The organism is Loktanella salsilacus (assembly GCF_024206795.1).
Classification (GTDB): domain Bacteria; phylum Pseudomonadota; class Alphaproteobacteria; order Rhodobacterales; family Rhodobacteraceae; genus Loktanella; species Loktanella salsilacus.
The window spans coordinates 1899353-1955394 of sequence record NZ_CP072994.1 but is presented as its reverse complement, the minus strand read 5'-3'; the positions used below and the strand labels follow the sequence as shown (position 1 = coordinate 1955394).

Sequence of the window (56042 nt, the reverse complement as noted above, 5' to 3'; positions counted from 1 at the left end):
GTCGGCCAACGCCAGTCCATCGGCTGGGCGCGTCTGTGGCTGCAAGACCCCAGCGTGTGCCTGCTGGACGAGCCGACGTCGGCGCTGGACCAGACCCTTGAAAAGGCACTCGTGTCCCGCCTGACCACTTGGCTAGAAGGGCGCACCGCTGTCATCGCGACGCACCGCATGGCGCTGCTGCAACTGACCGACCGCACCATCGTGCTGCACAATGGCCGCATGGCCATCGACGGCCCCCGCGACGACGTCATCGCCCATATGAACAAGGAGGCGTCGTAATGGCCCTTGCTGATCACGAATTCGAAGGCCAAATGCGCCGCCCCTCGATGGTCATCTGGCTGGTCGGTGCGACGGTGCTGCTGTTCATCATCTGGGCCAAATTCGCCTGGGTTGACGAAATCGTCCGTTCATCTGGCGAAGTCGTCAGCGCGTCCCGCCCCCAGATCATCCAGAACTTCGAAGGCGGTATCCTGGGCGAATTGCTGGTAAGCGAAGGCGATACCGTCGATGACGGCCAGATCCTTGCCCGCCTGCAAGGCACCCAATACGTCGCCCAAGTGAACGACCTGCAAGAGCAGATCAACGCCGCCAACATCCGCCGTCTGCGGCTAGAGGCTGAAATGGCAGGCCTGTTCGATTTCGATATCCCGGACGAGATCGCCGCTGCCAGCCCCGCGATGGTTGCGTCGGAAAAGCAGCTGCTGGCCGCACGTCAGGCTGACTATGCGTCCAAGGTGGACGGCGCGCAGCGCATCATGTCCGAATCCAAGCGCGAGCTGGACCAGATGGAAGACATGTTGGCCCGTGAAATCGTGTCGCTGTCCGAAACCACCCGCGCGCGCAAAGCCTATGCGGACGCCGAAATCAAATACAACGAGATCGTCACCGGCGCGGAGCTGGCCCGCGCGAACGAAAACTCCGAAGTGCTTGCCGGTTTGTCGCAGCTACGCCAGCAACTAGCCTATGCCACCGACCAGCTGGACCGCACGATCATCCGCGCCCCGATGCGCGGCGTCGTCAACAACCTTGGCGTCACCACCATCGGTGGTACGATCCGCGCTGGTGAAGAGATTTTCCAGATCATTCCGCTGGATGACGCTTTGTTCGTTGAAGCCCACGTGAAGCCGCAGGACATCGCCAACGTGACCACCGGCCAGACCGCGACGGTCAAGCTGTCCGCCTATGATTACACGATCTACGGCAGCCTGTCGGGCGTGGTGCAGAACATCTCTGCCGATACCTTCAAGGACGAACGCCGCGCCGACGCCGACCCCTATTACCGCGTCAGCGTGCGCGTCGATATGGAAGACCTTGGTGTGCGCCAGCAAAAGATCGAAATGCGCCCCGGCCTGCAGGCCAATGTCGAACTTCACACCGGTGAAAAGACCATCCTGCACTACCTGACCAAGCCGCTGTATCGCAGCCAAGAAGCGCTACACGAGAAGTAAGCGCGTTAGCCGGGCAGGGTGACGATGATCGCGCCCTTATCCGTGGCGACGACCGTGTGTTCGTATTGCACGACGGGCGCGGGGGGATCGGCGTAAAGCGTCCATCCGTCCGCGCCGTCCATCGCCAGCAACCCGCCGCGGGACAAGAATGGCTCTACCGTCATGACCATGCCGCGGTGGATACGGCGCCGGTCGCCGCGGGTGGGCCAGGTCGCAATCTCTGACGGTTCTTCATGCAAAGCGCGGCCGACGCCGTGGCTGGCCAGATTGCGGATCAGGCTATAGCTGCGTTTTTGCGCAAACTGCCCGATGGCGTTGCCGATCCCGGCCAGCGGTTTGCCATGCCCGACCTGCGCAATGCCGATCTGCATCGCCCGCTGCCCGTCGCGGCACAGCTGGTCCATATGCGTCTTGGCAGGTGGCACCTGAAAGGTTGCGCCGGTATCGGCGAAAAAGCCGTCCTTGCTGGCAGAGACGTCGATGTTCACCAGATCACCCGCCTTAATGACCCGCGCGCCGGGAATGCCGTGGGCGATTTCTTCGTTCACGCTGATGCAGGTCGCACCGGGAAAGTCATACGTTGCCTCTGGCGCGGACACAGCGCCCGCCGCATCCAGCAGGGCACGTCCGATCTCGTCCAATTCTTGCGTGGTGATCCCCGGCTCTAGCGCCCGGCTCATGGCGCGGACCGTGTTGGCCACGATCCGGCCGATGACCGACAGGCCCTGCAATTCGTCGTCTTGAGTGATTGTCATGGTGGGCCTTTCAGGGTTGTCATATGCTTTGCTATGTCACGGCAGATCGCGCCTGAAACTGCGGATCATCCCACAGCTTTTCGTTCATCACGCGCGCAATCACTGCTACCGCCGCATCAACGTCATCCGCGTCGATAAATAGCGGCGTAAAGCCAAAGCGCATGATATCCGGCGCGCGGAAATCGCCGACGACGCCATGCGCAATGCAGGCCTGCATCGCGGCATAGCCTTCGGCGTGCCGGAACGACACCTGAGAGCCGCGCGTCTGGGGATCGCGGGGGCTCGCCAGCTCTAGCTCAGGGCAAGCTGCCTCGACCCCTGCGATAAAGCGCTGGGTCAGGGTGATGCTGGCCTCCCGGATTTCGGTCATGTCGACGCCGTCCCAGACATCCATCGCCGCCTCTAGGGCGGCCATCTGGATCACGGGGGGCGTGCCGACGCGCATGCGGGCCACGCCTTCGCCGGGGCGATAGGTGGGTTCAAACGCAAAGGGCGCATCATGCCCCAGCCAACCCGCCAGCACGGGGGCGGCGGTCTGCGCATGGCGCGGCGCGACATAGATGAAGGCCGGCGCGCCGGGTCCGCCGTTGAGGTATTTATAGGTGCAACCTACCGCGAAATCCGCGTTGCACCCTGCTACGTCGACCGCCAAAGCCCCCGCCGAATGGGCCAGATCCCAGACGGTGACGATCCCAGCGGCCTGCGCCTGCGCCGTCAGCGCTGCCATGTCATGCAGTCGGCCGGTGCGGTAATCGACCTGTGTCAGCATCAGAACGGCGACCTCGTCCGTGATATTTGCGGCCACGTCCTCTGGCGCGACAACGCGCAATTCCAGATCGCGGTCAAAGGCGCGGACCAACCCTTCGGCGATATACAGGTCCGATGGAAAGTTGCCGCTGTCCGACAGGATCACCTTGCGGTCCGTCATGGCGAGCGCGGCGGACAGCGCCTGAAACACCTTGATCGACAAGGTATCGCCAAGGGTCACATGCCCGGCTTCTGCCCCGATTAATCGCCCAATCCGGTCCCCCAGCGCCATGGGCTGCGCCATCCAGCCAGCCTTGTTCCAGCCGGTGATCAGCATGTCGCCCCATTCGTCCACCATGGTCCGGCCCACCCGGTCTGCTGCTGCGCGGGGCAGCGGACCAAGGGAGTTACCGTCGAGGTAAATCATCCCGATCGGCAGGTGAAATTGATCCTTGCGGGATTGAAATGGCATGCTTTGTCCTTTTGAGGTGCCGAAAAGTCTTCGGGTCTAAACTTGTCCGCCAGCGATTTCGATCGTCTGGCCATTCACGCTGCGGGCGGCGTCAGAGCACAGCCAGACCGCTGCGGCCGTCGTCTCGTCCACTTGCAGCAGACGCTTGTGCCGATTGCCGCTAGCGACGATGCCTTCGGCCCCGGCGCGGTCAACGTCAAAGCGGCGCATCAGGCCCGGCAGTTGGTTCTGCACGATGTCGGTGTCGACATAGCCCGGGCAAAGCGCGTTAAAGGTCACGGGACGCTTTTGCATGAATTCTTCGCTAAGGCCGCGCACCAGACCGATGACGCCGTGTTTGGATGCGGAATAGGGAATCGCATTTTTCAACCCGCGCACACCGGCGATAGAGCTGACGACGATATAACGCCCCGGCAGATCGGCGGGCAGGGTTTCCAGCGCGGCCTGAAAGGTCAGGAACACACCGTCAAGGTTCGTGGTCATGGTGCGGCGCCAGTCGGCGAGGCTGGTTTTCATAAAAGGGCCGCCTTCGGCGATTCCCGCATTGGCGATGCAGATCGTGATGGGACCGCGCGCGGCGGCAACCTCTGCGATGCCGCTGCGCACGGCGGATTCGTCCGACACGTCCATCACGCAGGGGTGGATACGGGGATTTTCAGCCGCAAGCGCCTGCAGCGGCTCGGCCCTGCGGCCTGTGATCGTGACCTCTGCGCCGGCCTCTGCGAGCGCCAAAGCGATCGCGCGGCCAATCCCGCTGCCACCGCCGGTGACGAGGGCGTGCTTGCCGATGTGTTCCATGATATCCTCCACTTATGGCGCGATGCTACCGTTCGGGTCCGCACGTGCAAGGGGGAGAGCCATGAAATATCTTGATTTACCGCCCGTTTGGCTGGCTTTGGCCGCGGCGGTCGTCTGGGCCAGCCGCAGCATTGTGACCATGGGCACCGCAGGGCTGCAATGGGCGGGGATCGCGTTGGTCGCGGCGGGGCTGGCGTTCATGCTGGCGGCGGTGATCACCATGACACGGGCGGACACGACGGTTATTCCGCACCGCCAGCCGCATGCTTTGGTGACGCAGGGTATTTTCGCCCGCACCCGTAACCCGATTTATTTAGGCGACGTTCTGCTGCTGACGGGCCTGTGCCTGTGGTGGCAGGCCCCGCTAGGCTTGGCCACGGTGCCGGTATTTGCCATCTGGATCAGCGCCCATTTTATTTCCGCAGAAGAGGCGCGTTTGCAGGCCGCCTTTGGCGCATCCTTCACAGAATATACCAAGGTCGTGCGCCGATGGCTGTGAAACACCTTGCAACCGTGCTGTTGTGAAATATTGTTGCGTGGAAATGTGGTACCAGCTATGTGGTATACTAGAATACTAAAGAGGGGATAGCCCGTTGAAGATCGGCGCACCAAAAGAAACATACGAGGGCGAGGCCCGGGTTGCGATGACGCCCGCCTCGGCCAAGGATCTGCAAAAGCTGGGGCATGATTGCCTGGTCCAGTCCGGCGCGGGTTTGAAAGCAGGATTTACCGACGACGCGTATCGCGCCGCCGATGTGACCGTGGTTGATGATGCGGCGGCGCTGTTTGCGCAGGCCGATATCATCGCCAAGGTGCGGCCGCCCTCGGACGCCGAGGTTGCGCTGTTGCGGGATGATCAGACGCTGATCTCTTTCTTCTATCCCGGCCAAAACGCAGAGCTGTTGGCCGCTGCCAATGCGCAGGGCGCGACGGTCGTTGCGATGGACATGGTGCCGCGCATTTCGCGGGCGCAAAAGATGGACGCGCTGTCGTCGATGGCCAATATCGCGGGCTACCGCGCGGTGATCGAGGCGGGCAGCAACTTTGGCCGCTTCTTTACCGGTCAGGTGACGGCTGCGGGCAAAGTGCCGCCAGCCAAGGTGCTGGTCGTAGGCGCGGGCGTTGCTGGTCTGGCCGCCATCGGCACGGCGACATCGCTGGGCGCGATCACCTACGCCTTTGACGTGCGGCCCGAAGTGGCCGAGCAGGTCGAATCGATGGGCGCAGAGTTTGTCTTCCTCGACTTCAACGAAGAGCAGACGGACGGGTCCGCGACGGGTGGTTATGCCGCTGTGTCCAGCCCCGAATTCACCGCAGCCCAGCTGAAGAAATTCCGCGAAATCGCGCCCGACATGGACATCGTCATCACGACGGCGCTGATCCCGGGCCGCGACGCGCCAGAGCTGTGGACCAAGGATATGGTCGACGCCATGAAGCCCGGATCGGTCATCATCGACCTTGCGGCAGAACGTGGCGGTAACTGCAAACTGACCGTGAAAGACGAAAAGATCGTCACGGAAAATGGCGTGACCATCGTCGGTTACACCGATTTCCCATCGCGGATGGCGACGCAGGCGTCCTTGCTTTACGCGACAAACGTGCGCCACATGGTGTCCGATCTGACACCAGGCAAAGACGGCGTGATCGACCACAACATGGACGACGACGTCATTCGCGGGGCGACGGCCACACACGAGGGCGAGGTGACCTTCCCGCCGCCCAAACCCAAAATCGCGGCGATTGCGGCGGCTCCGAAGAAGGACAAGCCGAAGGAACTGACGCCCGCTGAAAAGCGCGCGAAAGAGGTGGCGAGCTTTAAGGCGCAGACGAAGTCTCAGGTCACGTTGCTGGTCGTCGGCGGTCTGCTGCTGGCGCTGGTCGGGGCTTTTGCGCCCGAAAGCTTTATGAGCCACTTTATCGTGTTCGCGCTGTCCTGCTTCATCGGTTTTTCCGTGATCTGGGGCGTGGCGCACAGCCTGCACACGCCGCTGATGGCCATCACCAACGCGATTTCCGGCATCGTCATCCTTGGCGCGCTGCTGCAGATTGGCGCTGGCAATTGGATCGTCGTGCTGCTCAGCTTTATCGGGGTGCTGATCGCATCCATCAACATTGTCGGCGGGTTCCTCGTCACGCGGCGCATGCTTGCCATGTTCCAGAAGTCCTGAGGAGGGTTCCATGTTTTCAGTAGGTATCACATCGGCGGCCTATATCGCGTCCGCTGTTCTGTTCATCCTGGCCCTTGGCGGCCTGAATAACCAAGAATCCGCCAAGCGGGCGGTCTGGTATGGCATCGCCGGCATGGCTATCGCGGTGGTGGCGACGGTCTTTGGACCGGGCGTTTACAACGTGTTCCTGATCCTGATCGCCATCGCGGCGGGCGGCTTTGCGGGCTACTATGTGGCTGGCAAGGTGCAGATGACCGAAATGCCGCAACTGGTCGCGGCGCTGCATTCCTTTGTGGGTCTGGCAGCCGTGTTCATCGGCCTGAACGCCGACATCATGTTGCACGCTGTGCAGCAGATGCAGGCGGCAGCGATGGGTGTGCCGACGATTGCGGACGGTCATACCGTCGCGATCCCGGCAGGCACAGAGCTGACGGGCTTTGGTGAAAAACTGTGGCACAAGGATGCGGTGGAAATCGCGATCCTGAAGGTCGAAGTCTTCCTTGGTATCTTTATCGGTGCGGTGACGTTCACAGGCTCTATCGTGGCCTTTGGCAAGCTGGCCGGTAAGGTCGACGGAAAGCCGAAAAAGTTGATGCTGCCAAGCGACGAGAACGCGGTTCCCTTTATCTCTGGCCACTATCTGAATGCTGCGGCGCTGATCGTGTCGGTGCTGCTGGGTATCATGTTTGCGCAGGGCGCTGGCATCTGGACGATGGTTCTGGTGACGCTGATTGCGGGCTTTATCGGCTGGCACCTGATCATGGGCATCGGCGGCGCGGATATGCCGGTCGTTGTGTCGATGCTGAACAGCTATTCTGGCTGGGCGGCAGCGGCGATTGGTTTCACGCTGGGCAATGACTTGCTGATCGTGACGGGTGCGCTGGTCGGCTCGTCCGGTGCGATCCTGTCGTATATCATGTGCAAGGCGATGAACCGGTCCTTTGTGTCGGTGATCCTGGGCGGCTTCGGCGGCACCACGGGGCCTGCAATGGCGGTCGAGGGCGAGCAGATTGCCATCGACGCGGACGGTGTGGCGTCGGCGCTGAACGAAGCGGATAGCGTCATCATCATCCCCGGTTACGGCATGGCCGTGGCGCAGGCGCAGCAGGCGGTAAGCCAGCTGGTGACCAAGCTGCGGGCGCAGGGCAAAACTGTGCGTTTCGCGATCCACCCGGTTGCGGGGCGTCTGCCCGGCCACATGAACGTGCTGCTGGCAGAGGCGAAGGTGCCTTATGACATCGTGATGGAGATGGACGAGATCAACGACGATTTCCCCACCACCGACGTTGCCATCGTTATCGGGTCCAATGACATCGTGAACCCGGCGGCGCAGGATGATCCCAACAGCCCCATCGCTGGCATGCCAGTGCTGGAAGTCTGGAAGGCCAAGCAGGTCTTTGTGTCCAAGCGCGGGCAGGGAACCGGCTACTCCGGGATCGAAAATCCGCTGTTCTTTAAGGACAACACGCGGATGTTCTATGGCGACGCGAAAAAGTCGCTGGAAGAGCTGCTGCCAAAGATCGACTGATCTAAGGCCCGCCCTTTTCGTTTCGACCCAAAATTGGAAAATGCCCGCAGCGTGATAGCTGCGGGCATTTTGCGTTAGTCGAATGTATAGGCCAGGCGCAGGCCGCCCCAATGCTGGCCGCCCGCTTTGATAGGGGCAGAGACGTCTTTCATCATCACGAATTGCCCGCCGCCCATATCCCGGCGGTAAACTTGCAGCAAAAACGGGGCTGTGCTGCGCCCGGATTTCAAGCCCACCCGGTCGTCAAAGATCCGCCGATTGCGGCAGTTTGCGCCATTCCAGACCGGATCGCGCGAGGGCGGCTGCGAGAATTTCGCATTATGGGTCGGCAAATAGCCGCGCTGATCAATCGCGGCGCAAAACACCACGCGCGGGTCCAGATCAAAGGCTGGTTCCTGCACGGCTGGCAGCGTCTTGTCGGTAAAGGCGGTAAAGCGGGTGCGGAACTGCTGGGGATCGGTGCCGGTGATCGGCTCGTAGTTTGCATCGAACAGATCGCGCAGGGAAATGCGGCCTGCGGCAAGCGCCTCGTCCCAGATCGCGCCGATGCGGGCGGCGGCGGTTTGCACAAAGGTGATGAAGGGCGTGTCGATTGACGCCCCGCCGATCAGGGCGGCGGCCTGCACGATGGCTTCGCTGCGCGCGATCAGGGCGGTGCTGCGGGTGGTGGCTTGCGTGACGCCTTCACCCGTTTGGCTGGCCAGTTTCGACAGGCGGCTAAAGGCGGGCACAAAGGCTTTGGTGGCGGCGTCGACCTGCGCCGCTTGGTTGGCGATGACGCCGGACTGTTCCGTCGTCGCCCGGATAGAACTGGCGATATCCATCAGTGCCTTATCGGTGGCCGTGGCGGCGTCGATGACGGACCGGGCATCGGTGGCCACGTCTTGCGATTCGCAGTGCAGGACCTGAAAGGTCTGCGTCAGGTGCTGCGTCTGCTCTGTGACCTTTTCCGCCGCGGCAGAGGTTTTGTGCGACAGCTCTTTGATCGCGTCAGCGACCACGGCAAAGCCGCGCCCGGCGTCGCCCGCGCGGGCGGCTTCAATCCGGGCGTTGATCGCAAGGATATTCACATGCACCGCGATATCGGCAATCTGCGCATTCGCGGCGGCGACCGCGTTCAGGGAATCGCGTACCTGCGCGATGCGATCCTCGAAATCTGTGACCCAGCGCGACACCGCTTTCGACGTATCAGCAGAGGCACGCAGCGTCGCGACAGAGGTATCCACCGCATCAAGGCTGGCCTGCGCCGATGTGGTCAAAAGCGCGGTGGTCTGACCCATGGTGTCAGAGGTCTGGTTCAGCGACCGCAGCGCGGTTTGGCTATCGGCGAGGGTGCGAAGCTGTTCGTCCGCCGTCTGGTGCAGGTCGTCCAGAAACGCGGCAATATTGACGATTTCGGACCCCAGCCCCGATATCAACCTATTCAAGCGAGAGCTGTCACCGCCGCCGCTGGTCGTTGGGCCTGCCGATACCGATACCGTAGGCGGCGGGCGGGGGTGTGCGGTCATACGCGGGGTCCGTCATACTGAGTGCGATTTCAGTAAGACGTAGCGATGATTGGTTTTGAATCGGTAAACGCGGGCCAGTCTGTGCGCGTTTGCGCGCCGTTTAAAGCGCCGCGTCGCGCCATGTGCCGGGGGCCAGATCGTCCAGTGTCCAATCGCCGATCTGCCAGCGCACAAGGCGTAGCGTCGGGTGGCCGACATGGGCGGTCATACGGCGGACTTGGCGGTTGCGGCCTTCGGTGATGGTCAGTTCCAGCCAGCAATCGGGCACGGATTTGCGGAACCGCACCGGGGGATTGCGCGGCCACAGGTCCGGGGTGTCGATGCGCCGCACCTTTGCCGGGCGGGTTGGACCGTCCTTTAATGTCACGCCGCTGCGCAGGGCAGACAGGGCCGCGTCATCAGGCGTGCCTTCGATCTGTACCAGATAGGTTTTCGCCGCCTTATAGCGCGGATCACTGATGCGGGCCTGCAGCGCGCCGTCATCGGTCAGCAAAAGCAGCCCTTCGCTATCGCGGTCAAGACGGCCTGCAGGGTAAACCTTTGGCACATCAATGAATTTCGACAGGGTCGGGCGCGGCGAGGGGCTGTTCGCATCGGTGAATTGCGACAGAACATCGAAGGGTTTATTGAACAGGATCAGACGCGTCATGGGCCGCGTGTAGCGCGCCGCGGGGCGCGGTGCAAAATAAATGCACGCAGCGCAAAATACCCACTTGATCGACGCCGCGCTTTGCCTCACATGCGCCTTCATAGACGCCAACGCACGCGCCTCTGACCTGCAGTTTTGCAATGTTCACGCAGCGACGGTAACGTCTCCCTTGGAACTGAGCGGTCTCGGAAAGGTTGATACCTTCCAATGGCCGAGTCTACTGGAGATGACCATGATTGCATCAACTGCTGGCGCTGCGGCGCCTGTTCGTGTCGCCACCCCAAAACTGGACGCTTATGTCGCCGGGCGCGCATTCGATAAACCGACCCTGATCATCGACTGCGACCGCGTCGAAGAGCAGTATAATGCGCTGAAGGCTGGCCTGGGTCATGCGGACATCCATTACGCCGTCAAAGCGAACCCCGCCAAGCCGGTGCTGGAACGCCTCGTTAAGCTTGGCTCGCATTTCGATGCGGCGTCCAAAGGCGAGATCGAGATGTGCATCGCCGCTGGCGCGCACCCCGACACGATTTCCTATGGCAACACGATCAAGCGTGCCTCTGACATCGCTTGGGCACATGCCGCTGGCATCACCTTGTTTGCTGCCGACGCCGAAGAAGAGCTGGATAAGATCGCCGAACACGCCCCCGGCGCGTCGGTCTACATCCGCCTGATCGTCGAAACGTCAGAGGCCGACTGGCCGCTGACCCGCAAGTTCGGCTGCGACGCAGGGCTGGCGCTGGTGCTGCTCGACTACGCCAAAGAGGTCGGCCTGACGCCTGTTGGCTTCTCTTTCCACGTTGGATCGCAGACCCGCCGGGCAGAGATGTGGACCCCCACGCTGGACCAGATGAGCGACATCTGGAAAGCGGCGAAGGACGCGGGCCACGAGCTGACCTTGCTGAACATCGGCGGCGGTTTCCCTGCGTTCTACGGCGAAGCGATTGACACACCGACGGTCTATGCGTCCCGCGTCATCGCGCTGGTGGAAGAAAAGTTCGGCCATATCCCCCGCGTCATGGCAGAGCCCGGCCGCGGCATGGTGGCCGAAGCTGGCGTCATCGCCTGCGAAGTCATGCTGGTCAGCCGTAAGTCTGACCGCGATGTGCACCGCTGGGTGTATCTGTCGATCGGCCGCTTCTCTGGTCTGGCTGAAACAGAGGGCGAGGCGATCCGCTATCAGTTTGAGACCGACCGTGACGGCGACGCTGTGGGTCCGTGCATCATGGCGGGTCCGTCCTGCGATAGCGCCGACGTGCTGTATGAAAAGCGCCCGATGAACCTGCCGCTGACACTAAAGTCCGGCGACCGGGTGCTGATCCGCAACACCGGGGCCTATACCTCGACCTATTCTTCGGTCTGTTTCAACGGCTTCCCGCCGCTTGATGTGGTTGTGATCTAAGCACTTTCCCGAAATTTTCGGCACGGCTGGCGGCGCACTGTATACCACGGTGCGCCGCTAAGCATTTGTGGATGCACGGTTTTTTGTTTTGCACGGCAGCAAAGGCGGCTAGACTAGGCGGTAAACCAGCCTGAAAGCGCCCTCTATGCCCGATATCCAAGACCACCCTTTGCGTTATACCATGGCGAACGAGCTGCACGCGCGGCCTTTCCCGGTGGTGCAGGCCCCGGCGCGGGCGGCGTATCTGGCGATTAAACCGGCGCAGAATGCCGCCGGGCGGGACCGGAATGCGGACCGGGTGCATTTAATTGCGCTGCTGGACCGCTTTGGCGCGGCGCATCCCCAGCCGGGGGCGACGCATTATTCGGGCCAGATTGGCAAGCACCTGCTGAAATGGGAAAGCCATACGGAATTCGTGACCTTCACGGTGTTCGCGGATGGCGTCGCGGATCGGCCTTATGATGCAGCATCGTTTGCGGTGTTTCCTGACGATTGGCTGCGGCAGGCGCCGGGGGTGCGGATCACCTCTGCCTTGATCCGGGTCGAGGCACTGTCGGATGACGCGGCGGTTGCGGATAAGGTGGACGACTGGTTCGTGCCCGAAAGCCTTGCCATCAGCCATGTGCTGGACGGAGAGTTGGTGATCGCATCGGATTTCCGCATCGATACCGGCGGGCATATGCGCTTTGCCATCTTTGCACGCCCCGAAGCAGGTTCGCGGCGCACGGGCCGCGTCGTGCAACGCTTGTGCGAGATTGAGACCTACAAGGCGATGTCGATGCTGGGCCTGTCCCGCGCCCGCGATCTGGCCCCGCAGATGAGCGCGATTGATAACCGGCTGACGGCCCTGCTGTCGGAAATGTGCGGCCCCGTGGGCGAGCCTGCGGCGCTGCTGCAAAGCCTGCTGACAGTGTCGGCAGAGCTAGAGAATATCGTGGCGCAATCGGCGTTCCGCTTTGGCGCGACGGGGGCCTATGAGACGATCGTGAACCAGCGCATCGCCGTGCTGCGCGAGACGCGGTTCGCCGGGCGGCAGACCTTTGGCGAATTTATGATGCGCCGCTTTGATCCGGCGATGCGGACGGTGAAATCGACCGAAGCGCGGCTAAAGGCGATGTCGGACCGCGCGTTGCGGGCGGGCGATCTGCTGCGCACGCGGGTGGATGTGGAACGATCGGCCCAGAACCGCGATCTGCTGGAAAGCATGGACCGGCGGTCTGACCTGCAACTGCGCTTGCAACGCACGGTCGAAGGGCTGTCCGTCGTGGCGATCAGCTACTACGCGGTCAGTTTGGCGATGTATATTTTGGGACCGCTTGAATACCAGCTGGGTATTTCCAAGACGGTCATGGCCTCGCTCGTGACGCCTGTTGTGTTGATCGGCGTCTGGCTGATGCTGCAGCGGTTGAAAAAGCATCTGGAGTAGGCGTCGTGCCCTAAGACTTTTCGCGGTGAAAAGTCTTAGGGCTGGGAAAAGTCTTCGGGTGCTAAAGACCACGGATGCGCGGGTCGAGGGCGTCGCGTAGACCGTCGCCGATATAGTTCACCGCCAGCACCGTGAGCGAGATCGCCAGACCCGGCAGCACAACACGTTCGGGGAAGGCGGTCATACGCGGCACGCTATCGGCGAGGATTTTACCCCATGTCGGAAAGTCTGGCGGAAAGCCAAGGCCAAGAAAGCTAAGCGCGCTTTCCGTGATGATCGCGGTGGCAAGGCCCAGGGTGGCGCTGACCATGATCGGCGACAGCACGTTGGGCAGCAGGTGCCGCGTAATGATGCGGCGGCTGGGCGTGCCGATGCTGCGGGCGGCAAGGACGTATTCCCGTTCTTTCAGCGCCAGCACATCGCCGCGCACGATGCGGGCGGTGTGCATCCAGCTGGTGATGCCGATGCCCGCGACGATCAGGATAAAGATGCCTTGCTCTGGCCCAAAGGCGCTGCGCAGCGGATCGCGGAATAGCAGCATCATCACCAGCAGCAGTGGCAGCAAGGGCAGGGCAAGGAACAGGTCGGTCAGGCGCATCAGCAGCCCGTCAAGGCGGTTGAAGTAGCCTGCGATCACGCCGACGAAGGTGCCGATCAGGATCGCGAGGATCATCGCGGCGGCCCCGACGGCAAGGCTGATCCGGCCGCCCTGCATGATCTGCGCCATCAGGTCGCGGCCAAGGTTATCGGTGCCAAAGGGGTGGGCCCAGGCGACCTTTTCCGCGCCCCACAGGGCGTTGATGATCGGGCGCAGGTCCTTGTTGCGGATATCCAGCGCGGCAGGGTCCAGCCGCCAGACCAGCGGGCCTGCAAGCGTAAACAGGATGATGGCGATCAGAAAGACGAGCGAGGCCACAGCACCCTTGTGGGTGCGGAACTGGTCCCAAACGTCGAGCCATTGGTTGCGGGCCTTGACTGCCTCTACGGGGGCGGTGGGATCGCCCGCCACCAGCAAGTTGTCAGCATCAGCGTGGGGGTCACGATTAGTCATAGCGGATCCTTGGGTCGAACACGCCATACAGGACGTCGGCAATCAGGTTGAACATCACGATCAGGATCGCAAAGAGGAAGGTCAGGGTCATCACCATCGGAATGTCATTGCCTTGCAGGGCGATGATCAGCAACTGGCCAAGGCCGTTCACCTTGAAAATCTGCTCTGTGATGATCGCGCCGCCAAAGATGGCGGGGATGCCAAGGGCGATGACGGTGATGACGGGGATCATGGAATTGCGCAGCACATGGCGCATGACGACAACGCTTTCCTTCATCCCCTTGGCGCGCGCTGTGCGCACATAGTCTTGGCCAAGGTTATCCAGCATGGACGCCCGCATGTAGCGGCTGACCTGCGCGGTGGTTTGCAGCGCCAGCACCATGACGGGCATGACCATCTGCATCAGCTGCACCTTAAAGCTGGCCCAGTCGTTGACGACGTGGGTGGTGTCATAAATCGACGGCAGCCAACCGAGTGTGACCGAGAAGATCACGATCAGCAGCACGCCGGAAAAGAACGGCGGCACCGAAAAACCGATCATCGACACGAAGGTGCCGACTTGGTCGAACACCGAATACTGGCGGTAGGCGCTGATGATACCGATGGGCAGGGCGATCAATACGCCGACGACATAGGACATGCCGACGACCCACAGGGTCTGGGGCATGCGCTGTGCGATGGTGTCAAACACCGGGCTGCGCGATTGAAAGCTGATGATGCGCTGTGCGCCATCTGCGAAATTCGTGCCAAAGGCGCTATCGAACCAATACTGCGGCTCTACGATAAAGAATTGCTTAAGCCAGAGGGGGAAGCGTATCCACCACGGCTCCCCCAGTCCCAGCGCAAGGCGCATTTTCTCTTTGACCTCTGGCGGGATGGTCAGGGGCATGTTCGCCATGGGATCGCCGGGGGCGAGTTCCAGCAGCATGAAGATCACGAAAGCGATGAACAAAAGCGTCGGGATCGAGATCAGCAGCCTGCGAAAGGTGTAGGTCAGCATTGCGGGGGGCGCCTTGGTTCAGGGCTTTGCGGGCAAAGCGGCAGACAGGAAAACGGCGGGGCGGGGGATAATCCCCGCCCGCGCCAAACGGAAGACTTATTCCTTGATGCGGTACCAGTCGGCTGCGTTCCACAGCTCTGAGTCCCATGTGTTCAGCAGCACGCCGCCAAGGGTGTTGGCGTGGGCAGACACGCGGCCACGGTCGACCAGCGGCACGATCGTCATGGATTCTTTGGTGACCATGTCGTTCAGCTTTTTGGCGATGCGCGAACGCTCGTCCAGATCGGCGGTGCCGTTCAGTTCAGCCACCAGCGCGTCGTATGCTGGATCGCAATAGCGGTTGATGTTCTCGCCCTGCCAGCCAGAGTCCGGGCGCGGTGCCTTTTCGCAAGTGTAGGACGCGAGGTAGGACGCAGGATCGGTGCCGTCAAAGTTGTTGGCGTACATTTCCACGTCGGCATAGAATTTCTGGAAGGTATCGGGCGAACCCGGATCACCGCCAAAGAAGACCGAACCGTCGATGTTGCGCAGCTCGACAGAGGTGCCGATCTGCTCCCACCAGTCTTTGATCAAGGCTTGGAAGTCCTGACGCACAGCGTTGGTGGACGACTGGAACAGGATGTTCATTTCCACGCCGTCTTTGTCGCGGATGCCGTTGCCGTCGGTGTCGGTCCAGCCAGCTTCGTCCAGCAGCGCCTTGGCACCGTCAATGTCCTGCACCAGGCAGTCGGTGTTGTCGGATGCGTACATTGCAGGGGCAGGGACCAGGTTACAGGTCGCACGGCCTGCATCGCCGTAGCCGACTTCAACCAGCAGATCGCGGTCGATGGCCATGGACAGGGCGCGGCGGACTTTTTCGTCCGACAGGAACGGGTGCGGGTGTGCAGCGGTTGCACGCTCGCCCTCGGGCAGATCGGATGACGGATCGGTCATGTTCATCTCGATCCGCTCGACCAGTGTGCCGAATGCGGACACAGGTGTGCCGACGCCGCCGTCAGCCATGGCTGCGATGACATCGGGTGCCAGCTGCAGGTTCCAAGCATAGTCGAATTCACCGGTTTGCAGCACAGCGCGGCCAGCAGCCTCTGCGTCGCCGCCCCCTTTGAAGGTCACGGTCTGGAAGGCCGGCTTCATCGGGTCACGGTAGTTGGAATTGGCTTCCAGCTGGATCACGTCGTTGGTGCGGAAATCCGTCACAACGAAGGGGCCGGTGCCGATGGGCATAAAGTTCGCGTCGGTGCATTCCGGCGCGCGTGTGCCTGTGCATTCGGCGAATTGTGCGGCCTGAATGATGGGCGACTGGTTGCCCATGAAGGGACCATATGGGTTCGGGGTTGGCGCGGCAAAGTTCACCTTGACCGTCAGATCGTCGATGACTTCGACGGACTCGACGCCTTCGAACTTGGCCAGCTGCGCGCAGCCGCCTTCGGGGTCCATGCAGTAATCAGCGGTGAACTTAACGTCGGCAGAGGTGACGGGCGTGCCGTCGGACCACAGCAGACCTTCGGACAGCTTCCACGTGATCGAGGTCAGGTCTTCGGCCACGCCGCCATTGGCGACGGTGGGGATTTCGTCAACCAGCCAAGCAACAGGTGCGCCGGTTTCGTCATAGCGGCCAAGGGGTTCGGTGACCAGCGAAGCGGCCTCGATGTCCTTGGTGCCGCCCGACAGATAGGCGTTCATGATGGATGGCGCTTGCCAATAGATGATGCCAAGCGCGCCGTCACGGCCCCGCTCGCCTTCGTGGGCGGCTGCATTTGCCATTTGGCCAAAGGCCATCGTGGCGGCAGCGCCCATGAGCATTGTTTTCATTTTCATCAGGTAACTCTCCCTTGTTGATGATCAGATGTGGCCAGCGGTTTTCTCCGCCGTGCCGGTTGTCTCGAACAGGTGGCAGGCCACAAAACGGCCCGGCGTCACCTCTTGATATGTGGGTTCTATGTCTTTGCAGACCGGCATGACGGCCGGGCAGCGGGTGCAGAAATTGCAGCCCTTTGGCGGGTTGGCCGGTGACGGCACGTCGCCTTGCAGCACGATCCGTTCGCGGGTTTGCGCGATGGCCGGATCGGGTTCGGGCACGGCAGACAGCAGCGCCTTGGTGTAGGGGTGCAGCGGGTCGCTATACAGCTCTGCCCGGGGGGCCAGTTCGACGATCTTGCCCAGATACATCACCGCGATGCGCGTCGCGATATGGCGCACCATCGACAGGTCGTGGCTGATGAACAGATAGGTCAGGCCGTATTTTTCCTGCAAATCCTCTAGCAGGTTCACGACCTGCGCTTGGATCGATACGTCCAGCGCGGCAATCGGCTCGTCGCAGACGATAAACTTGGGGTTCAGGGCCAGCGCGCGGGCGATGCCGATGCGCTGGCGCTGGCCGCCGGAAAAGGCGTGGGGATAGCGTTTGGCAAAGCGGCGGTTCAGGCCGACGGCGTCCATCAGCTCGCCGACTTTGGCTTCCTTCTCGGCTGCCGACAGCGTCGTGTGCTCGTCCAGCGGCTCGCGAATGATCGCCTCGACCGTCATGCGCGGGTTCAGGGAGGCCTGCGGGTCTTGGAACACCATCTGCATGGTGGGCCGCTTTGTGCGCAAATCGGACTGCGACATCTGGCCGATGTCGGTGCCGTCGATTGTGACCTCGCCGCCGGTGATATCGTACAGCCGCAGGATCGCGCGGCCGCAGGTGGATTTGCCGCAACCCGATTCGCCAACAAGTCCCAGCGTTTCGCCCTGCATTACGTCAAAGCTGACGCCATCCACGGCCTTTACCGCGCCAGTTTGGCGGCGCAGCAGGCCGGAATAGATGGGAAAGTGCATCTGAAGGTCGCGTACGCGCACCAATGCTGTGTTGGTTTGATCAAGCATCGACGGCCCCTTTGGCAACGAAACAGGCCGCATCATGGCCACCGCCAAGGTCATAGCGGGGCGGGTTTTCTGTTGCGCAGCGCGCAATCGCCACATCGCAACGGTCGCGGAACGGGCAGGCTGTGGGCGCATCGCCAAGGATCGGCGGCTGGCCCTGAATGACCGTCAGGCGGCGGGCACGCTCGCCGCTGATTTTCGGAATCGTGGTCAGCAAGGCGCGGGTATAGGGGTGCTGCGGGTTGCGGAACAATTCCTGCACCGGCGCATGTTCGACAACTTGGCCGCCGTACATCACCAACACGCGGTCAGCGATTCCGGCAATAACGCCAAGGTCGTGGGTGATCCAGATCACCGCCATGCCCAGCTTGTCGCGCAGTTCCTTCATCAGCTCGATGATCTGCGCTTGGATGGTCACATCAAGGGCGGTCGTCGGCTCGTCCGCGATCAGCACTTTGGGATCGCAGGCCAGCGCAATCGCGATCATCACGCGCTGGCGCATACCGCCGGAAAACTGGTGCGGATAGTCGTCCAGCCGCTGCGCCGCGCCGGGGATGCCGACGAGTTCAAGCAGTTCCTGCGCACGGGCGCGGGCGGCCTTTTTGTTCAGACCCATGTGGGCACGTAGCGGCTCCATGATCTGATAGCCGACGGTGAACACGGGGTTCAGGGACGTCATTGGGTCTTGGAACACGAAACCAATGCGCCCGCCGCGCACGGCGCGCAGCTGTTCTGGTGTGATATGCAACAGGTCTTGGCCTTCGAACCTGACCGAACCGCCGCGCACATCGGCGGGGGGGCTGGGCAGCAGACCCAGCAAGGACATCATGGTCACCGATTTGCCAGAGCCGCTTTCGCCGACGACGCCAAGAAGCTCTCCGGCGCGCAGGTCAAAGCTGACATTGTTCACGGCATGCACTTCGCCGCCGCGCACTTTGAAAACGGTTTTTAGACCCCGCACGTCCAGCACAGGATCAGCCGATCCCGGCTGTAGCGCCCCATCGGGCATAAGCGAACCTCCCCGGTTCATTTTTAAGCATACGCCTGTCTTTAGTGCAGGTCGTCTGGTGTCGGACGGTAACATGGTTTCCGAGGCCCGCAAGTGGAAAGCTATTTACCGTATGGTCAACAATCTTTGCGCTGAAAAAACGAGCGTTTGCAAAGGTTTTGCGCGAAAGTGTGGCGGGGATGGTCGCGGGGTGCCTTGACCTTTGGGATTCGGCGGGCAGGGTGGGCGCATTCATTTTTCCCATTCAAGGACTGCGCAAATGACCGCTACCCCCAGCCCGCGCGCTTTGCTGGACAAGCTTGTCAGCTTTCCCACCGTCAGCCGCGACAGCAATCTGGACCTGATTGATTGGGTGGAAACCTACTTGCAGGGAATCGGGGCATCTGTGGTGCGCGTGCCCAGCCCCTGCGGGAATAAGGCCGCGCTTTATGCCCATGTCGGGCCGATGGTGCCGGGCGCTGTGGTGCTGTCGGGGCATACGGATGTGGTGCCTGTGGATGGGCAGGACTGGACGACGGACCCGTTCACGGTGGTGGAAAAGGACGGCAAGCTGTTTGGCCGTGGCTGCTGCGACATGAAGGGATTCGATGCGCTGGCGCTGTGGGCGATGGGGCTGGCCGCAAGCCAAGGCGTCAGCCGCCCGCTGCAAATCGCGCTGAGCTATGACGAAGAAATCGGCTGCACCGGCGCGCCCGTGATGATCGACCACATGGTCGCCCACAACATGCCGCGCGGCGATACGGTGCTGGTCGGAGAGCCGTCCATGATGCAGGTTGTCACCGGCCACAAAGGCGGCATTGGCCTGTCCGTGCATGTGCGCGGGTTCGAGGTGCATTCGTCCAAGATCACCGAAGGCGTCAGCGCCGTGATGCAGGCTGCAAGGCTGATCGACTGGGCCAACCAGATCAACGCCCAGCAGGTGGCAAAGACACCCGCGCCGATGGCCGCCGCCTTTGACCCGCCCTTTACCAGCCTGCACGTCGGCACCATTCAGGGCGGCACCGCCCACAATATCACCGCCAAAGACTGCCACTTTGACCTCAGCTTTCGCACTGTGCCGGGCGAAGATGTGGCGACGTGGCGCGATCTATTCATGGCAAAAGTCGCCGAGATTCAGGCCGAAATGCAGGCGATCCACCCCGAGACCGGCATCGACGTCGTGCAAAGCTTCGGCCTGCCGGGCCTCGCGCCAGAGCAGCAGGGCAAAGCTGAAGAGCTGGCCCGCCGCCTGACCGGCGACAACGGCACCCATGTCGTCAGCTATGGCACCGAGGCCGGGCAGTTTCAGGAACGCGGCTTTTCCGCCTGCGTCGTGGGACCGGGCGATATCGCACAGGCGCATCAGCCCGATGAATTCATCACGGTGGATCAGTTCGCTGCCGGGCAGGACTTTATGCGCGCCTTGGTGGCGCATCTAAAGTGACCTTTCCCTTTACCATGACCACCCCGGCGCAATTCACCGATGCGCTGCCCGCACAGGCCGATGCCGTCGTGATTGGCGGCGGTATCATCGGCGTCATGACCGCGTGGGAACTGGCGCGGGCCGGGCAAAGCGTTGCTTTGCTGGAGAAAGGCCGCATCGCGGGTGAACAATCTAGCCGCAACTGGGGCTGGATTCGCGCGCAGGGCCGCGATCTGGACGAGCTGCCGATCATGCAAGAGGCGCAGAAGATGTGGCCTGACCTTGCCGCCGAGGTGGGCGATATCGGCCTGCGCCAGACAGGCACGCTTTATCTGGCCGAAGACGCGGCCCAGCTTGCTGGATTCGAGGAATGGCAACGCGCCGCAGCCCCGCATCGCCCCGGCGCGATGATGCTGACGGGGCAGCGTCTGGCCGAGGCTTTGCCGGGGGCCAAGCGCGCCTATGCGGGCGCGCTGTGGACCAAAACCGACATGAAGGCAGAGCCATGGCTGGCCGTGCCGAAATTCGCCGCCGCCGCCCGCAAGGCTGGCGTGCAGATTGTCGAAGGCTGCGCCGTGCGCGGGCTTGATCTGGTCGGCGGACGCGTGGCGGGTGTGGTGACGGAACAGGGGCTGGTGCGCACCAAAACCGTGGTGCTGGCGGGTGGGTCGTGGTCATCGCTGTTCTTGCGTCGCCACGGCGTGAACATCCCGCAACTGTCCGTGCGCGCGACCGTAGCCGCGACGACGCGCATGGGCGACGTGAACCTTGGCGGCGCGGTCGACAAGCGGCTGGCATGGCGCAAGCGCGCGGATGGTGGCTATACCCTTGCGCCCGCTGGCTTTCACGAGCTGTTCGTCGGCCCCGATGCCTTTCGCGCCCTGCGCAATTTCGCGGGCTTGCTGTGGCAGGACCCGCTTGGCACCAAACTGCTGCCGGCCGCGCCAAGCGGCTATCCGGACGGCTGGCGCACGCCGCGCCAATGGGACGATGGCGATATCAGCCCGTTCGAGCAGTGCCGCATCCTTGATCCATCCCCCAACACCGGGCGCGTGAAAAAGATGGCCCGCGACTTTGCCGATACCTTTCCGGGACTGGGCGAGGTCACAATCGCGCGCAGTTGGGCGGGCATGATCGACACGCTGCCCGACATCGTGCCAGTGGTGGACCACGTCGACCAGATCCCCGGCCTGACCGTCTGCACGGGTATGTGCGGCCACGGCTTTGGCATTGGCCCCGCCTTTGGCCGCATCACCGCGCGGCTGGCGCTGGGGCAAGAGCCGGGCTTTGATCTCAGCCGCTTCCGCCTGTCACGCTTTACCGACGGATCAAAATTGATCGCCGGCCCAAATTTGTAGGCCGAATTTGTAATCCGCGCTGCCGCACTGGCGGCGCTTTGACGATGTCTAGAATGGAGAGCTTAAATGCCCGTTAAGAACCGCTTTGCCGAACTTCTGCCCGATATCACCGCAATCCGCCGCGATCTGCACGAACACCCCGAAATCCTGTTTGAAACGCATCGCACTGCCAAAGTCGTCGCTGACCACCTAACCGCGATTGGCTGCGAAGAGGTCGTGACCGGCATCGGCCGCACCGGCGTGGTGGGCGTGATCAAGGGCAAGACCGACACCAAAGGCCGCGTCATCGGCCTGCGCGCCGACATGGACGCGCTGCCGATCCTCGAGGCAACGGGGCTGCCCTATGCCAGCAAAACCCCCGGCGCGATGCACGCCTGCGGCCACGACGGCCACACGGCCATGCTGATGGGCGCAGCGCAATATCTGGCGGAAACGCGCAATTTCGACGGCACAGTCGTCGTGATCTTTCAGCCCGCCGAAGAAGGCGGCGGCGGCGGCAAGGAAATGTGCGACGACGGCATGATGGACCGCTGGAACATTGACGAGGTTTACGGCATGCATAACTGGCCCGGCATGCCGCTGGGCACCTTCGGCATCCGGACAGGCGCGTTTTTCGCCGCGACCGATCAGTTTGAAATCACCGTCGAGGGCAAGGGCGGCCACGCGGCCAAGCCGCAGGAAACCATCGACAGCACGCTGATCGCGTCCCACGTCGTCGTCGCCCTGCAATCCATCGCGTCCCGCAACGCCGATCCGACCGATCAGGTTGTGGTGTCTGTGACCAGTATCGAAAGCTCCTCCAAGGCGTTTAACGTGATCGCCCAGCGGGTCATGCTAAAGGGCACCGTGCGCACGATGTCCAAAGACATGCGCGCCTTGGCCGAAACCCGGCTAAAAGCCTTGGCAGAAGGCACCGCAAGTGCCTTTGGCGCAAAGGCCGATGTGAACTACATCAAAGGCTACCCCGTCATGGTCAACAGCCCAGAGCAGACAGAGTTTGCAGCAGACATCGCCCGCAGCGTATCGGGCGATTGCGCTGAGGCACCTTTGGTGATGGGCGGCGAGGACTTTGCCTTTATGCTTGAAGAGCGTCCGGGGGCCTACATCTTGGTCGGCAACGGCGACGGGGCCAGCGTGCACCACCCCGAATACAATTTTAACGACGATGTGATTCCGGCCGGCTGCAGCTGGTGGGCCGAGATTGTCGAAAAGCGGATGCCTGCGGCTTAAGGGATTTGCCCTGCGCTGCAGGGCAAGCCTCCGGCGGGGATATTTGTAAAACAGTGAGGGGGGCGGTTTCGCGTCGGCGGGGCCGCCCTTCTTCTGGTTGAAAATACCTTCGGGGGTCTGGGGGCAGACAGCCCCCAGTTACCTGGTTCAATCAGTGCTGCTGCTGAGAAGCTTGCGATAGATCGCGATCAGCGATTGGGCTTCATCGTCGATGCGAAAGCCATCCTCGGCGCGGGGGCGGCAGGCGGCTTGCCAGCGCGTCAGGCTTGCGGGGTCGGACAGCACGTCATCTAGCGCGGTGATCAGCGCGGGAGTGTCGTCAGTGGGGATGACGGTGCCTGTGACGCCCTCGCCTACGATTTCAGCGAAAGCCCCTGTGCGGGTCGCGATGGAAGGCACGCCGCAGGCCATGGCTTCGAGTGGGGTCAGGCCAAAGCCTTCGTGGCGTTGCGGCGCGACGTAAAGGTCAAGGGCGGCATACCAGGGGGCGGTGGCGTCAGCGGGGACTTCGGGCAGGAAACGCAGGCGGTCTGCCAGCTTGTGGCCTTGGACGCGGTCGCGCAAGGCTTGCAAGAATGGGGTGTCGCGGCCCACGGCGCGGCCCATGACAAGACCGACCGCGTTCGGATGTCGGGGAAGGGCGTCGAGCATCGCCTCGACAAAGATGTCGGTGCCTTTGGATTCGCGAATGCGGCCGTAGCAACCGATCAGCAGGGCATCTTGCGGCAGGCCAAGGCGCGCGCGCAGGGCTGCTTTGTCCGCGCTGGGGGCGAAGGTGTCTGTGTCGATGCCGTGGTGGATCACGGTGCTTGGCACCTTCAGGTAGGCTTGCGTCAAAGCAGAGGTGGCAACGACGGCGTCCATCTGGCCGATCAACCAGCGGGTCAGGCCGGTGTGCTGCCGCTGCGAGGCGGAGGTGAACATCAGTTGCAAGTCTTTGCGCAGCAGGTGTTTCAGGCCAAGGCCCGCGATCATTTCGATATTACGGCGGGCGTGCCAGACGCGGGGGCCGCCGCCGGGGCCTTGGCGGGACATCGTCAGCAGGCGGCGCAGCGGGATTTGCGGCACGCTGGCGGGCAGAACTGGGCCGGTCGCGGCAATGGCAATATCGCGCGACTGCAAGGGCACGAGGCGCAGCACGGTGGAGGTTACGCCAGAAAGCCTGCGTTTCAGGTTCGGCGCGATCACACAGATCGTATTCGGATCACGGATCATGCGGTATCCTTTGCGGGCAGCAGGGCGGTCAATTCTGCGGCGATACGGGCAAGGTCGCCCTTTTGGGCGGCGGCGCAGGCAGCGGCATTGGATGCCATGTCGCGGGCGATCTGAGGATCGTTCAGCATCGTGCGTAGGGCGTCCGTCAGCTGCTGCGGCGTCAGGCCCGAGGTGGCACCGCGCGCCTCTGCCAGCATGTGCCAGTCAGCGGCGCAATTGTTCAGGTTTGCCCCCGTCAGCAGGGCGGTGCCCAAGGGGGCGGCCTCCCACGGGTTATGGCCGCCGTTGGGGGTGAGCGATCCGCCAATGAAGGTCAGGGGCGCGGTGCGGTACCACAGCCCCATCTCTCCAAGTGTGTCGGCCAGATAGACCTGCGCGGTGGGGGTGTCCCCGTCACTGCGGCGGGTCAGGGTCAGGCCTGCGTCCGCGATCAACTGGGCGATGCGGTCCGCGCGGTCGGGGTGGCGCGGGGCTAGGATTAGGCACAGGTCAGGTGATGTGGCCAGCAATGCTTTGTGAACGTCCAGCAGCAAGGTTTCTTCGCCCGCGTGGGTGGATGCGGCAAGCCAACGGGGGCGGGGGCCCAGGGCGCTGTTCATCTGCGCGAAGGTATGAGGGTCGGCGGATGGCGGCGCTGCGGCGGCCTTCAGGTTCGCGCCGGTGCGGATGCGGCCCGGCGTGACGCCAAGGCTGCGCAGGCCTGTCGCGACAGCCTCTGTCTGGGCGATGATCAACGTGAGCTGCCCCAGCAGCCAACCTGCCGAGGCCCCGAGTTTCTGCCAACGCGCCAGCGCGCGCGGCGACAGGCGGGCATTCAGCAGCACAACCGGGCAAGGGGCGGTGGCGATCATCTGAGGCCAGATTTCGGATTCCATCAGCACCAGCAGATCGGGCTGCCAATGGGCATTAAACCGGCGCAAGGCGGCGGCGCTGTCCAAGGGGGCAAACTGGTGAATGCACCCCTGCGGCAAGCGCTGCGCCAAGATTTGCGCGCTGGTGGCGGTGCCCGATGTCACAAGGATTGTCGGCGCGTCCGGCTGGTCCAGCAGCGCTGCAATCACCGGCAGGGCAGAGAGGCTTTCGCCAACAGAGGCACCGTGAAACCAGATCAGCCGCCCGGCAGGGCGCGGCAGCGTGGCATGGCCCAGCCGTTCGCGCGTGCGCGCCGGGGCGGTGCCGTGGGCGATCAGGCGGTCGCGGATGCGGCGAAACAGCAACGGCGCTGCGACATTCGCAACCCGCCCGTAGACGCGCAAGGCCATGGGCGGGCGTGTCACGTCAGCCGCCAGTGTGGCTCATGTGGCGACTGACTTGGCCATCGACCGTTTGGCGGGAATAGTCGAAATCGTGGCCCTTGGGTTTCAGCGCAATGGCGCCGCGGATGGCATCATCCAGCACGGTATCGGATTCGGATGACCGCAGCGGACCGCGCAGGTCAGAGTGACCCTCTTGCCCCAGACAGGTATAGATCTCGCCAGTGCAGGTGATGCGGACGCGGTTGCAGGATTCGCAGAAGTTATGGGTCATTGGCGTGATAAAGCCGATCTTTTGACCGGTTTCCTCAAGCCGCACATAGCGGGCCGGGCCGCCGGAGTTATCGGGCAGGTCCGTCACGGTATACTGACCCGCCAGCTCTGCACGCAGGTCTTTGAGGGACCAGAACTGGCCGATGCGATCCTCGTTGCCGATATCGCCCATGGGCATCACCTCGATAAAGGTCATGTCGATGTCGCGGGACGCGGCCCATTCGGTCATGGTGAACAGCTCGTCCTCGTTGAAGTCCTTCAGCGCGACGGCGTTGATCTTGACGCGCAGACCAGCAGCTTGGGCCGCGTCGATGCCGCGCAGGACCTGCGGCAGACGGCCCCAGCGGGTGACGCGGGCGAACTTATCCTCGTCCAGCGTATCGAGCGAGACATTCACCCGGCGCACGCCAGCGGCGTAAAGGTCGGCGGCAAAGCGTTCCAGCTGGCTGCCGTTGGTCGTCAGCGTCAACTCTTTGAGAGCGCCGCTTTCCAGATGCCGGGACATGGCGCGGAAAAAGGTCATGATCTCGCGGCGCACCAAAGGCTCGCCGCCGGTGATGCGCAGCTTTTCAACGCCAAGACGGACGAAGGCGGAACACATGCGATCCAGCTCTTCCAGCGTCAGCAGCTCCTTTTTGGGTAAAAAGGTCATGTTTTCCGACATGCAATAGACGCAGCGAAAATCGCAACGGTCCGTCACAGAGACGCGCAGATAACGGATCGCGCGGGCGAAAGGGTCTATCAATGGTGCATTCATAAACATGAACCTAGGGCTGCGCGCATGTCTGCGCAAGGACAAGGCGGGCACTTGTCAGTTTTGTGCACGGGTCATAGCGTGAGGCCCATGAGAATCCTGTTATTGATCCCCGCCTTCGCCCTGTCCGCCTGTGAGGCGATGATGGTCCCCGCCGCCGCAACAGCCCCCGCTGCTGCGCCAGTGAATGCAGTCGCCACACCTGCGCCGACGCTAGACCCCACACCGCCGCCGCGCCCGCCCGCCGCCGCGCGCACTGTCGATCAGTTCGACACAACGAGCGCCGCTGACAAGGCCGAGGCTTTGGACGTTAAGGTGGATGCGCCGGTATCTGCGCTAGGCACCACGCAAGCAACGCTTGGCCCGCCCGCAGAGCCGGGCATCTGGATGAAGACGCCGTTGGTTAAGGCCTTGGTGATGGGACGGGTGTCCTACAACGGCAAAGACGCGAATGTTGAACTGCGCCCCTCTGGCGGGGCTGCCGGGTCTGGCAGTCAGATTTCGCTGGCGGCGATGCGGTTGCTGGACATTCCCCTGACGGACATCGCGGAAGTTACGGTTTACGCCCAGTAATTTAAGCGCAGTAATTTGCGCGCAGTAAGGTGGCTGGCGGGCCCCGCCCGCCACCCCTTTCGGGGCTTTGCCCCGGACCCCAAGGTATTTTTGACCAGAAGAAGGGTGGACGGGGTTCCGCCGGGCGGTTGCCGGCTCTGTCGTGGGTCCGGCCGTTTGTTTTACTCCACCGTGACGGATTTCGCCAAGTTACGTGGCTGGTCTACATCCGTGCCTTTGGCGATGGCGGTGTGATAGGCCAGCAGTTGCGCCGGGATGGCATAAAGGATGGGCGCGAGGAAGTCGGGCACATCGGGCAGGATCAGGGTTTTCCACACGCCCTCTGACGCGGTGCGCGCACCTTCGGCGTCGGTGATCAGAAGCACTTTCCCGCCGCGGGCCATGACCTCTTGCATGTTCGACACGGTTTTGTCGAAAAGCGCGTCGGTCGGGGCCATCACGATGACGGGTACGGCAGGGTCGACAAGCGCGATGGGGCCGTGTTTCAGCTCGCCTGATGCATAGGCTTCAGCGTGGATATAGCTGATTTCCTTGAGCTTCAGCGCGCCCTCATGGGCGAGAGGGTACATCGCGCCGCGGCCCAGAAACAGGATATCGCGGGCCTCTGACAGTTCTTGCGCCAGCGCCTGAGTCGCGGCTTCGATATTCAGCGCGGCGTTCATGATGCCGGGCAGGTGGCGCAGGTCGGTCAGGCGCTTGGCAAGGGTATCTTCGTCAATCTCGCCCCGGTCAGCGGCGGCCTTCAGGACCAGCAGCGCCAGCGTGGTCAGCTGGCAGGTGAAGGCCTTGGTCGAAGCGACGCCGACTTCGATGCCAGCCAAGATTGGCAGGGCCAGATCGCTTTCGCGCGCAATGGACGACTCGGGCACGTTCACGACGGACAGGATCCGGTCCGCCTTGCCCACCATGTAGCGCAGGGCAGCAAGGGTGTCGGCGGTTTCGCCGGATTGGCTGACGAACAGCGCCACGGTGCCGCGGGTGACAGGCGGTTCGCGGTAGCGGAATTCGGACGCGACGTCGATTTCCACCGGGATGCGCGCGATCTGTTCGAACCAGTATTTCGCGACCATACAGGCGTAGAAGGCCGTGCCGCAGGCGACCAGCGTCAGACGCTCGACCTGTGCAAAGTCGATGCCGGGCTCGGGCAAGGTAACTTCGGTGCCAGCGGCGTTGATGTAATGGGAGAGGGCCCCTTGCAGCACGGTGGGCTGCTCGGCGATTTCCTTGGCCATGAAGTGCTTGTAGCCGGACTTGTCGACGGCGGCAGAGCCTGTCTCGATCTTTTTGCGCGGGCGGCTAACTTGTTCGCCAGCGGCATTGCGGATCTCAATGCTGGTACGGGTCACGATGGCCCAGTCGCCTTCGTCCAGATAGGTGATCGTGTCAGTCATTGGGGCCAGCGCGATGGCGTCAGAGCCGACGAAGTTTTCGCCGTCCCCGTGGCCGATCGCCAGCGGGCTGCCTTTGCGGGCGGCGATCAGCAGGTCGTCTTCACCGTCGAACAAAAAGCACAGCGCATAGGCACCGTGCAGCTGGGCGATGGTCGCTGCGGCCGCCTCGCGGGGGGATTGCCCTTGATCAAGGTGATATTGTGCTAGAAGGGCGACGGTTTCCGTGTCGGTGTCGGTCTCATAGCCGATGCCGTTGTCGGCCAGAAAGGCGCGAAGTTCGCGGAAGTTTTCGATGATGCCGTTGTGCACGACGGCGACGCGGCCTGCGCGGTGCGGATGCGCATTGGTGACAGAGGGCACGCCGTGGGTGGCCCAGCGGGTGTGGCCAATGCCGGATTTGCCCGCAAGGGGATCATGCACCAGCAGGTCTTGCAGGTTGACGAGCTTGCCGATGGCCCGGCGGCGGTCCAGCGTGTTTTCATGGATCGTGGCGATCCCGGCGCTGTCATAGCCGCGATATTCAAGGCGCTTCAGCGCATCCACCAAAATGGGGGCAGCTTCGTGGTTCGACAGGACTCCGACAATACCGCACATGGGGTCAGCCTTTCTTTGTGGCGGCCTTGAGGGCCTTGAGTTTATCCATCAGGCGCGCAGCGAGGCCCACCTTGTTGACTTGGGGCGCGCGGCCAAGGGCCAGATCGCCGGGGGCGACGTCGCGGGTAATGACAGAGCCGGAGCCGGTCATCGCGCCAGCGCCGACGGTGACGGGGGCAACCAGCATGGTGGACGAGCCGATGAAAGCGCCAGCGCCGATCACGGTCTGATGCTTAAAGTAGCCGTCGTAATTGCAGGTCACGGTGCCTGCGCCGATATTGGCACCAGCGCCGATCTGCGCGTCGCCGATATAGGTGAGGTGGCTGACCTTGGCCCCGGTGTCGATCAAGGCGTTCTTGATTTCCACGAAGTTGCCGACCTTCGCGCCTTCGGCCAGTTCCGCGCCGGGGCGCAGGCGGGCGTAGGGGCCGACGACGGCGCCTTGGCTCACGTGGCAGCCTTCGAGGTGGGAAAACGCGCGAATGACCGCGCCGGATTCGACCGTCACGCCGGGGGCGAAGACGACGTAGGGCTCGATCAGCGCATCGGCACCGATATAGGTGTCATGGGCAAAGATCACCGTATCGGGCGCAGGCATGGTGACGCCGTCGGCGATGGCATTGCTGCGGGCGCGGCGCTGGTATTGCTGCTCTGCCGCGGCAAGCTCTGCGCGAGAGTTAATGCCGAGCGTCTCAGACTCGTCGCAGGTGACCACGCCAGCGGACAGGCCCCGTGCGCGGGCAAGGCCGACGATATCGGTCAGGTAGTATTCGCCCGAGGCGTTGTCGTTGCCGACCGCGTCGATGAGCGAGAACAGTGTATCCGCATCGGCGCAGATGACGCCGGAGTTGCACAGGGTGATCGCGCGGGTCGCCTCGTCTGCGTCCTTGTATTCGGTGATCGCGGCCAGCGTGTCGCCGTCCATCACAAGGCGGCCATAGCGGCCCGGATCGGCGGCGTGAAAGCCCAGCACCACGACGTCATGTTTGGCGCGGGCGGTGATCATCGAATCCAGCGTGTCGGGGCTGATGAACGGGGTGTCGCCGTACAGCACGACCGCGTTGCCGCTAAAGCCGTCCAGCGCGGGGCGGGCTTGGGCCACAGCATGGGCGGTGCCAAGCTGTTCGGTCTGCTGCACGCAGGTGATGCGGTCATCAAAGGATTGCGCCGCGCGTGTCACCTGATCGCCGCCATGTCCGGTGACGACAACGGTGCGGTCCGGGTCTAGCGTGCCGCCTGACTGCAACGCGTGGATCAGCAGGGGGGCACCGGCAAGGGGGTGAAGCACCTTGGGCAGGTCGGACTGCATCCGCGTGCCCTTGCCCGCTGCAAGGACGATTAATGCCGTGTTCATATGCCTGCCTTTATCATGTCGTCTTTGGCGTGGGTTGTATCCATTCCGCCTGCCGATACAAGGGAGGCGGGCGTCACGAAGGTTTACGGATCGTAACAGTGGGCGCGGGGTGACACAGGGATTTACGACATGCGCACAGTGGTTTTTGATCTGGATGGCACCCTTGCCAATACAAGCGGCGATTTGATTGCCGCCGCGAACGCCTGTTTTCGCGATTTGGGTTTGGGCGATCAGCTGGACGCGGTGCTGGACCAAAAGACCGCCGTGCGCGGGGCCAAGGCGATGCTGCGGCTAGGGCTGGAACGCGCCGGTGTGCCGGACGAGGATGTGGTGGATGCGCAGTATCAGCCGCTGCTGAACTACTACGGGCAGGCGATCAGCACCCATACCTATCTGTATGACGGTGCGATCACCGCGATTAACGGCTTGGTGGACGCAGGTTACCGCGTGGCGATCTGCACGAATAAGCCAGAGGCGCTGGCGATCCAGCTGCTGACCGCGCTGGGCGTGCTGGACCATTTCCACGCCATGCTGGGGTCCGACACGCTGCCCGTGCGCAAACCCGATCCAGAGCATCTGTTCGAAACCGTGCGCCGCGCAGGCGGTGATACCACGCGCTGTTTGCTGGTGGGCGATACCGAGACGGATTCCAAGACCGCCCGCGCCGCTGGCGTGCCGTCCGTGCTGGTGACCTTCGGTCCCGCGGGCGAGGATATGGCCGCTTTGATGCCCGACGCGCTGCTGGATCATTACGATGACCTAGGGGAGGTTGTGCGCAGGCTGATCGGGTAAGCCATTGACGCCGCCAGAGCCCGGCGCGAAGGTTAACCTTATGTCAGAGGTCTTTACCGGCAATTTCACGCAGCAAGAACCGCTGCCAGAGGCGTCCATCGCGGCAGCAGAGGTCGTTTTGCGCCATGGCCGCCTGCACCGATACAACGTGGCAGAGGGCGAGGTGTCTGAAACTGCGCGGCTCGAGGAAGACTTTGCCGCCAGCACCGGGTCGGCTTATGCGCTGGCGGTGGCATCGGGCGGTTACGCGCTGGGCTGCGCCTTGCGCGCCTGCGGTGTCGTGCCGGGCGAGCCTGTGCTGACCAATGCCTTTACGCTGGCCCCGGTACCCGGCGCGATTGCCGGGGTGGGGGCCGTGCCAGTGTTCGTCGGCGTGACCGAGGCGCTGGTGATTGACATGGATGATCTGGCCGTCAAGCTGGAGAGCGCCCGCGTGCTGCTGCTGAGCCATATGCGCGGGCATATCTGCGACATGGATGCGCTGATGGCGCTGTGTGATGCGGCTGGCGTAACGGTGATCGAGGATTGCGCCCATACGATGGGTGCGCGCTGGAACGGCACGCCCACGGGTCGCTTTGGCAAGATGGGCTGCTTTTCCACGCAAACCTATAAGCACATCAACGCAGGCGAAGGCGGCTTGCTGATCAGCGATGATGCAGAGGCGATGGCCCGCGCCGTGCTGCTGTCGGGGAGCTATATGCTGTATGACCACCACCGCGCCGCGCCCCCGGCCGAGGTGTTCGCGGGGCTGCGGTATGACGTGCCCAATATCTCTGGCCGGATGGATAATCTGCGCGCGGCAATCCTGCGCCCGCAATTGAAGGTGCTGACGCGGCAAGCGGGGCGCTGGAATGACCGCTATGCGCGGCTGGCGCGGGGGCTGGCGGATGTGCCGGGACTGACGCTGCCTGTGCGGTGCGCGAAAGAGCAGTTCGTGGCGTCGTCGTTTCAATTTCTGCTGCTGGATTGGGCCGCGCCCGATGTGATCGCCGTGGTGGACGGCTGCGCTGCGCGGGGCGTTGCGCTTAAATGGTTTGGCGCGGCAGAGCCTGCGGGCTTTACCTCGCGCTATGACAGCTGGCGCTATGCGGACACACTGCCGCTGCCCGCGACGGACCGAATATTGGCAGGGCTGCTGGATATGCGCCTGCCGCTTACGTTTTCCTTGGAGGATTGCGCGCTGATCGCCCGGATCATCCGCGATGTCGTCATGCAAGTGCGGGGGACACCATGAGGGTCACTGAAGTCGAAGCGGCCATTCGCGAGGCGCTGGGCCGGATCAACCGCCCCTTTCCCGGCTATACCATCGACCGCACCCCGCGCGGCGACGGCACACCGCATATTGAGGGCGAGGGGCCGTTCTTTGATCTGATCGTGGATGATGACGGCATGGAGCGGTCGCGCGAGACTGTGGATGGGCACGAGTTGCTATTCCGCATCCTGCGCCGCGACATGCGCCTGATCGCCATGGCCGAAGAGCGCCGCACCCGCACGGACACCGCCCCCAGCTGGCTGAAAGCGCTGCGTAAATGGTGGCCCGGTGCATTGGAGGGGTTGATAGGCAGCGACGACTATTCGCGGGGGACATGGATCGACGGGCATATCCGCTTGATGACCCATCTGCGCAGCGACTGGGGTGCCCGCGTGCATACCGAGAACGACGCCATGCTGCGGCGGTATCCGCTGACCAAAGGTGAGCACGAGAATTTTCGCAGGCTTGATCTGAGCGCCTACGGGGTGAAGTGAGGTTTTTTCGGCGCGGCTGGATGCCTCCGGCGGGAGTTTATCTGGCAAGGTGAATGCGGGTGGATTTTCGCGCGAGGCTGTATGGGCCGCGCTGGGCGACGTGCATTGGGCTCGGGTCTGATCCCCTTCGGGGGGAGTATTTTTTGAAAAAGCGAAGACAGGCGGGAGCGGGCGTTTGGCTGGGTTATTCGCTGGGCGTGTAGAGGGGGACGGTGCTGATCGACATTTTGGCCGAGCCTTGGGTGAGCTCGTTGGCATGGGCGAGGTAGATCAGGGTATTGTTCGCCTCGTCGAAGATACGCTTGATCTTAATGGATTTGAGGATGATCGACTGGCGTTCGCTAAAGACGTTTTCGCCGTCGGCACTGCGGTCAATATTGCCAAGCACGATGGGTCCAGTCTGGCGGCAAGAGATGGAGGAGTTCGAGGGGTCTTCGAACCAGTTGCCATTGGACAGCCGGTCGATGATCGAGCGGTCGAAATAAGCCAGATGGCAGGTCACGCCCTGCACCTTGGGGTCTGAGACAGCCTCTATCACGATATCATTGCCGACCCAGTCCACGCCGACTTTGCCAACCACATCGGCGAAGGCAGGTTGCGTCATCAGGGTGAGGGCGGTCGCGAGCGCGGGGATATGTTTCATGACATGCGATGTAGTTTGCGCAGGGGATGATGCAAGAGGCTTGACCTGCGCGCGGGGCATGGCCTAACAATTGAACAAGTGTTCAATAAAGGATGCGCGGCAATGTTCCACGGCTCTATGACGTTCGATCTGGGTGAAGATGCTAATGCGTTGCGCGATATGGTGCATGCTTGGGCGCAGGACCGGATAAAGCCGATGGCGGCGACGATTGACCGCGAAAACGCCTTTCCCCCGACGCTGTGGCGCGAGCTGGGCGAGATGGGGCTGCTGGGTGTCACGGTGCCAGAGCAATACGGCGGCGCGGGGATGAGCTATTTGGCGCATACCGTCGCGGTCGAGGAAATCGCGCGGGCCAGTGCGTCGGTGTCGCTGTCTTACGGGGCGCATTCGAACCTATGCGTCAATCAGATCAAACTGAATGGAACCGACGCGCAAAAGGCCAAGTATCTGCCGCGTCTTGTCAGCGGCGAACATGTCGGCGCGCTGGCGATGAGCGAGGCGGGCGCTGGATCCGACGTGGTGTCGATGTCGCTGGCTGCCGAGAAGCGCAACGATCATTACCGTTTGTCGGGGACGAAATACTGGATCACCAACGGGCCGGATGCGGATACGCTGGTGGTCTATGCCAAGACGGATAAGGCGGCGGGGTCCAAGGGGATTACGGCGTTCCTGATCGAGAAAGAGATGAAGGGGTTCAGCACCAGCGCCCATTTCGACAAGCTGGGGATGCGCGGATCGAACACGGCAGAGCTGGTGTTTGACGATGTCGAGGTGCCCTTTGAAAACGTCCTTGGCGAAGAGGGCAAGGGTGTTCGCGTGTTGATGTCGGGGTTGGATTACGAGCGGGTGGTGCTGGCGGGCATTGGTCTGGGGATCATGGCTGCCTGTCTGGACGAGGTGATGCCTTACCTTGCGCAGCGCAAGCAGTTCGGCCAGCCGATTGGGTCGTTCCAGCTGATGCAGGGCAAGATCGCCGATATGTACACCGCGATGAACTCTGCCCGCGCCTATGTCTACGAGGTCGCGCGCGCCTGCGACCGGGGCACGGTCACGCGGGCGGACGCGGCGGCCTGTTGTTTGTACGCGTCCGAAGAGGCGATGAAGCAGGCCCATCAGGCCGTGCAGGCGCTGGGCGGGGCGGGCTTTATGGCCGACGCGCCCGTCGCCCGGCTGTTCCGAGACGCCAAACTGATGGAGATCGGGGCCGGCACCAGCGAAATCCGCCGGATGCTGGTGGGGCGCGAGCTGATGGCCGCGGTGGGATGACCCGCTGGCGCCTATTCGCGCCGCTGGCCGCGCTGGTTGTGCTGACCGGGTATCTGGGGCTGCGGCTGGGGCAGCCATTGGATGACACGGCGATCATCGAACAGGCCGCGGCGCGGTATCTGGCAGAGGCGGGGCCAGGTGCGCAGAGGACAGATTGTGCGGCGACGGCGCATCCGGATGCGCGGATGATCGTGGTGTGCCACGCGCCGGATGGGCGTGAGTTTTCCTATGTCATGGGGAGCCGTGGCGAAGTGTTCGAGCGGTCTGGGCCGCAAGCATAACAGGAGTCTTGAACATGAAGATCGGTCGATATGCCGTTGTGATTGCAGCGTTACACGCGCTGCCAGCAATGGCACAGGACTTGGGAGTTGACCGGGGCGATGTGCTGGCCTGCTTTGCGGATACGCCCATTGGTGCGATTTATCCGGACTGCCTTGGGGCTGCTGCAAACGCCTGCCAAGATCAGGATGGGGGCAGCACGACCATCGGGATGACGGAATGCATCATGGCAGAGACGGCGGTTTGGGATGACATGCTGAACGAGGAATACACGCGGCTTCAGCGCAATTTCAGCGCCCGCGGCTGGGCTGGTGGCGCGGTGACGAATGAAGAGCTGAAGATCGCGCTGCGCGATGCGCAAAGAGCGTGGATCGCATACCGCGATGCCGATTGCGGCTTGCGTTACAAAGTCTGGGAGGGCGGGACCATCAGAGGTGTTGTGGCAGCGAATTGCGAAATGACGATGACCGCCAGCCGTGCGCTGGATTTGCGCGATATGGACCGGCCATGAGCCGCGCCGCGCACATGGAGGCGCTGGACCGCGTGGCGCAAGCGGCCGCCACGGCGATGGCGGGCGGGGGCGCGCGGGCGCGCGAGCGGCATGTCAGTCGCGGCAAGATGCTGCCGCGTGAACGGGTCGCAAACCTGCTTGATCCGGGATCAAGCTGGCTGGAAATCGGCGTGACGGCGGCGCATGGCATGTATGGCGGCGACGCGCCGGGGGCCGGTGTGATCGCGGGGATCGGCTGGGTCAGCGGCGTGCAGGTCATGGTCGTGTGCAATGATGCGACCGTAAAGGGCGGCACCTATTACCCGGTCAGCGTGAAAAAACACCTGCGCGCCCAAGAGGTTGCGGCGCGCTGCGGGTTGCCTTGCGTCTATCTGGTGGACAGCGGCGGGGCGAACCTGCCCAATCAGGACGAGGTGTTTCCCGACCGCGACCACTTTGGCCGGATTTTCTACAATCAGGCGAATATGTCGGCGGCGGGGATTGCGCAGATCGCAGTGGTCATGGGGTCCTGCACGGCGGGCGGTGCTTATGTGCCTGCAATGGCCGATGTGTCGATCATCGTGAAGGAACAGGGAACGATCTTCCTTGCGGGGCCGCCCTTGGTCAAGGCCGCGACGGGCGAAGTGGTGTCAGCTGAGGAATTGGGCGGCGGCGATGTGCATACGCGCCTGTCTGGCGTGGCGGATTATCTGGCCGAGGATGACGCCCATGCGCTGGCTTTGGCGCGGCAGGCGGTTGCCTCGATCTCTGCTCGGAATACGGGCGATATCAAGCGGTTGCAAAGCGAAGCTCCTGCAGTTGATCCGGATAGCCTGTTCGACGTGATCCCGGCGGATTTGCGCACGCCCTATGATATCCGCGAGGTTATTCGCCGGATCGTCGACGGCTCGCGCTTTGACGAATTCAAGGCCCGTTTTGGCGAGACGCTGGTGACGGGATTTGCGCATATTGACGGCTGGCCCTGCGGGATTGTGGCGAATAACGGGGTGCTGTTCAGTCAGGCGGCGCAAAAGGGGGCGCATTTTGTTGAACTGTGCTCTCAACGCCGGATCCCGTTGATCTTTTTGCAGAACATCACCGGCTTTATGGTCGGGCGCGAGTACGAGAACGAGGGGATCGCGCGGCATGGGGCCAAGATGGTCACGGCTGTTGCGACGACCAAGGTGCCCAAGATCACTATGGTGGTCGGCGGCAGCTACGGCGCGGGAAATTATGGCATGGCAGGAAGGGCTTACAGCCCGGACTTCATGTGGACGTGGCCCACGTCGCGCACCGCTGTAATGGGCGGCGAACAGGCGGCGGGCGTGCTGGCGACGGTAAAGCGTGACGGGATGGAGCGGCGCGGCGAGGCGTGGTCGGCCGAAGAAGAGGCTGCCTTCAAGCAGCCAGTGCTGGACCAGTTCGCTGAGCAGAGCGATCCGCTTTATGCGTCTGCGCGGCTTTGGGATGACGGGGTGATTGACCCGCGTCAAAGCCGGGCGGTGCTGGCCTTGAGCCTTGCGGCCAGCTGCAATGCGCTCATCGAGGAGACACGCTTTGGCGTGTTCCGGATGTGATGATTTTCGCAGGGGACATGACGCGCCTGCACGGGGGGATGTGCGATGTTTAACAAGGTTCTGATTGCGAACCGGGGCGAGATTGCCTGCCGGATCATCCGCTCTTGCCAAAAGCTGGGCGTGGCCACGGTGGCGGTCTATTCCGACGCCGATGCGGATGCGCTGCATGTGCGCATGGCGGACGAGGCGGTGCGCCTTGGGCCTGCGCCGGTGGCGGACAGCTATTTGCGCGGCGATCTGATTGTGCAGGCGGCGCTGGATACGGGCGCGCAGGGCATCCATCCTGGTTACGGTTTTCTGTCGGAAAATCCGGGGTTCGTGGATGCGGTCACGGCTGCTGGGCTGGTGTTTATCGGCCCGTCGGCGGATGCGATCCGCAAGATGGGGCTGAAAGACGCGGCCAAGGCCTTGATGGACAAGGCGGGGGTGCCGGTGGTGCCCGGATACCTTGGCGCGGATCAAAGCGCCGATGTGCTGGCCGCTGAGGCGGGCAAGATCGGCTATCCGGTCCTGATCAAGGCCGTGGCGGGCGGCGGCGGCAAAGGTATGCGTCTGGTCGAGGCGGCGGCGGATTTCGCGGATGCACTAGACAGCGCCAAGGCCGAGGCGCGGACCGCCTTTGGCAACGCCGATGTGCTGATCGAAAAGTATATCCAGCAGCCCCGGCATATCGAGGTGCAGGTCTTTGGCGACGGCACGGACGCGGTGCATCTGTTCGAGCGTGACTGTTCCTTGCAGCGGCGGCATCAGAAGGTGATCGAGGAAGCGCCAGCGCCGGGCATGACGGACGCAGTGCGCGCCGCGATGGGCGACGCGGCGGTCAAGGCGGCGCGGGCGATTGGTTATAGTGGCGCGGGCACGATCGAATTCATCGTCGACGGCAAGAACGGCCTGCGCACTGACGGCTTTTGGTTCATGGAAATGAACACGCGCCTTCAGGTCGAACATCCGGTGACAGAGGCTATTACTGGCGTTGATCTGGTGGACTGGCAGCTGCGCGTCGCATCGGGGCAGGCTTTGCCGCTGCGGCAGGATCAGTTGCAGATCACCGGCCACGCGTTCGAGGCGCGGCTTTATGCAGAGGATGTGCCAGCTGGGTTCTTGCCTGCGACGGGCACCTTGGCTGCGCTGCACTTTCCGGCGCAGGCGCGCATTGATAGCGGCGTTGCGGCGGGTAGCGAAATCTCTCCTTGGTATGATCCGATGATTGCCAAGATTACGGTGCACGGCCCGGACCGGGGGGCGGCGCTGACGGCGCTGTCCACGGCCCTCGCGCAGACGCAGGTGGCGGGGACGGTGACGAACCTTGGGTTCTTGCAGCGGCTAGCTGCTGCGCCGGATTTTGTGGCGGGTACGATGGATACCGGGCTGATTGGGCGGATGCCGGAATTGGCGGCACCCGCCGTGCCGGGCGCGCAAAGGCTGGCCTATGCCGCGTTGATTGCGGCGGGGTTGGACCGCGATGCGCCGTGGCAAGGCTTTGCCCTGTGGCAGGGCGCGCCGCAGCGGGTGCTGGTCGGCGAAGAAAGCGTATTGGTCACAGCGGCGCAGGGCGGCTGGGACGTGCAGGTGGGCGATCAGATCGTGCAGTTGCGGCGGGCCGGGCCCAACTGGCGGGCGGATGGCGCGTTGATGCCGCGCGCCTTGCGGCACGGCGCGGCGGTGACCGTGTTTGGGGCGGACCCGTTCACGCTGGATCTGCCCGATCCGCTGGCGCGGGGCGGTGCGGGGCCGGGGGGCGATGTTGTGCTGTCGCCAATGCCGGGGCTGGTGGCGGCGGTGGCCGTGACCGAAGGGCAAAGCGTCGCAGAAGGCGACCGCATGGTCGTGCTAGAGGCGATGAAAATGGAACACGTCCTGCGCGCGCCGCGCAGCGGAATCGTGGCGCAGGTCGCGGTGACGGCGGGCGATCAGGTCAAGGCAGGCGTCACGCTGGTGACACTGGCACCCGAGGATGCCGCCTAAACCCCGCACCTGACCCCCGCGACAAAGCGGAGCGGCAGGCGGCGGGTTGGTTGACCCTGCCGGGGCACGGGTTTAAGTGTGACCCCAGCCGCGCCCGGCCGTTCGCTACCGGGTGCCACGGGAAAAGGATCACCCCTTGGAATCGATGCTGAACGAATACCTGCCGATCATGATTTTTCTGGGCCTTGCCATTGCGTTAGGCCTTATTCTGATACTGGCAGCTGCCCTGCTTGCTGTGCGCAATCCCGACCCTGAAAAGGTGTCAGCTTATGAATGCGGCTTTAACGCATTCGATGATGCGCGGATGAAATTTGATGTGCGATTCTACCTCGTGTCGATCCTGTTCATCATTTTCGACCTAGAGGTCGCGTTTCTGTTTCCTTGGGCCGTCGCGTTCCAAGACATTTCGATGACCGGTTTCTGGTCGATGATGGTTTTCTTGGCCGTGCTGACCGCAGGCTTTGCTTATGAGTGGAAGAAGGGAGCTCTCGAATGGGAGTGATGACCGGGACGCAAGTCGGACCCGACCGCGAGGTTGCAACGCAAGCGCTGAACCGCGAATTGACCGACAAGGGTTTCCTTGTCACGTCCACCGCTGACATCGTGAACTGGGCGCGCACCGGATCGCTGCACTGGATGACCTTTGGTCTGGCCTGCTGCGCGGTCGAGATGATGCACACGTCCATGCCACGTTATGACTTGGAACGCTTTGGCACCGCGCCGCGCGCATCCCCGCGTCAGTCTGACCTGATGATCGTGGCAGGCACGCTGACCAACAAGATGGCCCCGGCGCTGCGCAAAGTGTACGACCAGATGCCAGAGCCGCGCTATGTGATCAGCATGGGGTCCTGTGCGAATGGCGGCGGCTATTACCACTACAGCTACTCCGTGGTGCGTGGCTGTGACCGGATCGTGCCGGTTGACATCTATGTGCCAGGCTGCCCTCCGACGGCAGAGGCGTTGCTGTATGGCATCCTGCAGCTGCAACGTAAAATCCGCCGCACCGGCAACATCGTCCGCTAAGGGGATCTTATGTCTGACGCTTTGAACGAACTTGGCCAGCATCTGGAATTGAAGCGCCACGATTGCGTGCTGGGGTGGGCTGTTGCCCATGACGAGCTGACCGTGACCGTCGCGCTGTCCAACATTGTGGGCTTTGTCGAGTTTTTGAAAACGGATGCGGCCTGCCGGTTTTCGTCGCTGGTTGATATCACGGCTGTGGATCACCCCCAGCGGCCCAAGCGGTTCGAGGTCGTGTATCACTTCTTGTCGATGTACCAGAACCAGCGCATCCGGCTGAAAGTCGACGTCCGCGAGGACGAGATGGTGCCGTCGATCATCACCGTGCACCCGTCCGCCAACTGGTTCGAGCGCGAAGTGTTCGACATGTTCGGTATCCTGTTTTCCGGCCACCCGGACCTGCGCCGTCTGCTGACCGACTACGGCTTTCGCGGCCACCCGCTGCGCAAGGATTTCCCGACGACGGGTTATACCGAAGTGCGCTATGACGAAGTGCAAAAGCGCGTTGTCTATGAGCCGGTGAGCCTTGTTCAGGAATACCGCCAGTTCGACTTTATGTCGCCTTGGGAAGGTGCCGAGTATATTCTGCCCGGCGACGACAAGGTTGCGCCGGATGGCCATGTCTCCAAGGGAGCAGCGAAATGATGGACGGCGATATTCGCGTGAACACCTATGACGACGGGTCCACGGACGCGCGTACGGGCGAGCAGAAGATCCGGAACTTCAACATCAACTTCGGCCCGCAACACCCTGCAGCGCACGGCGTTTTGCGTCTGGTGCTAGAGCTTGACGGCGAGATTGTAGAGCGGTGCGATCCGCATATCGGCCTGCTGCACCGCGGCACTGAAAAGCTGATGGAATCGCGGACTTACCTGCAGAACCTTCCGTATTTCGACCGGCTGGATTATGTGGCCCCGATGAATCAGGAACACGCTTGGTGCCTTGCCATCGAGCGTCTGACCAAGACCGAAGTGCCGCGCCGTGCGCAGCTTATCCGCGTTTTGTATTCCGAAATTGGCCGCATCCTGTCGCACCTGCTGAACGTGACCACGCAGGCGATGGACGTTGGCGCGCTGACCCCGCCGCTGTGGGGCTTTGAAGAGCGCGAAAAGCTGATGGTGTTTTATGAGCGCGCCTGCGGTGCCCGTCTGCACGCGGCCTACTTCCGCCCCGGCGGTGTGCATCAGGATCTGCCCGACCAGTTGGTCGAGGATATCGACGCGTGGTGTGTGGAATTCCCCAAGGTGCTGGCCGACATCGACGGTCTGCTGACGGAAAACCGCATTTTCAAGCAGCGTAACGCTGACATCGGCGTCGTGACCGAGCAAGACATTCAGGACTGGGGCTTTTCCGGCGTGATGGTCCGTGGCTCTGGTCTGGCATGGGATTTGCGCCGGGCGCAGCCATACGAGTGCTATGACGAGTTTGAATTCCAGATCCCCGTGGGCAAGAACGGCGACTGCTATGATCGCTACCTCGTCCGCATGGAAGAGATGCGCCAGTCGATCCACATCATGCGCCAAGCTTGCGAAAAGCTTCGCCATGAAAAGGGTGACATCATGGCCCGCGGTAAGATGACCCCGCCGACGCGCCACGCGATGAAGACCGACATGGAAAGCCTGATCCACCACTTCAAGCTTTATACCGAAGGCTTTCACGTGCCAGCAGGCGAGGTTTACGCCGCGGTCGAGGCACCGAAGGGTGAATTCGGCGTCTATCTGGTCGCTGACGGCAGCAACAAGCCATACCGCGCCAAGATCCGCGCGCCGGGCTATCTGCATTTGCAGGCGATGGACTACATTGCCACTGGGCACCAACTGGCTGACGTGGCCGCCATTATCGGCACCATGGACGTCGTTTTCGGAGAGATTGACCGATGATCGCACGTATCGCTTCCGCCGTCGCCGTATTGTCGCTGGCCGCTTGCGCCAGCAGTGGCACGGGCATTCGTCCGCTTGGCAACAACCTGCCCGCGAACCCGGTGCCTGTCGCCACGCCGCAGCCTGCCGTGCTGACCGCGAAAGAACGCCTTGTTGGCGCGATTGAATCCAATGGCTGCGCCTTGACGGCCGACAATGTCGGTGCCGTTCTGACGCAGGCGACGATCAGCCGCGAAGAACTGGTTCAGCTGACGCCGCAACTGCAGGCCGAAGGCCGGGTGGAAACCTCTGGCGACGGTGCAATCCGTGTGACCAGCGACCGCTGCATCTGACCCCAATGACGCGCCCCGCCATGACGGCGGCGGTGCCTGAGTAGACCGGAAGACCCTGATATGCTGCGACGCCTTTACCACGACCAGCCCGAGAGCTTTGAGTTCACTCCAGCCAACTTGGCCTGGGCAGAAGGCCAGATGACGAAGTTCCCCGAAGGGCGTCAGGCCAGCGCGGTTATCCCGCTGCTGTGGCGTGCGCAGGAACAGCATGGCTGGCTGACACGGCCCGCGATTGAATACGTCGCGCGCCTGCTGGGCATGGAATACATTCGCGTCCTAGAGGTCGCGACATTCTACTTTATGTTCCAGCTGCAACCCGTTGGTTCCGTTGCACATATTCAGGTCTGCGGCACGCTGTCCTGCATGATCTGCAACGCCGAAGACTTGATCAGCGTTTGCAAGGACAAGATCGCGCCAAAAGCGCATCAGCTGTCCGCCGACGGCAAGTTTTCGTGGGAAGAGGTCGAATGCCTTGGGTCCTGCGCCAACGCGCCGATGGCCCAGATCGGCAAGGATTACTACGAGGACCTGACCGCCGAGAAACTGGCCGAGATCATCGACGAGATGGCCGCTGGCCGCGTCCCCGTGCCCGGCCCGCAAAATGGCCGCTATGGCTCTGAGCCGAAGTCTGGCCTGACCAGCTTGAAGGACCACGAAAGCGGTAAGCATCAGTACAACGCCAGCGCCCAACTGGCCGTGGATATTGGCGACACGATCAAGCGGATCGACGGCACCGAAGTGCCGCTGCTGACGCCGTGGAACCTGTCCAAGACGGGCGGCAAGCCCGTCCGCGACGACATGATGCCGCCCGCTGGCCCCGATGGGACCCAAGGCGGCCGCACGGCAAGCGAGGCAGAAGCCCCGCGTGATCGCGGCGATTCCTCTGACGGTGTGGCAGAGGCAGAGGGCGAAGCCGCTGGCGTTCAGCGCAAGGGTAAGCCGAAAGAGGGCAGCGTTGCGCCCGCCGCGAAGACTGCGGTTAAGGCCGAGAGCGGCGTCGCCGTGGAACCTGTCGCTGAGGAAAAGCCGCTGACACTGACCGAGCCGCGTGGCGGCAAGGGCGATGATCTAAAGCGAATCAATGGTGTTGGCCCCAAGATCGAAGGCATCCTGCAAGAGCTTGGCTTTTGGCATTTTGACCAGATTGCGAATTGGACACCGGCAGAAATTGCTTGGGTCGATAGCCGTCTGAAGTTCAAAGGCCGGATCGAGCGCGAAGACTGGGTCAATCAGGCAAAGGGCCTTGTTGGCGCCTAATCTGCCTGATTTGCACGATAATCTTTGTGAGTGGTGAAAAAGTGGCTAACATTCCCCTTGGGGGGCTGTCCGTGCCACGTGCAGGCTGTCCGAAATTAAACTGACGTCGGTCCTGCCAGACCGCCGCACGGAGGGACAGATGAACAACACCGTTACACGCGAAAAGCGCATCCTGAAAATTGCCGCGATCACGGGACTTGTGGTCGCGGCCTTATGCTATCTGCTGCTGCGTTTCGGATTTCCCGGGGCTGTGATGACGGGGCTGATCATTGGCCTGATCGTCGCGGTAATCCTTTGGCTGATGGGACGCGGCGATGATGCGGCTGTGACGCAGGATCCAGCCGCTGTTGCTGCGCCTGTTGCCAGTCCTGTTGCAGCCAGCCCTGTCGCGACTGATCCGGTTGCTGCCCCAGTCGTTGATGCGGGGCAGGGCGGCAACGTTGAGACGGCGGCCCCTGCCGCGGACACCGGGTCCGTTTTGAAACCTTCAGCCCGCCTTGCTGGGCAAGACGAACTGGCCAGCCGTAAGGGCAGCTGGAAATATGAAGGTGCCTCTGCCGTGGACGCCATGCCGGACGCCGATGCGGCCCCGGTGGCCCACCCGGGTGCGGAAGGCGCGTCAGAGGCGCAGGCTTTGCCCGACGCAGAAGCGACAGCGGGTCCGTCGATCAAGCCTGAGATGTTGACTGCCCCGCGCGATGGCGGCGCTGATAATCTGAAAGAAATCAAAGGTGTCGGCCCGAAACTGGAAACCTTGCTGCACGAGATGGGCGTTTATCATTTCGACCAGATTGCAAGCTGGTCCGAAACAGAGGTCGCTTGGATGGACCAGAACCTGAAAGGGTTCAAAGGCCGCGTCAGCCGCGATACATGGATCGCGCAGGCGCAGGTTCTTGCGTCCGGCGGCGGAATTGAGTTTTCTTCTAAGGTTGGAAAAGGCGGCGTTTACTAAATTATGACGCATAGACATGATGATAACACGGCACGGCAGGGGCGCATCGCCGCTGTCGTGATCGCGTTGGCCGGGGTGCTGGCGATGCTGGCCCCTTGGATTGTGGCGCAGACTGGAATTGCGCCGAAGTATGAAATTTTGATGTATCTGGTGTCGATGGCTGCGTTCATTTGGTCACTGGCTGTCACGCTGAAAATCTGGCAGAAGACCCGTAATTGATTTGTGCCGCGCCGCTTTGCGCCGCTGTTACAGCCCCAGCTTTCAAGGGATGATCCAATGCTGAAAGACCAGGACCGCATCTTTACCAACCTGTATGGGATGCACGACCGTTCGCTGAAAGGCGCACAAGCGCGTGGCCATTGGGACGGAACCAAGGACATTCTTGGCAAGGGCGCTGGCTGGATCGTGGACGAGATGAAAGCCTCTGGCCTGCGTGGCCGGGGCGGTGCGGGTTTCCCGACCGGTCTGAAATGGTCGTTCATGCCAAAGGAATCGGATGGTCGTCCGTCCTATCTGGTGGTGAACGCTGACGAATCAGAGCCGGGCACCTGCAAAGACCGCGAAATCATGCGCCACGATCCGCATACGCTGATCGAAGGTTGCCTGATTGCTAGCTTCGCGATGCAAGCGCATGCCTGCTACATCTACATTCGCGGCGAATATATTCGCGAAAAAGAAGCGCTGCAGAACGCGATTGATGAAGCTTATGACGCGGGTTTAGTGGGCAAAAATGCCTGCGGCTCTGGCTGGGATTTCGACATCTATGTCGCCCACGGTGCGGGCGCTTATATTTGCGGCGAAGAAACCGCGCTGCTGGAAAGCCTTGAGGGCAAAAAGGGTATGCCGCGGATGAAACCGCCATTCCCTGCGGGCGCAGGTCTGTATGGCTGCCCGACGACGGTGAACAACGTCGAATCAATTGCGGTTGTGCCGACGATTCTGCGCCGTGGCGGCGCTTGGTTCGCGGGCATGGGCCGGCCGAACAACGCGGGCACCAAGCTGTTTGCGATTTCCGGCCACGTCAACAACCCCTGCGTTGTCGAAGAAGAGATGTCGATCCCGTTCAAAGAGCTGATCGACAAGCATTGCGGCGGTATCCGCGGCGGCTGGAAGAACCTGAAGGCTGTGATTCCCGGCGGATCGTCCGTGCCCTGCCTGACGGCAGAGCAGATGGAAGACGCGATCATGGATTTCGACTGGCTGCGCGAACAGCGGTCGGGTCTGGGGACGGCGGCGGTCATCGTGATGGACCAGTCGACTGACATGATCAAAGCGATCTGGCGTCTGTCCAAGTTTTATAAGCACGAATCTTGCGGCCAGTGCACGCCATGCCGTGAAGGTACGGGCTGGATGATGCGCGTGATGGAACGTCTGGTGCAGGGCAATGCCTCGGTCGATGAAATCGACATGTTGCTGGACGTGACCAAACAGGTCGAAGGCCACACAATTTGCGCCCTGGGCGACGCGGCGGCTTGGCCGATCCAAGGTCTGATCCGCAACTTCCGCGGAGAGATCGAAGACCGCATCCGCCACAAGCGCGGGCCGATCGCCGCGGAATAAGCGACATTCTTGCAAACGCCGGCCTTTAGGCCGGCGTTTTGCGTTGCGGCGTAAAGCCGCCCAAGTGCCGCCCGGGGCGTGCTTTTTGCATGACAGGGCGTGATAAATCTATCGCGCGCCGTCTCGACTAAACTGCGGCCGCATCTATCGTGATCCGCGATGGTCGCATTGACCGTTTGCGCCTTTGGCTTATCCCGTCCGCTGGATGTCGCATCGCATATAATCGGGTTATTGAGGATGCATCTAATGAAATACGCTTTGATCGCGACCGTCTTGCTTGCTGCTGCCTGTGCCAAACAGCCAGAGCCGATGTCCCCTGTCACATTCACACCGCCCGCAGAGCCGGTGTTTGACACGAGCATGAAGTAAGGCCATCCGGGCCTGCGTTCGGTGCCGCGCACGTTGCACCGGACGCATGAAAACAAGGGGTTTGTCACCCACAATCATCCGGGCGATATTGCATAACACGCCCGCTGGCCCAATGTAGAACGTCAACGGGACATTACGTTCCCGCCCTACAGGAGCAGAGACATGCGCAATTTTCTGATGAGTACCGCCGTTTTGGCGATGGGTTTGACGGCTGCGGGCAGCGCGCAGGCCGCCCTGAAAGACGAGGCTGAAATCCGCAACGGTTTGCTGGTGGTCGGCATGGCCTATGAGATCAGCGAAAAATGCGGCAGCATTGATGCGCGGACCCTGCGCGGCATCACGACCTTGCTGAACCTGAAATCCCGCGCGCGCGAGCTGGGCTATTCCAACAGCGAAATCGACGCCTATGTCGACAACAAGCCCGAGAAGAAGCGCCTAGAGGGTATTGCCCGTGCGCAGCTGGTCCAACTGGGTGTGACCCCCGGCGTGGAAGAGACGTATTGCACCGTCGGGCGCGACCAGATGGGCAAGAATACAGGCGTTGGCCGCTTGCTTCACTAAGACGCGGGCAAGCAGCGGCGAAAAAAGCGTCGCTGCGTCTGGCATACGCGTTCGCAACGGGTTAGAACGCCATCCAAACACCCGGCTTCTTGTGGCCGGGCTTGGGTCCGGAAGCCGGAGGCGTTCATGTCCGATCTGCGCAAAATCAACATTGATGGTCAAGTGATCGAGGTTGAAGGGGCGATGACGCTCATTCAAGCCTGCGAAATCGCGGGAATCGAAATCCCGCGTTTCTGCTATCACGAACGTCTGTCCATCGCTGGCAACTGCCGCATGTGTCTGGTCGAAGTCGTCGGCGGCCCGCCGAAACCGACCGCATCCTGCGCCATGCAGGTCCGCGACCTGCGCCCCGGCAAAGACGGCGAGCCACCTGTGGTGAAGACCAATTCGCCGATGGTGAAGAAAGCCCGCGAGGGCGTGATGGAATTCCTGCTCATCAACCACCCGCTGGATTGCCCGATTTGCGATCAGGGCGGCGAATGCGACCTGCAGGATCAGGCGATGGCTTATGGCGTCGACTTTTCCCGCTTTCGCGAGCCAAAGCGCGCGACCGAGGATTTGAACCTTGGACCGCTGGTCGAAACCCACATGACGCGCTGCATTTCCTGCACCCGCTGCGTGCGTTTCACGACAGAAGTCGCTGGCATCCACCAGATGGGCCAGACCGGCCGCGGCGAAGATGCAGAGATCACGTCCTATTTGGGCGAAACGCTGGCGTCCAACATGCAGGGCAACATCATTGACCTGTGCCCGGTGGGCGCGCTGGTGTCGAAGCCTTATTCCTTTACCGCCCGTCCGTGGGAGCTGTCGAAGACCGAATCTGTCGACGTGATGGACGCGCTGGGATCGAACATCCGCGTGGACACCAAAGGCCGCGACGTGATGCGCATTCTGCCGCGCAACCATGACGGCGTGAACGAAGAGTGGATCAACGATAAATCCCGCTTTGTCTTTGACGGTCTGCGCAAGCAGCGTCTGGATACCCCTTACATCCGCGAAAACGGCAAGCTGCGCAAAGCCGACTGGCCCGAAGCGCTGACCGTTGTTGCCGCTGCGATGACGGGCAAAAAGGTGGCCGGTCTGGTCGGCGATCTGGCCCCCGTTGAGGCTGCATTTGCGCTCAAGCAATTGGTTGAAGGTCTGGGCGGCAACGTCGAATGCCGCACCGATAACGCGCAGCTGCCTGCGGGCAACCGCGCCGCTTATGTCGGTACGGCGACGATTGCGGACATTGATACCGCGCAGAACATCGTTCTGATCGGCACCAACCCCCGCGTTGAAGCCCCTGTGCTGAACAGCCGCCTGCGCCGCGCTTGGTCGCGGGGCGGTGACGTGACGCGCTTTGGCACGCCAGTCGATCTGACCTATGAAGTTATCGAAGGCGGCACAGGCCGCGACGCGCTGACCGACTTTGCAAAGCAGGACCACGCTGGCAAAGGCACGCTTGTGATCGTGGGGCAGGGCGCATTGACCGGCTCTGACGGAGAGGCTGTTTTGGGCCATGCCGCACAGATCGCCGCAAGCGCTGGCGGCAAGGTTCTGGTGCTGCACACTGCCGCTGGCCGTGTTGGCGCGATGGATGTGGGCGCTGTGACCGATGGCGGCATCACTGCGGCGATCGACGGTGCAGAGGTGATCTATAACCTTGGCGCGGACGAAGTTGAAATCGCCGCCGATGCCTTTGTGATCTATCAGGGCAGCCACGGCGATCGCGGGGCGCACCGCGCTGATGTGATCCTGCCGGCTGCGGCCTACACCGAAGAAAACGGTCTGTTCGTGAACACCGAAGGGCGCCCGCAGCTTGCGATGCGCGCCAGCTTCCCTCCGGGGCAGGCTAAGGAAAACTGGGCGATTCTGCGGGCCTTGTCCGCAGAACTGGGCGCTGTCCTGCCGTTTGATTCGCTGGCAGCACTGCGCCGGACCTTGATTGCGGCGCACCCGCATCTGGGCCAGATCGACGTGGTTGCTGCGAACGAAGGCGCTGCGCTTGACGCGGGCACGCTGGGCAGCGGTGATTTCGGCTATGCGGTCAAGGACTTCTATCTGTCCAACCCGATCGCACGGGCCTCGAGCCTGATGGCAGAGCTGAGCGCGAACGCCAAACTGCGCGGCGCGGAAAAGATCGCGGCCGAGTGAACATGATGCGGCCCGCCGTTGTTGCGGCCTTGCTGCTGGCGGGCTGCGTTCCGCCGCAGGCCGCGCCAGGTGGGCCGACGTATTTGGGTGTCCGGACCAGCTTGCTGGACGGGGATCTTGTGAACTTTAACGTGGCCCTGACAGGGGCCGCGACACCGGATGCGGTGGAAAAATATGCGCAATGTGCTGCGGCGCAATATGCGTTAATCCGAGGTTACAGTTTTGCGCGTTTGGTGCGCACGAACGTCACCGAAGAGGGTGGCACTTGGGGCGCGGATGCTGTTTACACCATCTCGTCGGACCTGCCGCGCGGATTGGCGACGATTGACGCGGTAGTAACGGTTGCAGATTGCGGAACGTCGGGCATACCGACGGTCTGAAGGACGAAGGGTCAGAGGGAATTATGGTCAACTTCTTCACCACGACGAACACGGGCATCGTCCTGTTGATCTTGGGGCAGTGTTTGCTGCTGCTGATCCCGCTTTTGCTGGCGCTGGCCATGCTGATGTATGCGGACCGTAAGGTCTGGGCTGCTGTGCAGATGCGGCGCGGCCCGAACGTGGTGGGCCCTTGGGGCGTGCTGCAGTCCTTCGCCGACTTTCTAAAGTATATCGTCAAGGAAATCGTCGTGCCTGCGGGCGCTGACAAGGCGGTCTATTTCATTGCGCCGCTGCTGTCCTTTGTTCTGCCGGTCATTGCCTGGTCGGTGATTCCCTTCAACACCGGTTGGGTGCTGTCGGATATCAACGTCGCGATCCTGTTCGTCTTTGCCGTGTCATCGCTGGAAGTCTACGGCGTGATCATGGGTGGTTGGGCGTCGAACTCTAAGTATCCATTCCTTGGATCCCTTCGGTCTGCCGCGCAGATGATTTCTTACGAAGTCTCGCTTGGCCTGATCATCATCGGCATCATCATCTCGACCGGGTCGATGAACTTTGGCGACATCGTCGAGGCGCAGCGCGGCGCTGGTTTGCTGTCGTGGTACTGGGTCGCCCACTTCCCGATGCTGTTCTTGTTCTTCATCTCGGCGCTGGCTGAAACCAACCGTCCGCCGTTCGACCTGCCAGAGGCCGAATCGGAACTGGTCGCTGGTTATCAGGTTGAATATTCGTCCACGCCCTTTCTGCTGTTCATGATCGGCGAGCTGATGGCCGTCGTGCTGATGTGCGCGCTGGTGTCGCTTCTGTTCTTGGGCGGCTGGCTGTCCCCGATCCCCGGTCTGCCTGACAGCATCCTGTGGATGATCCTTAAGATGATGGCCTGCTTCTTTATGTTCGCCATGGTGAAGGCAATCACCCCGCGCTACCGCTACGACCAACTGATGCGGATCGGCTGGAAAGTCTTCTTGCCGCTCTCGCTGATCTGGGTCGTGCTGATCGCATTCCTTGCAAAATTTGAAGTAATGGGTGGCTTCTGGGCCCGTTACACTTGGGGAGTCTAACGATGGACTACGCACGCTCTGCGAAATACTTCCTGCTGTCGGACTTCTGGAAAGGCTTTGGGCTGGGGATGAAGTACTTCTTTGCCCCCAAAGCCACGCTGAACTATCCGCATGAAAAAGGCCCGCTGTCCCCGCGTTTTCGCGGCGAGCACGCCCTGCGCCGTTATGCCAATGGCGAAGAGCGTTGCATCGCTTGTAAACTGTGCGAGGCCGTTTGCCCCGCGCAGGCGATCACCATTGACGCCGCCCCGCGCACGGATGACGGATCGCGCCGCACGACGCGCTATGACATCGACATGACCAAGTGCATCTACTGCGGTTTCTGCCAAGAAGCCTGCCCTGTGGATGCCATTGTCGAAGGCCCGAACTTTGAGTTCAGCACCGAGACACGCGAAGAGCTTTACTACGATAAAGAAAAGCTGCTCGCGAATGGCGACCGTTGGGAAGCCGAGATCGCGCGCAACCTCGAAATGGATGCGCCCTACAGATGAGCCTTGATCAAGCCACATATGAACGCGGCAAGGCACTGTCTGAGGCAGTGAACCCGGGCATGGAAGACGCGCTTGCGGCGCGCTACGATGCTTTGGTGCCTGGCTTGTCGCGCATGGTGGTCGAGGTGCCTTACGGTACATTCTACAGCCGCGGCGTTGTGGAAGAGAAAACACGCCTGCTGGCGACGATTGCGGCCCTCACTGCGATGGGGGGGCAGACCAAGCCCCAGCTTAAGGTCAACATCGCCAGCGCCCGCGCTGTTGGTGCGAGCCGCGCAGAGGTCTGTGAGATTATCTATCAGATGACGCTTTACGGCGGCTTTCCTGCGATGATTAACGCGCTGAATGCCGCGATTGAGGTTTTTGAAGCGGAGGATGCGGCGTGAGCGATGCAAAGAACACTTTTGAGGCCATGATGACCATGGGGCAGGACTGGGTGAAACAGCTCAATCCTGCGATGGAATCTTTTACGCCCAAAGGGTTCGAGACGCTTTGGCCGACGATGCCCAAAGAAATGATGGAAACCTTCTTTGGCAAGGGGTTGAACCCGGACGGTCTAGACGCCAAGACGCGGCTGTTGATGACCCTGATGGGCCTGACGATCATGGGCGCACAGGCCGAGGCGCAGTTGCGCATGACCGTGCGCCATCTGGTCGAGGCCGGGGCCACTGAAAAAGAAGTCGCCGAGACGATTGCGATGGCGGCCATGTTTGGCGGCGTGCCGTCGATGACCAAGGCGATGGAAATCGCCAACGACGTGATGAAAAAGGATGCCGAGGCATGACCCCTTTCGTTTTCACCTTTTACCTGTTCGCGATCACAACGATCATGGGCGGCCTGATGACGGTGCTGTCGCGCAACCCGGTGCATTCCGTGTTGTGGCTGATCTTGGCCTTCCTGTCTTCGGCGGGTCTGTTCGTGATCCTTGGCGCTGAATTTGTCGCCATGCTGCTGATCATTGTCTACGTCGGCGCGGTTGCGGTCTTGTTCCTGTTTGTCGTCATGATGCTGGACGTCGACTTTGCCGAGTTGAAGGCAGAGATGTCTAAATACTTGCCGCTGGGTTTGCTGATCGGCGTCGTCGTTCTGATGCAGCTGGCTATCGCCGTCGGCGCATGGAGCTTTTCGGACGGGATTGATGCGCGCCTCGCTGCGCCGGTGCCGGACACCTACAACACAACCGGCCTTGGTCTGTTGATCTATGATCGCTACATCATTTTGTTCCAACTGTCGGGTCTGATCCTGCTGGTGGCGATGATCGGCGCGATCGTTCTGACCCTGCGCCACCGCGTGGACATCAAGCGCCAGAACGTCATGGCGCAGATGCACCGCGACCCCAAGCTGGCGATGGAACTCAAAGACGTGAAACCGGGGCAGGGCCTGTAAGGCGCTCTCTTTGACCGAAGGATATAGCTGATGTCGAATACCACCATTGCTGCGCTGATCGTTGTGCTGATCCTTGTCTTCGGCGGCGGCTACACCTTTTTCGGCTAAGACCATAAAACGAAGGGCGAACGCCCAGAGGGACACGACATGATCGGACTAGAGCATTATCTTGTGGTGGCGGCGGCGCTGTTCGTCATTGGCATCTTTGGCCTGTTTCTGAACCGCAAGAACGTCATCATCCTGCTGATGAGCATCGAATTGATGCTGCTGGCGGTGAACATCAACTTTGTCGCCTTTTCCAGTTTCCTTGGGGATCTGGTGGGGCAGGTGTTCACGCTGTTCGTGCTGACCGTCGCCGCCGCAGAGGCCGCGATTGGTCTGGCGATCCTTGTCTGTTTCTTCCGTAACCGCGGAACCATCGACGTTGAAGACGTCAACGTGATGAAGGGCTGAACCCATGGAAACGATTATCCTATTTGCACCGCTGGTCGGGGCCCTGATCTGCGGCTTTACGTGGCGGATCATTGGCGAAAAGCCGGCGCAGTGGGTGGCCACTGGTCTGCTGTTCTTGGCCGCGTTCCTGTCTTGGATCGTGTTTCTGGGCTTTGATGGCGTCACACGCGACATCACTGTGCTGCGCTGGATCGAATCCGGCTCGCTTGCGACCGACTGGGCGATCCGGCTGGACCGCTTGACCGCGACGATGCTGATCGTGATCACGACGGTCTCCGCGCTCGTGCACCTTTATTCCTTTGGCTACATGGCGCATGACGACAACTTCAAAGACGGCACGCCTTATCGCGCGCGCTTCTTTGCGTATCTGTCGTTCTTTACCTTCGCCATGTTGATGCTGGTCACCGCCGACAACCTGATCCAGATGTTCTTTGGCTGGGAAGGCGTGGGCGTTGCGTCCTACCTTTTGATTGGCTTCTACTACCGCAAGCCGTCTGCCAACGCCGCTGCGATCAAAGCGTTTGTCGTCAACCGTGTGGGTGACTTCGGCTTTGCCCTTGGTATCTTTGGCCTGTTCTTCCTGACGGACTCGGTCAAGTTCGCTGACATCTTTCCGCAAGTGGCCGATATCGCGCAGACCCAGATCCATTTCTTGTGGACTGAATGGAATGCCGCGAACCTGATTGGCGTGCTGCTGTTCATTGGTGCGATGGGTAAATCCGCCCAGCTGTTCCTGCACACGTGGCTGCCCGACGCGATGGAAGGCCCGACACCTGTGTCCGCGCTGATCCACGCCGCGACCATGGTGACCGCCGGTGTGTTCCTTGTTTGCCGCATGTCGCCGCTGTTCGAATACGCGCCAGAGGCGAAGCAGATGATTGTTTTCGTCGGTGCCTCGACCGCGTTCTTTGCCGCGACCGTGGGTCTGGTGCAGAACGACATCAAGCGCGTCATCGCATATTCCACCTGTTCGCAGCTGGGCTACATGTTCGTGGCTGCTGGTGTGGGCGTTTACTCTGTCGCGATGTTCCACCTGCTGACGCATGCTTTCTTTAAGGCGATGCTGTTCCTTGGCGCGGGTTCTGTGATCCACGGGATGCACCACGAACAAGACATGCGGAACTATGGCGGATTGCGCAAAAAGCTGCCGTATACGTTCTGGGCGATGATGATCGGTACGCTGGCCATCACCGGTGTCGGTATCCCGCTGACCCACTTTGGTTTCGCTGGCTTCCTGTCCAAGGACGCGGTTATCGAATCCGCTTGGGCTGGCGGCACGGGCTATAGCTTCTGGATGCTGGTCATCGCGGCGATGTTCACCAGTTTCTATAGCTGGCGCCTGATGTTCATGACCTTCTTCGGCAAGGCGCGCGGCGATCACCATACACATGATCACGCCCACGAATCCCCGATGGTCATGCTGATCCCTCTGGGTGTCCTGAGCCTTGGCGCAATCTTTGGCGGCATGGTCTGGTACAACAGCTTTTTCGGCGATCACCACAAAATCGAACAGTTCTTTGGCATGACCACGGCAGAGGCACATGCGACCGAAGGCGGCGAAGAGGCTGCCGCAGAGGGTGACCACGCTGTTGCCGGGGCCGAGGCCGAGCACGCTGCCCAGTCCGAAGCTGCGGTTGAAGGCGAGGCTGATCACGGCGACGTTGCTGCGAACACTTACACGCCGGGGCAGGGTGCCATCTATATGGCGGCCGACAATCACGTCATTTATGACGCGCACCACGCGCCTGTCTTGGTCAAGCTGTCGCCGTTCATCGCCATGCTGATTGGTTTTGTCACCGCGTACATGTTCTACGTCCGCCGTCCTGATCTGCCGGGCAAGCTGGCGGCGAACCAGTCGCATCTGTATCAGTTCTTGCTGAACAAATGGTACTTTGACGAAATCTACGGCTTCCTTTTCGTGCGGTCTGCGCTGGCGATTGGCCGCTTCCTGTGGAAGCGCGGCGATGAAGGCACCATTGATGGCGGCATCAACGGTCTGGCCCTTGGCATCGTGCCGTTCCTGACGCGCACCGCTGGGCGGATGCAGTCCGGCTACTTGTTCACCTACGCCTTTGCCATGGTGGCGGGCATCGCGGCCCTGCTGACCTGGGTCACTCTGACCGGAGGGGCCAACTAATGGGCAACCTGCTTTCACTCACCACGTTTATTCCGCTGATCGGCGCTGCCATTCTGGCGCTGTTCCTGCGGGGCAATGACGCGGCGGCACAGCGCAATGCCAAGTGGGTGGCGATGTTTGCCACGTCCGCGACGTTCCTGATTTCGCTGTTCATTCTGTTCCAGTTCGATCCTGCCGATACCGGCTTTCAGATGGTCGAAGAGCATTCTTGGCTTTTGGGTCTGAACTATAAAATGGGCGTCGACGGCATTTCCGTGCTGTTCGTGATGCTGACCACGTTCCTGATGCCGTTGGTGATCGCGTCCTGCTGGGGCGTGGAAAGCCGCGTTAAGGAATACATGATCGCGTTCCTGCTGCTGGAAACGCTGATGCTGGGCGTGTTTATGGCGCTGGACATGATCCTGTTCTATCTGTTCTTCGAGGCAGGCCTGATCCCGATGTTCCTGATCATCGGCATCTGGGGCGGGGCGAACCGCATTTACGCGTCGTTCAAGTTCTTCCTTTATACCTTCCTTGGATCGGTCCTGATGCTGGTGGCCATGGTCGCCATGATCAACATCGCGGGCACCTCTGACATCCCGACGCTGATGACGACGGTGTTCCCGTCGGACGCCTTTACCGTGCTGGGGATCAACATTGTTGGCGGCGCGCAGACGCTGATGTTCCTTGCCTTCTTCGCCAGCTTTGCGGTGAAGATGCCAATGTGGCCCGTGCACACGTGGTTGCCTGACGCCCACGTGCAGGCCCCGACTGCGGGTTCTGTCGTGCTGGCTGCGATCCTGTTGAAAATGGGTGGCTACGGCTTCTTGCGCTTTTCGCTGCCGATGTTCCCCATCGGGTCCGAAGTGATCGGCCCGCTGGTGCTGTGGCTGTCGGCGATTGCGATCGTCTACACCTCTCTTGTTGCGTTGGTGCAGCAGGATATGAAAAAGCTGATCGCCTATTCGTCCGTTGCACACATGGGATACGTCACCATGGGTATTTTTACGGTGAACCAGCAGGGCATTGATGGCGCGATTTTCCAGATGATCAGCCACGGCTTTATCTCTGGCGCGCTGTTCCTTTGCGTTGGCGTGATTTACGACCGGA

General features: G+C 61.9%; 56 protein-coding genes (2 of these 56 running past the window's edge). 40 read left to right on the top strand and 16 right to left on the bottom strand.

The window, feature by feature from the left end:
• Together KBW81_RS09620 and KBW81_RS09615 are read left to right on the top strand one after the other, a co-directional pair.
• Nucleotides 1–279 carry the end of an ATP-binding cassette domain-containing protein gene (locus KBW81_RS09620; protein ID WP_254247005.1) on the top strand. Its footprint begins 1995 nt before the window's first position, so only the last 279 of its 2274 coding nucleotides appear in the window; the start codon falls outside the window, past its left edge; the stop codon is at nt 277–279.
• Nucleotides 279–1448, top strand: a complete 1170-nt coding sequence (locus tag KBW81_RS09615) for an HlyD family efflux transporter periplasmic adaptor subunit (protein ID WP_090191263.1) — start codon at nt 279–281, stop codon at nt 1446–1448. Before KBW81_RS09620 ends, KBW81_RS09615 begins: the two co-directional genes overlap by 1 nt.
• 5 nt (nt 1449–1453) lie before the next feature.
• Here the strand turns inward: KBW81_RS09615 and map are convergent, their stop codons facing one another.
• From map to KBW81_RS09600, 3 genes are read right to left on the bottom strand one after another with little or no spacing between them, the layout of a single operon-like run.
• Nucleotides 1454–2203 carry a type I methionyl aminopeptidase gene (gene map / locus KBW81_RS09610; RefSeq protein WP_254247004.1) on the bottom strand — a complete coding sequence of 250 codons (750 nt, stop codon included), beginning with the start codon at nt 2201–2203 and terminating at the stop codon, nt 1454–1456.
• 31 nt (nt 2204–2234) lie between these two features.
• The gene (gene kynU / locus KBW81_RS09605; RefSeq protein WP_254247003.1) at nt 2235–3422 is read right to left on the bottom strand and encodes a kynureninase; all 1188 of its coding nucleotides are present in this window, start codon (nt 3420–3422) and stop codon (nt 2235–2237) included.
• 36 nt (nt 3423–3458) lie between these two features.
• The gene (locus tag KBW81_RS09600) at nt 3459–4220 is read right to left on the bottom strand and encodes an SDR family NAD(P)-dependent oxidoreductase (protein ID WP_254247002.1); all 762 of its coding nucleotides are present in this window, start codon (nt 4218–4220) and stop codon (nt 3459–3461) included.
• A 61-nt stretch (nt 4221–4281) separates the two neighbouring features.
• Here KBW81_RS09600 and KBW81_RS09595 point away from each other — a divergent pair, with 61 nt between their 5' ends.
• The 3 genes from KBW81_RS09595 to KBW81_RS09585 all read left to right on the top strand — a co-directional run bounded on the left by KBW81_RS09595 (nt 4282) and on the right by KBW81_RS09585 (nt 7916).
• The gene (locus KBW81_RS09595; RefSeq protein ID WP_254247001.1) at nt 4282–4719 is read left to right on the top strand and encodes a methyltransferase family protein; all 438 of its coding nucleotides are present in this window, start codon (nt 4282–4284) and stop codon (nt 4717–4719) included.
• Between the two features lie 94 nt (nt 4720–4813).
• Nucleotides 4814–6388, top strand: a complete 1575-nt coding sequence (locus tag KBW81_RS09590) for a Re/Si-specific NAD(P)(+) transhydrogenase subunit alpha (RefSeq protein WP_090191257.1) — start codon at nt 4814–4816, stop codon at nt 6386–6388.
• A gap of 10 nt (nt 6389–6398) precedes the next feature.
• Nucleotides 6399–7916 (top strand): NAD(P)(+) transhydrogenase (Re/Si-specific) subunit beta, encoded by a 1518-nt coding sequence (locus KBW81_RS09585; protein ID WP_254247000.1) that lies wholly within the window; start codon nt 6399–6401, stop codon nt 7914–7916.
• A 74-nt stretch (nt 7917–7990) separates the two neighbouring features.
• On the opposite strand, the gene KBW81_RS09580 is transcribed toward KBW81_RS09585, so the two are convergent.
• Complete coding sequence (locus KBW81_RS09580) at nt 7991–9424, bottom strand: methyl-accepting chemotaxis protein (protein WP_254246999.1); 1434 nt, start codon at nt 9422–9424, stop codon at nt 7991–7993.
• Between the two features lie 100 nt (nt 9425–9524).
• A complete protein-coding gene (locus KBW81_RS09575) occupies nt 9525–10073 on the bottom strand; it encodes an rRNA large subunit pseudouridine synthase E (RefSeq protein ID WP_254246998.1) in 549 nt (182 codons plus the stop codon).
• A 226-nt stretch (nt 10074–10299) separates the two neighbouring features.
• On the opposite strand from KBW81_RS09575, the gene KBW81_RS09570 reads away from it, so the two are divergent.
• Both KBW81_RS09570 and KBW81_RS09565 read left to right on the top strand, forming a co-directional pair.
• Nucleotides 10300–11475, top strand: coding sequence for a type III PLP-dependent enzyme (locus tag KBW81_RS09570; protein WP_392338515.1), 1176 nt, complete (start codon nt 10300–10302; stop codon nt 11473–11475).
• A gap of 145 nt (nt 11476–11620) precedes the next feature.
• A complete protein-coding gene (locus KBW81_RS09565; RefSeq protein ID WP_254246997.1) occupies nt 11621–12901 on the top strand; it encodes a DUF3422 family protein in 1281 nt (426 codons plus the stop codon).
• A 61-nt stretch (nt 12902–12962) separates the two neighbouring features.
• On the opposite strand, the gene KBW81_RS09560 is transcribed toward KBW81_RS09565, so the two are convergent.
• The 5 genes from KBW81_RS09560 to KBW81_RS09540 form a co-directional block, all read right to left on the bottom strand.
• A complete protein-coding gene (locus tag KBW81_RS09560; RefSeq protein WP_254246996.1) occupies nt 12963–13952 on the bottom strand; it encodes an ABC transporter permease in 990 nt (329 codons plus the stop codon).
• Nucleotides 13945–14952: an ABC transporter permease gene (locus KBW81_RS09555; RefSeq protein WP_090187237.1), complete on the bottom strand. Its 1008-nt coding sequence runs from the start codon at nt 14950–14952 to the stop codon at nt 13945–13947. Before KBW81_RS09555 ends, KBW81_RS09560 begins: the two co-directional genes overlap by 8 nt.
• A 96-nt stretch (nt 14953–15048) precedes the next feature.
• On the bottom strand, nt 15049–16770 hold the full coding sequence (locus KBW81_RS09550; protein WP_090187242.1) for a peptide ABC transporter substrate-binding protein: 1722 nt from the start codon (nt 16768–16770) through the stop codon (nt 15049–15051).
• 24 nt (nt 16771–16794) lie between these two features.
• Nucleotides 16795–17817: an ABC transporter ATP-binding protein gene (locus KBW81_RS09545; RefSeq protein WP_302059172.1), complete on the bottom strand. Its 1023-nt coding sequence runs from the start codon at nt 17815–17817 to the stop codon at nt 16795–16797.
• On the bottom strand, nt 17810–18823 hold the full coding sequence (locus KBW81_RS09540) for an ABC transporter ATP-binding protein (protein WP_254246995.1): 1014 nt from the start codon (nt 18821–18823) through the stop codon (nt 17810–17812). The genes KBW81_RS09545 and KBW81_RS09540 overlap by 8 nt, the downstream gene beginning before the upstream one ends.
• Before the next feature lie 259 nt (nt 18824–19082).
• On the opposite strand from KBW81_RS09540, the gene argE reads away from it, so the two are divergent.
• The 3 genes from argE (at nt 19083) to KBW81_RS09525 (ending at nt 22813) form a co-directional block, all read left to right on the top strand.
• Complete coding sequence (gene argE, locus KBW81_RS09535) at nt 19083–20246, top strand: acetylornithine deacetylase (protein ID WP_254246994.1); 1164 nt, start codon at nt 19083–19085, stop codon at nt 20244–20246.
• Nucleotides 20243–21583, top strand: coding sequence for an NAD(P)/FAD-dependent oxidoreductase (locus tag KBW81_RS09530; protein ID WP_411914364.1), 1341 nt, complete (start codon nt 20243–20245; stop codon nt 21581–21583). Before argE ends, KBW81_RS09530 begins: the two co-directional genes overlap by 4 nt.
• Nucleotides 21584–21649: 66 nt before the next feature.
• On the top strand, nt 21650–22813 hold the full coding sequence (locus KBW81_RS09525) for a M20 aminoacylase family protein (RefSeq protein ID WP_254246993.1): 1164 nt from the start codon (nt 21650–21652) through the stop codon (nt 22811–22813).
• A gap of 147 nt (nt 22814–22960) precedes the next feature.
• Here the strand turns inward: KBW81_RS09525 and KBW81_RS09520 are convergent, their stop codons facing one another.
• The 3 genes from KBW81_RS09520 to moaA are packed head-to-tail and all read right to left on the bottom strand — an operon-like array spanning nt 22961 to nt 26311.
• Nucleotides 22961–24028, bottom strand: coding sequence for a glycosyltransferase family 4 protein (locus KBW81_RS09520; RefSeq protein WP_254246992.1), 1068 nt, complete (start codon nt 24026–24028; stop codon nt 22961–22963).
• Complete coding sequence (locus KBW81_RS09515) at nt 24025–25305, bottom strand: 3-deoxy-D-manno-octulosonic acid transferase (protein ID WP_254246991.1); 1281 nt, start codon at nt 25303–25305, stop codon at nt 24025–24027. Before KBW81_RS09515 ends, KBW81_RS09520 begins: the two co-directional genes overlap by 4 nt.
• Nucleotide 25306: 1 nt before the next feature.
• Nucleotides 25307–26311, bottom strand: a complete 1005-nt coding sequence (gene moaA, locus KBW81_RS09510; protein ID WP_254246990.1) for a GTP 3',8-cyclase MoaA — start codon at nt 26309–26311, stop codon at nt 25307–25309.
• A gap of 87 nt (nt 26312–26398) precedes the next feature.
• Here moaA and KBW81_RS09505 point away from each other — a divergent pair, with 87 nt between their 5' ends.
• Nucleotides 26399–26881, top strand: a complete 483-nt coding sequence (locus tag KBW81_RS09505; RefSeq protein ID WP_245754155.1) for a D-galactarate dehydratase — start codon at nt 26399–26401, stop codon at nt 26879–26881.
• Between the two features lie 161 nt (nt 26882–27042).
• On the opposite strand, the gene glmS is transcribed toward KBW81_RS09505, so the two are convergent.
• Together glmS and glmU are read right to left on the bottom strand one after the other, a co-directional pair.
• Complete coding sequence (gene glmS, locus KBW81_RS09500) at nt 27043–28866, bottom strand: glutamine--fructose-6-phosphate transaminase (isomerizing) (protein WP_254246989.1); 1824 nt, start codon at nt 28864–28866, stop codon at nt 27043–27045.
• A 4-nt stretch (nt 28867–28870) separates the two neighbouring features.
• Nucleotides 28871–30220, bottom strand: coding sequence for a bifunctional UDP-N-acetylglucosamine diphosphorylase/glucosamine-1-phosphate N-acetyltransferase GlmU (gene glmU / locus KBW81_RS09495; RefSeq protein ID WP_254246988.1), 1350 nt, complete (start codon nt 30218–30220; stop codon nt 28871–28873).
• A gap of 129 nt (nt 30221–30349) precedes the next feature.
• Here glmU and KBW81_RS09490 point away from each other — a divergent pair, with 129 nt between their 5' ends.
• The 3 genes from KBW81_RS09490 to KBW81_RS09480 are packed head-to-tail and all read left to right on the top strand — an operon-like array spanning nt 30350 to nt 32758.
• Nucleotides 30350–31012 carry an HAD-IA family hydrolase gene (locus KBW81_RS09490; protein ID WP_254246987.1) on the top strand — a complete coding sequence of 221 codons (663 nt, stop codon included), beginning with the start codon at nt 30350–30352 and terminating at the stop codon, nt 31010–31012.
• A gap of 40 nt (nt 31013–31052) precedes the next feature.
• Nucleotides 31053–32246, top strand: coding sequence for a DegT/DnrJ/EryC1/StrS family aminotransferase (locus KBW81_RS09485; protein ID WP_254246986.1), 1194 nt, complete (start codon nt 31053–31055; stop codon nt 32244–32246).
• Nucleotides 32243–32758 carry a hypothetical protein gene (locus KBW81_RS09480; protein WP_090187273.1) on the top strand — a complete coding sequence of 172 codons (516 nt, stop codon included), beginning with the start codon at nt 32243–32245 and terminating at the stop codon, nt 32756–32758. The genes KBW81_RS09485 and KBW81_RS09480 overlap by 4 nt, the downstream gene beginning before the upstream one ends.
• A gap of 184 nt (nt 32759–32942) precedes the next feature.
• Here the strand turns inward: KBW81_RS09480 and KBW81_RS09475 are convergent, their stop codons facing one another.
• Nucleotides 32943–33401 (bottom strand): CreA family protein, encoded by a 459-nt coding sequence (locus KBW81_RS09475; protein ID WP_090187275.1) that lies wholly within the window; start codon nt 33399–33401, stop codon nt 32943–32945.
• A 102-nt stretch (nt 33402–33503) separates the two neighbouring features.
• Between KBW81_RS09475 and KBW81_RS09470 the strand changes: the two genes are divergently transcribed.
• From KBW81_RS09470 to KBW81_RS09350, 26 genes are all read left to right on the top strand, one after another.
• Nucleotides 33504–34667, top strand: coding sequence for an isovaleryl-CoA dehydrogenase (locus tag KBW81_RS09470; RefSeq protein WP_090187276.1), 1164 nt, complete (start codon nt 33504–33506; stop codon nt 34665–34667).
• On the top strand, nt 34664–34948 hold the full coding sequence (locus KBW81_RS09465) for a hypothetical protein (RefSeq protein WP_254246985.1): 285 nt from the start codon (nt 34664–34666) through the stop codon (nt 34946–34948). Before KBW81_RS09470 ends, KBW81_RS09465 begins: the two co-directional genes overlap by 4 nt.
• Before the next feature lie 14 nt (nt 34949–34962).
• Entirely contained in the window at nt 34963–35457 is a 495-nt protein-coding gene (locus tag KBW81_RS09460; RefSeq protein WP_254246984.1) for a lysozyme inhibitor LprI family protein, read from the top strand.
• Nucleotides 35454–37013 carry a carboxyl transferase domain-containing protein gene (locus KBW81_RS09455; protein ID WP_302059168.1) on the top strand — a complete coding sequence of 520 codons (1560 nt, stop codon included), beginning with the start codon at nt 35454–35456 and terminating at the stop codon, nt 37011–37013. Before KBW81_RS09460 ends, KBW81_RS09455 begins: the two co-directional genes overlap by 4 nt.
• 45 nt (nt 37014–37058) lie before the next feature.
• Nucleotides 37059–38978 carry an acetyl/propionyl/methylcrotonyl-CoA carboxylase subunit alpha gene (locus tag KBW81_RS09450; protein ID WP_254246983.1) on the top strand — a complete coding sequence of 640 codons (1920 nt, stop codon included), beginning with the start codon at nt 37059–37061 and terminating at the stop codon, nt 38976–38978.
• A 136-nt stretch (nt 38979–39114) separates the two neighbouring features.
• Nucleotides 39115–39480, top strand: a complete 366-nt coding sequence (locus KBW81_RS09445; protein ID WP_090187287.1) for an NADH-quinone oxidoreductase subunit A — start codon at nt 39115–39117, stop codon at nt 39478–39480.
• Nucleotides 39471–40001: a NuoB/complex I 20 kDa subunit family protein gene (locus tag KBW81_RS09440; RefSeq protein ID WP_175499207.1), complete on the top strand. Its 531-nt coding sequence runs from the start codon at nt 39471–39473 to the stop codon at nt 39999–40001. The genes KBW81_RS09445 and KBW81_RS09440 overlap by 10 nt, the downstream gene beginning before the upstream one ends.
• Nucleotides 40002–40010: 9 nt before the next feature.
• Complete coding sequence (locus tag KBW81_RS09435; RefSeq protein WP_090187289.1) at nt 40011–40643, top strand: NADH-quinone oxidoreductase subunit C; 633 nt, start codon at nt 40011–40013, stop codon at nt 40641–40643.
• Nucleotides 40640–41878, top strand: coding sequence for an NADH-quinone oxidoreductase subunit D (locus tag KBW81_RS09430; RefSeq protein WP_090187291.1), 1239 nt, complete (start codon nt 40640–40642; stop codon nt 41876–41878). Before KBW81_RS09435 ends, KBW81_RS09430 begins: the two co-directional genes overlap by 4 nt.
• On the top strand, nt 41875–42210 hold the full coding sequence (locus tag KBW81_RS09425; protein WP_090187294.1) for a hypothetical protein: 336 nt from the start codon (nt 41875–41877) through the stop codon (nt 42208–42210). The genes KBW81_RS09430 and KBW81_RS09425 overlap by 4 nt, the downstream gene beginning before the upstream one ends.
• A gap of 60 nt (nt 42211–42270) precedes the next feature.
• Nucleotides 42271–43467, top strand: a complete 1197-nt coding sequence (locus KBW81_RS09420; RefSeq protein WP_254246982.1) for an NADH-quinone oxidoreductase subunit E — start codon at nt 42271–42273, stop codon at nt 43465–43467.
• 139 nt (nt 43468–43606) lie between these two features.
• On the top strand, nt 43607–44419 hold the full coding sequence (locus KBW81_RS09415) for an endonuclease (protein WP_254246981.1): 813 nt from the start codon (nt 43607–43609) through the stop codon (nt 44417–44419).
• Nucleotides 44420–44422: 3 nt separating this feature from the next.
• Nucleotides 44423–44638 carry a DUF5337 domain-containing protein gene (locus KBW81_RS09410; RefSeq protein WP_090187299.1) on the top strand — a complete coding sequence of 72 codons (216 nt, stop codon included), beginning with the start codon at nt 44423–44425 and terminating at the stop codon, nt 44636–44638.
• A 57-nt stretch (nt 44639–44695) separates the two neighbouring features.
• Nucleotides 44696–45979, top strand: coding sequence for an NADH-quinone oxidoreductase subunit NuoF (gene nuoF / locus KBW81_RS09405; protein ID WP_090187301.1), 1284 nt, complete (start codon nt 44696–44698; stop codon nt 45977–45979).
• Between the two features lie 246 nt (nt 45980–46225).
• Complete coding sequence (locus tag KBW81_RS18760; RefSeq protein ID WP_302059165.1) at nt 46226–46348, top strand: hypothetical protein; 123 nt, start codon at nt 46226–46228, stop codon at nt 46346–46348.
• A gap of 162 nt (nt 46349–46510) precedes the next feature.
• Nucleotides 46511–46909: a DUF5333 domain-containing protein gene (locus KBW81_RS09400; RefSeq protein ID WP_254246980.1), complete on the top strand. Its 399-nt coding sequence runs from the start codon at nt 46511–46513 to the stop codon at nt 46907–46909.
• Nucleotides 46910–47035: 126 nt separating this feature from the next.
• The gene (nuoG, locus tag KBW81_RS09395) at nt 47036–49045 is read left to right on the top strand and encodes an NADH-quinone oxidoreductase subunit NuoG (RefSeq protein WP_254246979.1); all 2010 of its coding nucleotides are present in this window, start codon (nt 47036–47038) and stop codon (nt 49043–49045) included.
• Between the two features lie 2 nt (nt 49046–49047).
• Nucleotides 49048–49425: a hypothetical protein gene (locus KBW81_RS09390; RefSeq protein ID WP_090187309.1), complete on the top strand. Its 378-nt coding sequence runs from the start codon at nt 49048–49050 to the stop codon at nt 49423–49425.
• A gap of 23 nt (nt 49426–49448) precedes the next feature.
• Complete coding sequence (gene nuoH / locus KBW81_RS09385; protein ID WP_090187312.1) at nt 49449–50486, top strand: NADH-quinone oxidoreductase subunit NuoH; 1038 nt, start codon at nt 49449–49451, stop codon at nt 50484–50486.
• 2 nt (nt 50487–50488) lie between these two features.
• On the top strand, nt 50489–50977 hold the full coding sequence (nuoI, locus tag KBW81_RS09380) for an NADH-quinone oxidoreductase subunit NuoI (RefSeq protein WP_090187315.1): 489 nt from the start codon (nt 50489–50491) through the stop codon (nt 50975–50977).
• Nucleotides 50974–51363: a carboxymuconolactone decarboxylase family protein gene (locus KBW81_RS09375; protein WP_254246978.1), complete on the top strand. Its 390-nt coding sequence runs from the start codon at nt 50974–50976 to the stop codon at nt 51361–51363. Before nuoI ends, KBW81_RS09375 begins: the two co-directional genes overlap by 4 nt.
• The gene (locus tag KBW81_RS09370; protein WP_254246977.1) at nt 51360–51761 is read left to right on the top strand and encodes a carboxymuconolactone decarboxylase family protein; all 402 of its coding nucleotides are present in this window, start codon (nt 51360–51362) and stop codon (nt 51759–51761) included. The genes KBW81_RS09375 and KBW81_RS09370 overlap by 4 nt, the downstream gene beginning before the upstream one ends.
• On the top strand, nt 51758–52363 hold the full coding sequence (locus KBW81_RS09365; protein ID WP_090187323.1) for an NADH-quinone oxidoreductase subunit J: 606 nt from the start codon (nt 51758–51760) through the stop codon (nt 52361–52363). Before KBW81_RS09370 ends, KBW81_RS09365 begins: the two co-directional genes overlap by 4 nt.
• 147 nt (nt 52364–52510) lie before the next feature.
• Nucleotides 52511–52816: an NADH-quinone oxidoreductase subunit NuoK gene (gene nuoK, locus KBW81_RS09360; protein WP_090187326.1), complete on the top strand. Its 306-nt coding sequence runs from the start codon at nt 52511–52513 to the stop codon at nt 52814–52816.
• Nucleotides 52817–52820: 4 nt separating this feature from the next.
• Complete coding sequence (gene nuoL / locus KBW81_RS09355; RefSeq protein WP_254246976.1) at nt 52821–54953, top strand: NADH-quinone oxidoreductase subunit L; 2133 nt, start codon at nt 52821–52823, stop codon at nt 54951–54953.
• Nucleotides 54953–56042, top strand: partial view of an NADH-quinone oxidoreductase subunit M gene (locus tag KBW81_RS09350; RefSeq protein WP_254246975.1) — the 5' portion only. Its footprint extends 452 nt past the window's final position; only the first 1090 of its 1542 coding nucleotides appear in the window; it begins with the start codon at nt 54953–54955; its stop codon lies beyond the right edge, outside the window. Before nuoL ends, KBW81_RS09350 begins: the two co-directional genes overlap by 1 nt.

Excerpts from the sequence above, each read along its gene's own strand:
- KBW81_RS18760 (WP_302059165.1), top strand. The coding sequence starts at position 46,226 with ATGAAATACGCTTTGATCGCGACCGTCTTGCTTGCTGCTGCCTGTGCC.
- KBW81_RS09390 (WP_090187309.1), top strand. The coding sequence starts at position 49,048 with ATGATGCGGCCCGCCGTTGTTGCGGCCTTGCTGCTGGCGGGCTGCGTT.
- KBW81_RS09595 (WP_254247001.1), top strand. The coding sequence starts at position 4,282 with ATGAAATATCTTGATTTACCGCCCGTTTGGCTGGCTTTGGCCGCGGCG.
- KBW81_RS09585 (WP_254247000.1), top strand. The coding sequence starts at position 6,399 with ATGTTTTCAGTAGGTATCACATCGGCGGCCTATATCGCGTCCGCTGTT.
- argE (WP_254246994.1), top strand. The coding sequence starts at position 19,083 with ATGACCGCTACCCCCAGCCCGCGCGCTTTGCTGGACAAGCTTGTCAGC.
- KBW81_RS09450 (WP_254246983.1), top strand. The coding sequence starts at position 37,059 with ATGTTTAACAAGGTTCTGATTGCGAACCGGGGCGAGATTGCCTGCCGG.
- nuoI (WP_090187315.1), top strand. The coding sequence starts at position 50,489 with ATGGACTACGCACGCTCTGCGAAATACTTCCTGCTGTCGGACTTCTGG.
- KBW81_RS09465 (WP_254246985.1), top strand. The coding sequence starts at position 34,664 with ATGACCCGCTGGCGCCTATTCGCGCCGCTGGCCGCGCTGGTTGTGCTG.
- KBW81_RS09375 (WP_254246978.1), top strand. The coding sequence starts at position 50,974 with ATGAGCCTTGATCAAGCCACATATGAACGCGGCAAGGCACTGTCTGAG.
- nuoK (WP_090187326.1), top strand. The coding sequence starts at position 52,511 with ATGATCGGACTAGAGCATTATCTTGTGGTGGCGGCGGCGCTGTTCGTC.
- nuoG (WP_254246979.1), top strand. The coding sequence starts at position 47,036 with ATGTCCGATCTGCGCAAAATCAACATTGATGGTCAAGTGATCGAGGTT.
- KBW81_RS09540 (WP_254246995.1), bottom strand. The coding sequence starts at position 18,823 with ATGCCCGATGGGGCGCTACAGCCGGGATCGGCTGATCCTGTGCTGGAC.
- KBW81_RS09505 (WP_245754155.1), top strand. The coding sequence starts at position 26,399 with ATGAGAATCCTGTTATTGATCCCCGCCTTCGCCCTGTCCGCCTGTGAG.
- KBW81_RS09415 (WP_254246981.1), top strand. The coding sequence starts at position 43,607 with ATGAACAACACCGTTACACGCGAAAAGCGCATCCTGAAAATTGCCGCG.
- KBW81_RS09560 (WP_254246996.1), bottom strand. The coding sequence starts at position 13,952 with ATGACTAATCGTGACCCCCACGCTGATGCTGACAACTTGCTGGTGGCG.
- KBW81_RS09545 (WP_302059172.1), bottom strand. The coding sequence starts at position 17,817 with ATGCTTGATCAAACCAACACAGCATTGGTGCGCGTACGCGACCTTCAG.
- KBW81_RS09490 (WP_254246987.1), top strand. The coding sequence starts at position 30,350 with ATGCGCACAGTGGTTTTTGATCTGGATGGCACCCTTGCCAATACAAGC.
- KBW81_RS09455 (WP_302059168.1), top strand. The coding sequence starts at position 35,454 with ATGAGCCGCGCCGCGCACATGGAGGCGCTGGACCGCGTGGCGCAAGCG.
- glmU (WP_254246988.1), bottom strand. The coding sequence starts at position 30,220 with ATGAACACGGCATTAATCGTCCTTGCAGCGGGCAAGGGCACGCGGATG.
- glmS (WP_254246989.1), bottom strand. The coding sequence starts at position 28,866 with ATGTGCGGTATTGTCGGAGTCCTGTCGAACCACGAAGCTGCCCCCATT.
- KBW81_RS09460 (WP_254246984.1), top strand. The coding sequence starts at position 34,963 with ATGAAGATCGGTCGATATGCCGTTGTGATTGCAGCGTTACACGCGCTG.
- KBW81_RS09570 (WP_392338515.1), top strand. The coding sequence starts at position 10,300 with ATGACCATGATTGCATCAACTGCTGGCGCTGCGGCGCCTGTTCGTGTC.
- KBW81_RS09525 (WP_254246993.1), top strand. The coding sequence starts at position 21,650 with ATGCCCGTTAAGAACCGCTTTGCCGAACTTCTGCCCGATATCACCGCA.
- KBW81_RS09580 (WP_254246999.1), bottom strand. The coding sequence starts at position 9,424 with ATGACCGCACACCCCCGCCCGCCGCCTACGGTATCGGTATCGGCAGGC.
- KBW81_RS09440 (WP_175499207.1), top strand. The coding sequence starts at position 39,471 with ATGGGAGTGATGACCGGGACGCAAGTCGGACCCGACCGCGAGGTTGCA.
- kynU (WP_254247003.1), bottom strand. The coding sequence starts at position 3,422 with ATGCCATTTCAATCCCGCAAGGATCAATTTCACCTGCCGATCGGGATG.
- nuoH (WP_090187312.1), top strand. The coding sequence starts at position 49,449 with ATGGTCAACTTCTTCACCACGACGAACACGGGCATCGTCCTGTTGATC.
- KBW81_RS09555 (WP_090187237.1), bottom strand. The coding sequence starts at position 14,952 with ATGCTGACCTACACCTTTCGCAGGCTGCTGATCTCGATCCCGACGCTT.
- moaA (WP_254246990.1), bottom strand. The coding sequence starts at position 26,311 with ATGAATGCACCATTGATAGACCCTTTCGCCCGCGCGATCCGTTATCTG.
- nuoL (WP_254246976.1), top strand. The coding sequence starts at position 52,821 with ATGGAAACGATTATCCTATTTGCACCGCTGGTCGGGGCCCTGATCTGC.
- KBW81_RS09520 (WP_254246992.1), bottom strand. The coding sequence starts at position 24,028 with ATGATCCGTGATCCGAATACGATCTGTGTGATCGCGCCGAACCTGAAA.
- KBW81_RS09425 (WP_090187294.1), top strand. The coding sequence starts at position 41,875 with ATGATCGCACGTATCGCTTCCGCCGTCGCCGTATTGTCGCTGGCCGCT.
- KBW81_RS09420 (WP_254246982.1), top strand. The coding sequence starts at position 42,271 with ATGCTGCGACGCCTTTACCACGACCAGCCCGAGAGCTTTGAGTTCACT.
- KBW81_RS09430 (WP_090187291.1), top strand. The coding sequence starts at position 40,640 with ATGATGGACGGCGATATTCGCGTGAACACCTATGACGACGGGTCCACG.
- KBW81_RS09565 (WP_254246997.1), top strand. The coding sequence starts at position 11,621 with ATGCCCGATATCCAAGACCACCCTTTGCGTTATACCATGGCGAACGAG.
- KBW81_RS09615 (WP_090191263.1), top strand. The coding sequence starts at position 279 with ATGGCCCTTGCTGATCACGAATTCGAAGGCCAAATGCGCCGCCCCTCG.
- KBW81_RS09400 (WP_254246980.1), top strand. The coding sequence starts at position 46,511 with ATGCGCAATTTTCTGATGAGTACCGCCGTTTTGGCGATGGGTTTGACG.
- KBW81_RS09475 (WP_090187275.1), bottom strand. The coding sequence starts at position 33,401 with ATGAAACATATCCCCGCGCTCGCGACCGCCCTCACCCTGATGACGCAA.
- KBW81_RS09485 (WP_254246986.1), top strand. The coding sequence starts at position 31,053 with ATGTCAGAGGTCTTTACCGGCAATTTCACGCAGCAAGAACCGCTGCCA.
- map (WP_254247004.1), bottom strand. The coding sequence starts at position 2,203 with ATGACAATCACTCAAGACGACGAATTGCAGGGCCTGTCGGTCATCGGC.
- KBW81_RS09575 (WP_254246998.1), bottom strand. The coding sequence starts at position 10,073 with ATGACGCGTCTGATCCTGTTCAATAAACCCTTCGATGTTCTGTCGCAA.
- KBW81_RS09600 (WP_254247002.1), bottom strand. The coding sequence starts at position 4,220 with ATGGAACACATCGGCAAGCACGCCCTCGTCACCGGCGGTGGCAGCGGG.
- KBW81_RS09550 (WP_090187242.1), bottom strand. The coding sequence starts at position 16,770 with ATGAAAATGAAAACAATGCTCATGGGCGCTGCCGCCACGATGGCCTTT.
- KBW81_RS09410 (WP_090187299.1), top strand. The coding sequence starts at position 44,423 with ATGACGCATAGACATGATGATAACACGGCACGGCAGGGGCGCATCGCC.
- KBW81_RS09480 (WP_090187273.1), top strand. The coding sequence starts at position 32,243 with ATGAGGGTCACTGAAGTCGAAGCGGCCATTCGCGAGGCGCTGGGCCGG.
- KBW81_RS09365 (WP_090187323.1), top strand. The coding sequence starts at position 51,758 with ATGACCCCTTTCGTTTTCACCTTTTACCTGTTCGCGATCACAACGATC.
- KBW81_RS09470 (WP_090187276.1), top strand. The coding sequence starts at position 33,504 with ATGTTCCACGGCTCTATGACGTTCGATCTGGGTGAAGATGCTAATGCG.
- nuoF (WP_090187301.1), top strand. The coding sequence starts at position 44,696 with ATGCTGAAAGACCAGGACCGCATCTTTACCAACCTGTATGGGATGCAC.
- KBW81_RS09435 (WP_090187289.1), top strand. The coding sequence starts at position 40,011 with ATGTCTGACGCTTTGAACGAACTTGGCCAGCATCTGGAATTGAAGCGC.